55 protein-coding genes are annotated in these 57,671 nt (G+C 45.8%); 24 read left to right on the top strand and 31 right to left on the bottom strand.

From position 1 onward, the window contains the following. Nucleotides 1–8 precede the first annotated feature (8 nt). From HPY28_RS27515 to HPY28_RS27495, 5 genes are all read right to left on the bottom strand, one after another. Entirely contained in the window at nt 9–953 is a 945-nt protein-coding gene (locus tag HPY28_RS27515; protein WP_174231819.1) for a 1-phosphofructokinase family hexose kinase, read from the bottom strand. A gap of 1 nt (nt 954) precedes the next feature. Next, nucleotides 955–2,046, bottom strand: a complete 1,092-nt coding sequence (locus HPY28_RS27510) for a bifunctional phosphoglucose/phosphomannose isomerase (RefSeq protein WP_174231818.1) — start codon at nt 2,044–2,046, stop codon at nt 955–957. A gap of 29 nt (nt 2,047–2,075) precedes the next feature. Then, nucleotides 2,076–2,939 (bottom strand): class II fructose-bisphosphate aldolase, encoded by an 864-nt coding sequence (locus HPY28_RS27505; RefSeq protein ID WP_017246749.1) that lies wholly within the window; start codon nt 2,937–2,939, stop codon nt 2,076–2,078. Between the two features lie 34 nt (nt 2,940–2,973). Beyond that, the gene (locus HPY28_RS27500) at nt 2,974–3,753 is read right to left on the bottom strand and encodes a DeoR/GlpR family DNA-binding transcription regulator (protein WP_106835527.1); all 780 of its coding nucleotides are present in this window, start codon (nt 3,751–3,753) and stop codon (nt 2,974–2,976) included. A 183-nt stretch (nt 3,754–3,936) separates the two neighbouring features. Further along, on the bottom strand, nt 3,937–4,809 hold the full coding sequence (locus tag HPY28_RS27495) for a LysR family transcriptional regulator (protein WP_017246751.1): 873 nt from the start codon (nt 4,807–4,809) through the stop codon (nt 3,937–3,939). A 149-nt stretch (nt 4,810–4,958) separates the two neighbouring features. On the opposite strand from HPY28_RS27495, the gene HPY28_RS27490 reads away from it, so the two are divergent. Continuing rightward, nucleotides 4,959–5,549 carry a DJ-1/PfpI family protein gene (locus HPY28_RS27490; RefSeq protein WP_174231817.1) on the top strand — a complete coding sequence of 197 codons (591 nt, stop codon included), beginning with the start codon at nt 4,959–4,961 and terminating at the stop codon, nt 5,547–5,549. Nucleotides 5,550–5,604: 55 nt separating this feature from the next. Here the strand turns inward: HPY28_RS27490 and HPY28_RS27485 are convergent, their stop codons facing one another. Then, nucleotides 5,605–6,948 carry an erythromycin esterase family protein gene (locus HPY28_RS27485; protein WP_174231816.1) on the bottom strand — a complete coding sequence of 448 codons (1,344 nt, stop codon included), beginning with the start codon at nt 6,946–6,948 and terminating at the stop codon, nt 5,605–5,607. Between the two features lie 259 nt (nt 6,949–7,207). On the opposite strand from HPY28_RS27485, the gene HPY28_RS27480 reads away from it, so the two are divergent. Beyond that, complete coding sequence (locus HPY28_RS27480; protein ID WP_174231815.1) at nt 7,208–7,366, top strand: hypothetical protein; 159 nt, start codon at nt 7,208–7,210, stop codon at nt 7,364–7,366. A gap of 29 nt (nt 7,367–7,395) precedes the next feature. Here the strand turns inward: HPY28_RS27480 and HPY28_RS27475 are convergent, their stop codons facing one another. Then, complete coding sequence (locus HPY28_RS27475) at nt 7,396–9,186, bottom strand: helix-turn-helix transcriptional regulator (protein ID WP_017246755.1); 1,791 nt, start codon at nt 9,184–9,186, stop codon at nt 7,396–7,398. A gap of 261 nt (nt 9,187–9,447) precedes the next feature. Here HPY28_RS27475 and HPY28_RS27470 point away from each other — a divergent pair, with 261 nt between their 5' ends. From HPY28_RS27470 to HPY28_RS27455, 4 genes are all read left to right on the top strand, one after another. Beyond that, entirely contained in the window at nt 9,448–11,622 is a 2,175-nt protein-coding gene (locus HPY28_RS27470) for a serine hydrolase domain-containing protein (protein ID WP_174231814.1), read from the top strand. Nucleotides 11,623–11,808: 186 nt separating this feature from the next. After that, complete coding sequence (locus tag HPY28_RS27465) at nt 11,809–12,471, top strand: type 1 glutamine amidotransferase domain-containing protein (protein ID WP_174231813.1); 663 nt, start codon at nt 11,809–11,811, stop codon at nt 12,469–12,471. Between the two features lie 70 nt (nt 12,472–12,541). Further along, complete coding sequence (locus tag HPY28_RS27460; RefSeq protein ID WP_173623482.1) at nt 12,542–13,750, top strand: MFS transporter; 1,209 nt, start codon at nt 12,542–12,544, stop codon at nt 13,748–13,750. 15 nt (nt 13,751–13,765) lie between these two features. Then, nucleotides 13,766–14,650 (top strand): LysR family transcriptional regulator, encoded by an 885-nt coding sequence (locus HPY28_RS27455; RefSeq protein WP_174231812.1) that lies wholly within the window; start codon nt 13,766–13,768, stop codon nt 14,648–14,650. A 51-nt stretch (nt 14,651–14,701) separates the two neighbouring features. On the opposite strand, the gene HPY28_RS27450 is transcribed toward HPY28_RS27455, so the two are convergent. After that, nucleotides 14,702–15,190, bottom strand: coding sequence for a hypothetical protein (locus HPY28_RS27450; RefSeq protein ID WP_173623484.1), 489 nt, complete (start codon nt 15,188–15,190; stop codon nt 14,702–14,704). Nucleotides 15,191–15,431: 241 nt separating this feature from the next. On the opposite strand from HPY28_RS27450, the gene HPY28_RS27445 reads away from it, so the two are divergent. Genes HPY28_RS27445 through HPY28_RS27430 form a run of 4 tightly spaced genes read left to right on the top strand, consistent with a single transcriptional unit; the run spans nt 15,432 to nt 18,526 of the window. Further along, nucleotides 15,432–15,875 carry a MarR family winged helix-turn-helix transcriptional regulator gene (locus HPY28_RS27445; RefSeq protein WP_017246761.1) on the top strand — a complete coding sequence of 148 codons (444 nt, stop codon included), beginning with the start codon at nt 15,432–15,434 and terminating at the stop codon, nt 15,873–15,875. A 49-nt stretch (nt 15,876–15,924) separates the two neighbouring features. Further along, the gene (locus HPY28_RS27440) at nt 15,925–16,866 is read left to right on the top strand and encodes a ring-cleaving dioxygenase (protein WP_174231811.1); all 942 of its coding nucleotides are present in this window, start codon (nt 15,925–15,927) and stop codon (nt 16,864–16,866) included. 15 nt (nt 16,867–16,881) lie between these two features. Beyond that, a complete protein-coding gene (locus HPY28_RS27435; RefSeq protein ID WP_017246763.1) occupies nt 16,882–17,937 on the top strand; it encodes an LLM class flavin-dependent oxidoreductase in 1,056 nt (351 codons plus the stop codon). Nucleotides 17,938–17,959: 22 nt separating this feature from the next. Then, entirely contained in the window at nt 17,960–18,526 is a 567-nt protein-coding gene (locus HPY28_RS27430) for an NADPH-dependent FMN reductase (RefSeq protein ID WP_069850077.1), read from the top strand. A gap of 174 nt (nt 18,527–18,700) precedes the next feature. Here the strand turns inward: HPY28_RS27430 and HPY28_RS27425 are convergent, their stop codons facing one another. Then, entirely contained in the window at nt 18,701–19,297 is a 597-nt protein-coding gene (locus tag HPY28_RS27425; RefSeq protein ID WP_017246767.1) for a TetR/AcrR family transcriptional regulator, read from the bottom strand. Between the two features lie 159 nt (nt 19,298–19,456). Here HPY28_RS27425 and HPY28_RS27420 point away from each other — a divergent pair, with 159 nt between their 5' ends. The 7 genes from HPY28_RS27420 (at nt 19,457) to HPY28_RS27390 (ending at nt 25,181) form a co-directional block, all read left to right on the top strand. After that, on the top strand, nt 19,457–20,026 hold the full coding sequence (locus HPY28_RS27420) for a hypothetical protein (protein ID WP_174231810.1): 570 nt from the start codon (nt 19,457–19,459) through the stop codon (nt 20,024–20,026). Then, nucleotides 20,023–20,661 carry a GNAT family N-acetyltransferase gene (locus HPY28_RS27415; RefSeq protein ID WP_017246769.1) on the top strand — a complete coding sequence of 213 codons (639 nt, stop codon included), beginning with the start codon at nt 20,023–20,025 and terminating at the stop codon, nt 20,659–20,661. The genes HPY28_RS27420 and HPY28_RS27415 overlap by 4 nt, the downstream gene beginning before the upstream one ends. Nucleotides 20,662–20,746: 85 nt before the next feature. Then, nucleotides 20,747–21,634, top strand: coding sequence for a TIGR01777 family oxidoreductase (locus HPY28_RS27410; RefSeq protein WP_174231809.1), 888 nt, complete (start codon nt 20,747–20,749; stop codon nt 21,632–21,634). Continuing rightward, nucleotides 21,631–22,491, top strand: coding sequence for a helix-turn-helix domain-containing protein (locus tag HPY28_RS27405; RefSeq protein WP_017246771.1), 861 nt, complete (start codon nt 21,631–21,633; stop codon nt 22,489–22,491). The genes HPY28_RS27410 and HPY28_RS27405 overlap by 4 nt, the downstream gene beginning before the upstream one ends. A gap of 54 nt (nt 22,492–22,545) precedes the next feature. Next, nucleotides 22,546–22,932, top strand: coding sequence for a VOC family protein (locus HPY28_RS27400; protein ID WP_173623491.1), 387 nt, complete (start codon nt 22,546–22,548; stop codon nt 22,930–22,932). 106 nt (nt 22,933–23,038) lie between these two features. Next, nucleotides 23,039–23,578 (top strand): RNA polymerase sigma factor, encoded by a 540-nt coding sequence (locus tag HPY28_RS27395; protein WP_017246773.1) that lies wholly within the window; start codon nt 23,039–23,041, stop codon nt 23,576–23,578. Beyond that, entirely contained in the window at nt 23,568–25,181 is a 1,614-nt protein-coding gene (locus HPY28_RS27390) for a YcdB/YcdC domain-containing protein (protein WP_174231808.1), read from the top strand. The genes HPY28_RS27395 and HPY28_RS27390 overlap by 11 nt, the downstream gene beginning before the upstream one ends. Before the next feature lie 55 nt (nt 25,182–25,236). Here HPY28_RS27390 and HPY28_RS27385 read toward each other — a convergent pair whose 3' ends face one another. The 3 genes from HPY28_RS27385 to HPY28_RS27375 all read right to left on the bottom strand — a co-directional run bounded on the left by HPY28_RS27385 (nt 25,237) and on the right by HPY28_RS27375 (nt 29,437). Next, nucleotides 25,237–26,361 carry a YcdB/YcdC domain-containing protein gene (locus tag HPY28_RS27385; RefSeq protein WP_174231807.1) on the bottom strand — a complete coding sequence of 375 codons (1,125 nt, stop codon included), beginning with the start codon at nt 26,359–26,361 and terminating at the stop codon, nt 25,237–25,239. A gap of 126 nt (nt 26,362–26,487) precedes the next feature. Continuing rightward, nucleotides 26,488–27,963, bottom strand: coding sequence for an RtcB family protein (locus HPY28_RS27380; RefSeq protein WP_174231806.1), 1,476 nt, complete (start codon nt 27,961–27,963; stop codon nt 26,488–26,490). Between the two features lie 385 nt (nt 27,964–28,348). Next, nucleotides 28,349–29,437, bottom strand: coding sequence for an ankyrin repeat domain-containing protein (locus tag HPY28_RS27375; protein ID WP_174231805.1), 1,089 nt, complete (start codon nt 29,435–29,437; stop codon nt 28,349–28,351). 232 nt (nt 29,438–29,669) lie between these two features. Here HPY28_RS27375 and HPY28_RS27370 point away from each other — a divergent pair, with 232 nt between their 5' ends. Continuing rightward, the gene (locus tag HPY28_RS27370; RefSeq protein ID WP_174226367.1) at nt 29,670–32,783 is read left to right on the top strand and encodes a S8 family serine peptidase; all 3,114 of its coding nucleotides are present in this window, start codon (nt 29,670–29,672) and stop codon (nt 32,781–32,783) included. Between the two features lie 154 nt (nt 32,784–32,937). Here HPY28_RS27370 and HPY28_RS27365 read toward each other — a convergent pair whose 3' ends face one another. Further along, entirely contained in the window at nt 32,938–34,437 is a 1,500-nt protein-coding gene (locus tag HPY28_RS27365; protein WP_017246782.1) for a malate:quinone oxidoreductase, read from the bottom strand. A 363-nt stretch (nt 34,438–34,800) separates the two neighbouring features. Between HPY28_RS27365 and HPY28_RS27360 the strand changes: the two genes are divergently transcribed. Next, nucleotides 34,801–35,349, top strand: a complete 549-nt coding sequence (locus HPY28_RS27360; protein ID WP_174231804.1) for a hypothetical protein — start codon at nt 34,801–34,803, stop codon at nt 35,347–35,349. Between the two features lie 32 nt (nt 35,350–35,381). Here the strand turns inward: HPY28_RS27360 and HPY28_RS27355 are convergent, their stop codons facing one another. Continuing rightward, on the bottom strand, nt 35,382–35,828 hold the full coding sequence (locus tag HPY28_RS27355; RefSeq protein WP_174231803.1) for a DMP19 family protein: 447 nt from the start codon (nt 35,826–35,828) through the stop codon (nt 35,382–35,384). A 183-nt stretch (nt 35,829–36,011) separates the two neighbouring features. Between HPY28_RS27355 and HPY28_RS27350 the strand changes: the two genes are divergently transcribed. Beyond that, entirely contained in the window at nt 36,012–37,391 is a 1,380-nt protein-coding gene (locus tag HPY28_RS27350) for an SMI1/KNR4 family protein (protein WP_174231802.1), read from the top strand. A 53-nt stretch (nt 37,392–37,444) separates the two neighbouring features. On the opposite strand, the gene cysI is transcribed toward HPY28_RS27350, so the two are convergent. From cysI to HPY28_RS27330, 4 genes are all read right to left on the bottom strand, one after another. Then, nucleotides 37,445–39,166, bottom strand: coding sequence for an assimilatory sulfite reductase (NADPH) hemoprotein subunit (cysI, locus tag HPY28_RS27345; RefSeq protein WP_174231801.1), 1,722 nt, complete (start codon nt 39,164–39,166; stop codon nt 37,445–37,447). Nucleotides 39,167–39,199: 33 nt separating this feature from the next. After that, complete coding sequence (locus HPY28_RS27340) at nt 39,200–41,026, bottom strand: assimilatory sulfite reductase (NADPH) flavoprotein subunit (protein ID WP_174231800.1); 1,827 nt, start codon at nt 41,024–41,026, stop codon at nt 39,200–39,202. Between the two features lie 204 nt (nt 41,027–41,230). Beyond that, entirely contained in the window at nt 41,231–42,067 is an 837-nt protein-coding gene (locus HPY28_RS27335; RefSeq protein WP_483297555.1) for a class I SAM-dependent methyltransferase, read from the bottom strand. A 200-nt stretch (nt 42,068–42,267) separates the two neighbouring features. After that, nucleotides 42,268–43,638, bottom strand: a complete 1,371-nt coding sequence (locus tag HPY28_RS27330; RefSeq protein WP_174231799.1) for an FAD-binding oxidoreductase — start codon at nt 43,636–43,638, stop codon at nt 42,268–42,270. 269 nt (nt 43,639–43,907) lie between these two features. Here HPY28_RS27330 and HPY28_RS27325 point away from each other — a divergent pair, with 269 nt between their 5' ends. Continuing rightward, nucleotides 43,908–44,843: a YndJ family transporter gene (locus HPY28_RS27325; protein WP_174231798.1), complete on the top strand. Its 936-nt coding sequence runs from the start codon at nt 43,908–43,910 to the stop codon at nt 44,841–44,843. Nucleotides 44,844–44,902: 59 nt separating this feature from the next. On the opposite strand, the gene HPY28_RS27320 is transcribed toward HPY28_RS27325, so the two are convergent. The 3 genes from HPY28_RS27320 to HPY28_RS27310 form a co-directional block, all read right to left on the bottom strand. Continuing rightward, nucleotides 44,903–45,652, bottom strand: a complete 750-nt coding sequence (locus tag HPY28_RS27320) for a CsxC family protein (RefSeq protein ID WP_017246791.1) — start codon at nt 45,650–45,652, stop codon at nt 44,903–44,905. A gap of 139 nt (nt 45,653–45,791) precedes the next feature. Then, nucleotides 45,792–46,883 carry a BC_2427 family protein gene (locus HPY28_RS27315; RefSeq protein WP_174231797.1) on the bottom strand — a complete coding sequence of 364 codons (1,092 nt, stop codon included), beginning with the start codon at nt 46,881–46,883 and terminating at the stop codon, nt 45,792–45,794. Between the two features lie 360 nt (nt 46,884–47,243). Next, on the bottom strand, nt 47,244–47,912 hold the full coding sequence (locus tag HPY28_RS27310) for a YdeI/OmpD-associated family protein (protein WP_174231796.1): 669 nt from the start codon (nt 47,910–47,912) through the stop codon (nt 47,244–47,246). A 375-nt stretch (nt 47,913–48,287) separates the two neighbouring features. On the opposite strand from HPY28_RS27310, the gene HPY28_RS27305 reads away from it, so the two are divergent. After that, on the top strand, nt 48,288–48,479 hold the full coding sequence (locus HPY28_RS27305; RefSeq protein ID WP_174231795.1) for a hypothetical protein: 192 nt from the start codon (nt 48,288–48,290) through the stop codon (nt 48,477–48,479). 186 nt (nt 48,480–48,665) lie between these two features. Beyond that, nucleotides 48,666–49,040: a hypothetical protein gene (locus HPY28_RS27300; RefSeq protein ID WP_174231794.1), complete on the top strand. Its 375-nt coding sequence runs from the start codon at nt 48,666–48,668 to the stop codon at nt 49,038–49,040. A 128-nt stretch (nt 49,041–49,168) separates the two neighbouring features. Here HPY28_RS27300 and HPY28_RS27295 read toward each other — a convergent pair whose 3' ends face one another. The 5 genes from HPY28_RS27295 to HPY28_RS27275 all read right to left on the bottom strand — a co-directional run bounded on the left by HPY28_RS27295 (nt 49,169) and on the right by HPY28_RS27275 (nt 53,097). Then, nucleotides 49,169–49,903 (bottom strand): hypothetical protein, encoded by a 735-nt coding sequence (locus tag HPY28_RS27295; protein WP_174226356.1) that lies wholly within the window; start codon nt 49,901–49,903, stop codon nt 49,169–49,171. A gap of 101 nt (nt 49,904–50,004) precedes the next feature. Next, complete coding sequence (locus tag HPY28_RS27290; protein ID WP_017246797.1) at nt 50,005–50,343, bottom strand: cupin domain-containing protein; 339 nt, start codon at nt 50,341–50,343, stop codon at nt 50,005–50,007. A 33-nt stretch (nt 50,344–50,376) separates the two neighbouring features. Next, nucleotides 50,377–51,360, bottom strand: coding sequence for an ABC transporter substrate-binding protein (locus HPY28_RS27285; RefSeq protein WP_017246798.1), 984 nt, complete (start codon nt 51,358–51,360; stop codon nt 50,377–50,379). Between the two features lie 88 nt (nt 51,361–51,448). Then, entirely contained in the window at nt 51,449–52,276 is an 828-nt protein-coding gene (locus tag HPY28_RS27280; protein WP_174231793.1) for a helix-turn-helix transcriptional regulator, read from the bottom strand. Nucleotides 52,277–52,719: 443 nt separating this feature from the next. Further along, entirely contained in the window at nt 52,720–53,097 is a 378-nt protein-coding gene (locus HPY28_RS27275) for a winged helix-turn-helix transcriptional regulator (RefSeq protein WP_017246800.1), read from the bottom strand. Nucleotides 53,098–53,222: 125 nt separating this feature from the next. Here HPY28_RS27275 and HPY28_RS27270 point away from each other — a divergent pair, with 125 nt between their 5' ends. Continuing rightward, nucleotides 53,223–54,266: a zinc-binding alcohol dehydrogenase family protein gene (locus HPY28_RS27270; RefSeq protein WP_017246801.1), complete on the top strand. Its 1,044-nt coding sequence runs from the start codon at nt 53,223–53,225 to the stop codon at nt 54,264–54,266. A 167-nt stretch (nt 54,267–54,433) separates the two neighbouring features. On the opposite strand, the gene HPY28_RS27265 is transcribed toward HPY28_RS27270, so the two are convergent. From HPY28_RS27265 to HPY28_RS27245, 5 genes are all read right to left on the bottom strand, one after another. Beyond that, complete coding sequence (locus HPY28_RS27265) at nt 54,434–54,697, bottom strand: imm68 putative immunity domain-containing protein (RefSeq protein WP_371813553.1); 264 nt, start codon at nt 54,695–54,697, stop codon at nt 54,434–54,436. Beyond that, nucleotides 54,697–55,545: a DUF2785 domain-containing protein gene (locus HPY28_RS27260; RefSeq protein ID WP_174231792.1), complete on the bottom strand. Its 849-nt coding sequence runs from the start codon at nt 55,543–55,545 to the stop codon at nt 54,697–54,699. Before HPY28_RS27260 ends, HPY28_RS27265 begins: the two co-directional genes overlap by 1 nt. A gap of 79 nt (nt 55,546–55,624) precedes the next feature. After that, on the bottom strand, nt 55,625–56,521 hold the full coding sequence (locus HPY28_RS27255; protein WP_244521796.1) for a helix-turn-helix transcriptional regulator: 897 nt from the start codon (nt 56,519–56,521) through the stop codon (nt 55,625–55,627). A gap of 185 nt (nt 56,522–56,706) precedes the next feature. Then, nucleotides 56,707–57,186 carry a 23S rRNA (pseudouridine(1915)-N(3))-methyltransferase RlmH gene (rlmH, locus tag HPY28_RS27250; RefSeq protein ID WP_017246805.1) on the bottom strand — a complete coding sequence of 160 codons (480 nt, stop codon included), beginning with the start codon at nt 57,184–57,186 and terminating at the stop codon, nt 56,707–56,709. Nucleotides 57,187–57,190: 4 nt separating this feature from the next. Continuing rightward, complete coding sequence (locus HPY28_RS27245) at nt 57,191–57,433, bottom strand: CxxH/CxxC protein (protein ID WP_174231791.1); 243 nt, start codon at nt 57,431–57,433, stop codon at nt 57,191–57,193. Nucleotides 57,434–57,671 lie beyond the last annotated feature (238 nt).

Here is a 57,671-nt window from a genome sequence, read left to right as displayed (position 1 = left end):
CAGTCATTCTACTCGACTCGCTCCACATGCATCGGTTGACTCCTCAACCTCTGCACATCGTCGGGCGCGATCATGCCCGCTCCTAACGACCGTGTATTCGCGGCGCCGCATGCCATCCCCAGCCAAATCGCATCTGGCCAAGCCAAGCCTCGCAGCCTTCCGACAAGGACACCCGCAAGCATCGAATCACCGCAGCCCACTGTATTTTTCACTTCGGTATCCGCTAACCGGATCGCGGAAATACGCCACGTCTCCTTGCCATCGCCAAACCACGCACCCTCCTCTCCTAACGAGAGAAGGACTCGCTGGGCACCGTGCTCATGCAGTTCGCGTATGGCTCTGCATCTGGCATCGTCGCTATCCAGCGAAAATCCGAGAATCGCTTCCGCTTCCGGTCGATTGGGCTTGATGAGCGAGGGGGTTGCTTTGATTCCTTCCAGCAGGGCCTGGCCGCTCGTATCGAGTACGCATGCGGTTCCTTTCCCAGCGACACCTCGGATGAGCGCAGCGTATGTTTCGGTTGGAACGCCACCTGGCAAGCTTCCGGAAAAAACCATGTACTGTGCCTGGTCCGCCAGCTCGATCAAACGCGTTTGCAAGCGACTGATCTCTTCTTCACTGGGCGCAGGACCTTGCTCTAGCACTTCTGTCACCGTCTTTTCCTGTTCATCGAGAAAAGCGAGACACAGTCGGGATTCTCCGCTCGTTTCGATAAAGGAGGACGTAATCCCCTCACACTCGCAGCCTTCTGCGATGAATCTCCCGTTGTGACCAGCGACAAAACCGCTTGCGACTACACCCTGCCCCAATGCTTTCGCTACACGCGCTACATTTAGCCCTTTTCCGCCGGGTAAGCTCAGTACATCAGTCGAGCGATGCAGCTCTCCAGAACGAAAATGCGAGAGGCGATACGTCTTATCGATGGCCGCGTTCAGTGTTACCGTTACGAGCATGCTATCTCACCTGCACAGTAACGAGCGGCTGCCCCATTTTTTGTTTGAACAAATTGATCACTTCTACAGGGGTTGGATCGACGCCGCGAATCAGAGCAGCGTACAGCGACACGAAGTCAGCCAAGTACACGATGGAAAACAAACGAGCCATTCGGGACACGCCGTGGGAGTGAACCACCCTTACCCCACCAGCGCGCTCACGCAAAATGTCAGCGCTGATCTCTACACGTTGGGTCGTCTTCTCGCTATCCTCCTGATCGCGGATGAGTGTAAAATGAACGCCCTTCAGCAGTGCAGACGGCGAATCCCAGCCCACAGCTTCGTCGTGGTGAAGACTCGGAATGGCGTTCCAAAATGCCATCAGCTTGCTGTTTTCCCCGAGCTGGTTTTTCCAACGCCATGCAGGAGCATCGAAAAACGGTAGCGTTCCGTACACAACAGGTATCAGTCCATCCATCTCGATGGCGATTTGCTTGGCTTCATTATTTTCGATTGGAGAGTCCGTTCCGTAGATGTGCTTCCACTTTTCGAACAGGGCAATCGTCTCCTCGACCTCCGCACGTTTGTCGGAAATCAGCCCGAGTTTCGTCAAGATGGCGAGAATCGGCAGGAAAATGTAGCCGAGTACGATCCGAGGCATCATTCCGCCTGGTACAATCAAGCACGCATGATTGTGTTCACGAGCCAGCTCTAATACTTTTCCGCCCGCCGTAATGACGGCGATCTGTGCTCCTTTGGCGATGGCCGCTTCATAGCCGCTGACGACTTCTTCTGTATTGCCGGAGTGGCTAACGACGATGACGAGCGTCTTCGCATCTACAAAAGCCGGGAGGGTGTAGCCTTGATTTAATTGAAGCGGCACTTGCAGCTCGTCAAACAAATACGACTTGATCAAATTAACGCTCGCAGCCGAACCGCCACCAGTGCCAAGCACCACAATATTTTCAATTTTAACAGAAATATTTGATACATCTAAAGAATCAGATAATTGTAAGCCTGTTTTAAACTGCTCATCATAGCTTTCCGTATCTTGCAGTGCCCGAATCGTATCCAGTTCACGCAGTGCTTTTGTATCATCGAGATTCATACGCATGTAAAATCGTCCCTTTCCCATTTTTTTGATTAACGTCCACTAGCTTTCCCGATACAACCACACATCTCCATCTTGGCGAGAGCCACTTCTTTGACCGCCTGCTTGGCCTGCTTCATATAGGTGCGCGGGTCGTTTTCCTGCGGGTTGTTGTCAAATACGCCCTTGATCGCTTGTGAAAACGCGATACGCAGCTCTGTCGCTACGTTCATTTTTGCCATGCCGAGCTGAACCGCCCGCTTCACCTGCTCCTCGGGAATTCCCGAACCGCCATGCAATACAAGCGGCACAGAAACACGACGAGCAATCTCTTCGATACGAACAAAATCAATGCGTGGCTCCCCCTTGTAAATCCCGTGGGCCGTACCAATAGCCGGAGCCAACGTATCTACGCCAGTCAGCTCGATAAATCTCTCGCACTCGATCGGGTCAGCCAGTGCAGCATCTGCATCGTCCACGACGAGATCGTCCTCCACGCCCCCGACCTTGCCGAGCTCTGCCTCCACATTGACACCGCGCTCCCTAGCCAGCTCCACTACACGCCGGGTCATCGACGCATTTTCCGCAAAAGGATGCATCGACGCATCGATCATGACCGATGTATAACCCGCTTCAATACATCGCACGATCAGCTCCTCTTCATGACAATGATCCAAATGCAGCGCAATTGGTACCCGGGCCTCTTCTGAGGCTACCCGGGCGATTGCTGCTACATACTCAGGTCCGAGATGCCGGACCGTTCCGACTGTGGTCTGTAAAATGAGCGGTGCGTTTGCTTCGCAAGCCGCCTCCACTACTGCTTGGAGCATTTCCATCGTGTGTACGTTGAATGCCCCCACACAATATCCTTGCTCCCTTGCTGTGCGCAGCATCTGTGTCGATGATACCAACACCATATCGATCCCTCCGTTTCCTTTCTGATCTGGTAGTTTACCTAGTCACGCCCTGCAAGCTCGCCAGCTCCAGGTTGATGCCCAGCTCCGCGTACTTACTGACAAGATGCTGTGCCGCCGCATCCGTAATAATCCGATCGACATCGGACAACCCGGCGAACTTCGCCAAATGCGTCTCTCCGAACTTGCTGTGGTCGGCCAGCACGTAGACTTTTCTGGCGCGTTCCATCATGACTTGGTTGATTTGCGCTTCTGCCAGATTGAGCGTCGTCAGCCCATTTTCCGGATGAACCCCATCTGCCCCGATAAAGCATTTGAAGACAGAAAGTCCACGCAGATTGTCCGCTGCGACAGAACCAACGAGCGCAAAGGATTTGTGGCGCATCTCTCCACCGATCAAGATAACGTGATGCTTGCCTTGACTGTTCAGCTCCATGGCGATGTTGACCGCATTCGTCACGACAGTCAGATCATTCAAGCCGCGCAGCAGCTTGGCGAGCTCCATCATCGTTGTCCCTGCCCCGAGAATAACCGTATCCCCCGGCTGTATGTGCGACAGCGCTTGATGGGCAATCGCTTGCTTCTCTTCGCTTTTCTCTTCCAGCTTCTCTGTAAAACTGCGCTCCAATGGCAAGAAATTCGTAATCGTCGCTCCCCCGTGAATGCGCGTCAAGAGACCATCGTTTTCGAGCTTGATCAAATCTTTTCGGATCGTTACTTCCGACACATCCAGCGCCAGACTCAATTGGCTGACGGTTACGCTCTGTTCTGCTTTCAATTGTTCGAGGATCTTGCTGTGCCGTTCGGCTGCCAGCATAAGACTTCACTTCCTTACGATCATAAATAATTTTGTTTCGTTTTATTTCTATTTTCCTTTCGTTTACTTTCACTTCGATCTTAGCATTGTAGAAAAACCGATGTCAAACAAGTTATGAAATTTTCCGAAAATAAAACCAGCCTGCTCTGGTTCTAGACCAAAACAGACTGGTTGGTTGCCGCTTTACCCGATATCCCGACTTTCCAGCATGAAATCAATAAACTTCTTATGTGCCCGTGAAAGCCACTTGTTTTTATGGTAGGCAATTTGCGCATAGAACAACAGCTCTTCCTCGCACGCTATCATTTTCACTTTTTGCTCATTCAACAAGGCTTCGACGCTGATAGAGGGCATCAAGCTCACGCCTAGCCCGTTCGCCACACTCTGCTTGATCGCTTCCATACTGGAGAATTCCAGGTGATGCTTCGGCTTGATCTCCCTTTTTTCCAAGAATCGTTGAAAAAACCGCCGCAGAGCACAATGCTCTCCGCTGAAAATCATACATTCCTCGCCAGCATCCTCTATTTTTTCAAATGAATGATCACGCCCCCCGATAAAAACCAGCCGCTCGGTAGAGAACTGCTCCACGACCAGATTCGGATCATCGAGCTTTGGCTCCAGCGTGATCACGATATCCAATAGACCTTCATGCAGCTTTTCCCGCAAACGAATACAGTCGTCCATCACAAATGAAATATTTACGCCTGGGTAGCTCGCTCTGTACTTGGACAAAATGTCGCCCAGTCGATAGATCGTAAGCGTCTCCGAGGCTCCGATGCGCAGCTCGCCTTGCAGTGATTGCTCATTCGCCGATATATCCTTGATCTTCGCATACGAAACCAGCAGCTCCTCGACATACGTGTACAGCTCGCGGCCATAAGCGGTCAACTGAATTTTCTTTCCCAGTCGATCAAACAGAGGGACACCCATTCCTTCTTCCAGCTGCTGAATATGGGAGGTAATCGTCGCCTGTGAATATTGCAGTGCTTGTGCCGCTTTTGTAAAGCTGTTGAAATCGACGACTGCCTTAAAGGTTTGAAATTGGCGAATCTCCATGCCCGCTCCCCCTTGCCCGCCTATTTATTATCAGAAATCCTGAAGATCATCTTCAGAACTTTCATTTTTACTAATAACCAATGATAGCATATGATTCTTGGTAAGTACCGGTACGGCTTGAACGATTCGAACATAGGAGCTGATTTTCGATGAAAAAAGTGTGCTTGTTATTACCGAATGGTTTTGAAGCAGTAGAGGCTAGCGTATTTACAGATGTAATCGGCTGGAACAAGGAAGAGGGCGACGGAACAACGGAGCTGGTGACGGTGGGAACGCGCAAAGAGCTGAAATGCACGTGGAATTTTACCGTAATCCCCGAAATGGTGATCGACGATGCGGATGTAAATGACTTCGATGCACTGGCACTGCCTGGCGGTTTTGAGCAGGCGGGGTTTTATGAAGATGCCTATCGCGAGGACGTGCTCGCTTTCATACGTGAATTTGAAAAACAAGGCAAAGTGATTGCCTCCATCTGTGTCGGCGCACTTCCCCTCGGGAAAAGCGGGATTTTGCAAGGCCGAAAAGCAACGACCTACAACCTGAACAACCAGTTGCGGCAAAAGCAACTAGCTGCGATGGGTGCCACTGTCATCCCTGACCAATCCATCGTCATCGACAACAATATTATCACCTCGTACAACCCTTCAACCGCTTTTGATGTGGCATTCACCTTACTGGAGTCGCTGACATCCCGCGAAAACACCGACAATGTGAAACGCTTGATGGGGTTTCTTGTATAATAAAACCGGCATTCTGCCCAGTGCTCTTGGGTAAATGCCGGTTTCTTTCTGCTATTTAACGAACAAGCTTGCCAGCGCTCACTGTGTCTATATGAATGAGAATATCAAATGTTTGCCCAAGCGCAGTTGTTACAGTGTTTGGTTTGCTTGGATCAGCAGAACCGAATCCGTTCAAAAACGGTCGTTCTTCCTCTAACCATTTTTTGGTGAGACCTGTAGCATTCCGTAAATCAACAAAGTATTGATCCTTTGAGACTTGATCCAGGGTGTGATTGAATGTTTTTGGATCATTCGATTCAATGGTAACGGGAACAATTTTATTTTCTAGGTTATACGCGTTGTAATCGCCTTTCCCGAATGAAGTTCCAATCGTTACATATTTCTTACCATAATGCTCCAGTAAGTGCTGACCGGCGAGCTTCGGGTATACATCCGGCAATATATTGTTCTTTGCGATGTGCCCATTGTGACCCCATACGATTGTTTTTCCCAGCTGTTCATGAGCCCACTTCGCATTCTCAAACATCGCGATATCATGCCTCAAAAATACTTCTGATGGATTCTCCGAGAAGTTGAAATACATGCCAGTAAATTGCTCAATGACCTTGGCGTGTTGCTTGATCTTTGCAAACTCCTCGGATTGGCCGTTCAGACGCTTTTTGTTTTGTTCTAATATTTTCGTGATTTCTTTCGCTTGCTCATGATGTTTTTTCTGAATGGCATCTGGCAAAGATGTATAGGTTTCCAGATCCTTCGTAACTTCGGCAAGTTCCTTCATTTTTTTATCCACACGGGGCAGCAGGTCAGGCTTATATTCTTTTATATACTGTCTGATCTCATCGTATACATTTTCGCTGACGTTTTGTACATCCATCCCGACCACCCGCAGTTTCTCTTCGTTCTCGGGATCGGCATTGTACTCACGCATCCATTCCAGCATGTCTACGATTTCTTGTGTTTGAAATAGGGGCATTAGATATTCACTCGGATTCCCTTCTCCTGTGAGAACGTAATGATCGAGTTCCAATGCGTTGCCCCAGTTTTCTTCTAATACAAGGGTGGTAAAGCCCATTTCCATAACGAGAAATTCAACAATCCGGTGTTTCATCGTAAAAATTTCACGACTGCCATGATTTGCCTCACCTAAACCGACGATTGAAGCAGAACCGATCATGTCGCGCAGCGGTTCAATATCTTCAAGATCAGTCCCAGGCTCAGCGCTATTCAATTCAAAAGATTTCAGCTCTAACCATTCTTTTGGACTTAGATTTTTTGCCTTCTTCCCTTGTTGTTGTTCGCTGTCCGCCTCGGTTAATGGAGCTGCATACGTGGCATGGGCTCCTGTTAAGAGGAGACTACAAATCGATACCGCGGCGATGCTACTTTTGTAAAAGTTCATTTCTCTTTCCTCCTATTATCTTCGTTTGCCCAAAGTATGGCCCGAGCACTGCCTGTACAACAAGTAACGTTTTGTCATAAGTATCAAACGCCCAGCTGCCAACGGTTTCCCCCTACCCCATATGACAATCTGTCATCAAAAAAAGCACCGGATCTTGAAGATCGGTACTTTTGAAATAACATTTCCAATGTCATATGCTGCAATCGGGGATAAGAATAGGCCAACCATCACACCCTACCTTCTAAAGGAGTGGTGAATCATGGATAATAAAAAGCGTTCCTCTGAGCACGATCCAACGATTGCGCCAAGTATGTACGGTCATGATCCATTAGAAGAAAAAGCGACGGAAGAAGAAGTGGAAAAAGGGGATTACACAAAGGTAACGCGGCTGTTCCTGGATCAAACGCCGGAAGAGTAAAGACGGGATTTCTCCCGTCTTTTTGTCATCTATAAGATACTCTTGGTTCGAGCCAGTTCAACTGCTTCTTCCCGGTTGCTGGCACCGAGCTTCGAATAAAGAGTGGAACAGTAATTCCGTATCGTTCCCTCCGATAAATATAGTTTGGTGGCAATCGATTTGTAGCGAAGCCCATCCGATAAAAGCTGTAAAATCTCCCGCTCCCGTTTCGTCAATCCATACGGATCATTCGGGCTGAACCTCTCCAACTGCTCACGTTGGCGCTTCATCTCTTCGAATACGCGCGTGGCGATCGACTGATCAAGCCACGTTCCCCCGCTATAGATGAGCTTCATCGCTTCCATCATCTCTTTTGGACGAGTAGACTTGAGCATATATCCTTCCGCCCCATGCTCCAATGCTGTTGCTGCCTGTACCGAATCCTCAAACGTTGTCATGACCACAACCTTCATGTTCGGCCAGCTTTCTTTCATTTGAAGGAAGGTCTCCAGTCCGTTCATCCCTTGCATGTGCACGTCCATTAACACGATATCCGGCTGGTGTCGTTCACACTGTTCTAAAGCTTCTTGCCCATCACTGGCTGTACCCACAACGATAAAGTTGTCCTGCTGGCTTAAGATTTGCTGTAAGCTGTCGGCAATCATCACCTGATCATCAACAATAAGCAGGCGGATACTTCCCTGTCCAGCTTCTGCCTGTATGGGAACATTACAAATGACAACGGTCCCTTGCCCTGATTGTGAATGAACGGACAGCGTACCTTGCTGTTGCTCAAGCCGTTCTTTTATTCCCTTTAGTTCTAAGCCGAATTCGATGGACTCTAGTCCGTTGCCATTATCTTCGATTTGTAAACGGAGTTGCTGACTTTCGAAATACAGATCAACAGCTATCACACTTGCTTGGCCGTGACGAACCGCATTTGTGAGCGATTCTTGCAGGCAACGATATAAAGAAATGCTCATTTTTTGCATAACGAGCGTCTCACTGCCGATCACACGGAAGTTGACCGTTACACCTGTTGACTTCATAAATTCTTCCGTCAGTTCCAGGAGTGACTCACTTAACGACTGGTTGAAGCGAGCATGAGCATGAGAGAGCTGATGCAAATGCTTTCTGATATCATCCAGGCTGCCTTGTGCTATGGAGACAAGTTTATCAACTCGTTCGACCTGTGAATCAGGAACCGAAGATCGGAGCGACTCAACGCCAACAATCAGAGAGGTTAGCGAATGGCCAATCGTGTCATGTAACTCATGTGACAACCGATTACGTTCCTCGATCAGTGTCAGCTCCTCGATTTGCTTAATATGCTGCTCCAATAATTGCTTCTGTTCTTGAATGATGCGGCCTTGCTTATGAGACTCAATTAATATGCTAAATGCCATCCCAATCGCAAAACCAAAGCTGCAACTAAACATGAACTCGTACGGGAGACGATTGGTAATCAACCCGTTCAAAACCGGAAAAATAATCCCACTAGTGATTCCCGTCCACATATACGTTCTGCGACTACTGGCCACACCAATAATGATTACTAGTAAAACGAAAGGCCAAGTCAATCCAGGCGCTACAAAGGCCACAAATAGATAAAAAAAGCCTGTCATTACGACTTCGACTGCCAGATACCAATCTTTTTTTCTATATTGAACGATCAATGGAATGGCATAAACCAAAAGGGCACTAAGGATGATGACTCCGAACGGAACGGCTATCATTGCCGGATACATAATATCTGCGATGACGATGATACCTAGCCAAATCGTTCGCAAGGCAAAAATCACCCAATTGTACCAGAACCATTTTTTTATCATGAATAACATTTGTCATGTACTCCTGCTCATTTGAATGGTAAGGAATTTCCCGAATGTTTCTGACTCATCATGCATCATCATTTCCCGATTCGTCAAGCAGAATGAGCCGTGTCATATAGCTCCTATGACATTTTATCATGCCGCAAATATGAACGGTTAGCACGATGTCATATATAGATTGAACGGTATTGTCACTATGTGATTTTACAGCCCTGAGAATAAGGTGGATGTGTAAAGACAACACATTTCAACTTACAGGAGCGATGAGAAATGAAACCATTCCCTATGCAAAAAGGAGCGTCCCTTACGTTATCTGCATTATTGATAGGAACGCTGATACTTCCTACTTACGGTTGTGCGGAAGCAGGTTTGGACCAGGCAATCACGCAACAACAGAAAACGGATCATACCAAAATAAAAGAAGCGATTGATAAAGCTGCTGCCAGCGAAAACATTCCAGGTGTCCTCTTTGCAGTAAAGAAGGGAAATGATTTCTGGTCGTATGCTTCCGGCGAAGCGAATATAGAAAGTAAGAAACCGATGGAAGCTGACTTTTCATTTCGAATCGGGAGTTTAACGAAATCGTTCGTCGGTGTAGTGACCCTGCAACTAGCTGAGGAAAAGAAGCTAAGCCTCGATGACTCGTTGGAAAAATGGCTCCCAGGTGTCGTCCAAGGAAACGGATATGACGGTAACAAAATTACGATTCGTCAGTTATTAAATCATTCGAGTGGAGTGGCAGACTACTTAGATGATGAACTCAAGGAAAGTATAATCCAGAACTCCACTCAAACGTTTACAGCAGAACAACTCATTTCTCGCGCATTAAAGCATACACCGACCACGGGTGGCTATTCGAATACGAATACAGTGCTGATGAAACTCGTTATCCAAAAGGTCACAGGAGAAACGGTTGCCGAACAAATCAAGAAACGAGTGATTGAGCCGCTTCAACTAACAGAAACGTTTTTCCCGGATCACTCACAATCCATTCCGAAAAACAGTCCGAATGGATACTTTAACAATGCCGGTACATTAATGGATATAACTGACCTTAACCCTTCGTTTGCAGACGCAGCAGGGGCTATGATCTCGACTACGAAAGATTTAACAACGTTCTTTAGCGCTTTATTGGGCGGAAAATTGTTAACACCTGAGATGCAGAAAGAAATGTTAACCACTGTTTCTAATCCATACGGAAAATTCGGACTCGGTATTCAGGAAGTAACATTGCCGGATGGCACTACCATATGGGGCCATCAAGGCGGTATTCCTGGATTCACCAACTTCGCAGGTGGAACAAAAGACGGCGAGCACGTGATCGCGATGAGTATCAATGCATTAGGAGATACTGTTTCTCATATGGAGAACATCCAGATGACTGAATTCTCGGGACAAGCGATGCAACCATCCACCCCGGATCAAGCAGCTCAAAAACATGGGAAAGAAATGAAGGACTTCATTGATCAGAAAGCAAAAGTTGAGGGAGTCCCTGGAATAATTGCTGCTGGGTTAAGAGACGGAGAATACTGGTCTTATACAGCCGGTGTAGCCAACCTCGATAATAAAAAACCGATGGAGCCAGACTTTACTTTCCGTATTGGTAGTGTCACAAAGGCGTTTGTTGCTACCGTTGTCTTACAGTTGGCTCAGGAGAAAAAGCTAAATCTTGAAGACTCGGTAGAAAAATGGCTCCCAGGTGTGGTAAAGGGCAATGGGTATGACGGCAACAAAATCACGATTCGTATGTTATTGAACCAAACGAGCGGGATTGCAAGCTATACGAGTACAGACATGCGGTACGCTACCTCATTCCCTCAATATACCGTTGATGACCTTGTACGTATGGGACTGGCTAAGCCGCCAGTATTTCAACCAGGGGCAGGCTTTGACTATTCGAATACAAATACCGTCCTAGCTGGTCTTGTTATTCAAAAGGTGACAGGAGAAACGTACGATGTGCAGATGAAGAAACGGATCCTCGACCCGCTTCAGATGACAAATACATCCTTTAGTGGCAGTAATCCAAAAATCCCGGGCCAGCATGCCACAGGCTATAGCTTGAATCGGGAAGGGAAACTGTTTGATTTCACAGAGTATAATCCTTCATTCGCGAATGCTGCGGGGGAAATGATTTCGACAGGGAAAGATTTGACCACCTTTTTTAGTGCGCTTTTGGGTGGGAAATTATTAAATGACGAGATGATGAAGCAGATGACAACAGGTGTGGAATCGCCTTTTGGCAAATATGGATTGGGAATTTACGGGGTGACACTGCCGAGCGGAAAGACCTATTGGGTTCATGGAGGCGGCATTCATGGGTTTGAAACGTTAGCGGGTGGTACCTTAGGCGGGAAGGATATTATGGTGACGAACATCAATGCGGTCGGTCCAGAACCTGTCGTCACTAACCAAGCCATGTTCGAAAAGGAATTTAACCGTTGAGTTAAAAAGGAAAAATGATAGAAGGCTTTTGCCTTGGGAACTCCAAGAGCAATAAGCCTTTTTCCTTTTCAGTTTTATCCATAAATATATTTATGGATATACCAATAAAACACAATTTGTTTTATCGATAACTCGATCTTAGAATAGCAACTGTACCCCAATCAAAAAATACAGGAGGCAATATAGATGGCAAAACAAATCTTGATGGTAGTCACTAATCATACAGACATGCAGGAAGGCAAAAAGACAGGAATCTGGCTGTCCGAGTTTGCGGAGGCTTATCTGGCCTTCGAAAACAAGGGCTATGTAATCACCGTAGCAAGTCCATTGGGCGGAGTTGGTCCAATTGACCCTGGCAGCGTGGACAACCAAACACCGCAAGAAATCTTGGACGCCGCCAAGCATCTGGAAAACACCAAAAAGCTGGACGATGTAACAGCAGACGGCTTCGAGGCCATTTTCCTCCCAGGTGGTCATGGCACGATGTTTGACCTGCCAGATAACCAAAAGCTCCAGCAATTACTGCGAGATTTTTATGAAGCAGGAAAAATCGTAGCGGCTGTTTGCCACGGTCCTGCCGGGCTCGTGGGTGCGACCTTGTCAAATGGTCAGCCGCTAGTCGCAGGCAAGCGCGTGAATGCTTTCACAGACAGAGAAGAAGCAGCGACAGGCTTAGGCCCCTACCTGCCTTTCCTCCTGGAGAGCAAAATCCGTGATCTCGGTGCCATTTTTGTGGCGGCACCAAACTGGAACACACATGTAGAAATCGACGGCAACCTGATTACCGGACAAAATCCGCAATCTACACTCGCTGTCACAGAAGCAGTAGTAAACAAATTAGGCGAATAATACACGTGAGGCTGATAGACGAAATACCTATCAGCCTTTTCTTTCAACGAAAGGAGGGCTACTCACTACCATGGCAACAGAAAATATGGCCGGACACTATAAACCAGCACAGGCCACTCGCAAAGGATCGACTCTCGCCCTGTACGCTCTGACACTCGGAGCATTTGCGATCGGGATGACAGAGTTCATCATTATGGGACTACTCTCTGAGGTAGCCACCAGTCTGAACGTCTCCATTCCGATGGCTGGATTCCTTATTACCGGCTATGCATTGGGTGTCGCTATCGGCGCTCCCATCATTACGATGGCTACCCACAGAATGCCGCGCAAAGCACTTCTGCTGTTTCTTATGATTCTATTTATCGCGGGAAATGCGCTAGCAGCCCTCGCACCGAACTATATGGTTCTGATGCTGGCTCGCATCCTGGCTGCTCTTACCCACGGATCGTTCTTCGGTGTGGGTTCGGTCATTGCTGCTGAGCTGGTTCCCAAGGAAAAACGCGCGGGTGCCATCGCGATTATGTTTACCGGACTGACACTGGCCAATATTTTGGGTGTACCGATTGGAACGTTTCTGGGGCAAGCGTACGGGTGGCGCTCTACTTTCTGGGCAATCACGATGATTGGGATCATTGCATTGATCGGAATTGTCATGCTCGTTCCGAAGGTCGCCAACGCAACGTCCAGTCTGCGACAAGAGCTCGGCGTGCTCAAACGCCCAGCGGTTCATATCGCGCTTTTGATGACTGTATTCGGATTTGGTGGCGTATTTACCGCGTTTACGTACATTTCGCCAATCCTGGTGGACATCACGGGCTTCTCACCCAGCTCTGTTTCGTACATCCTCGTCTTATTCGGCGTAGGGATTACAATCGGGAATATTTACGGTGGAAAATTGGCAGACCGCAAGCTGTTTCCTTCCCTGCTCGGGATACTTGTCGCACTAGCGCTCATTCTCGCTGTGTTCAGCTTTACCGATCAAAATAAGCTTCTCACCTTAATTACCGTATTCATTTTGGGGATTGCCGCATTTGGTACCGTTCCTGGCTTGCAGCTCCACATGCTCAACACAGCCAAGGAAGCACCTACTCTCGCCTCGACCCTGAACATCGCGGCCTTCAATCTGGGTAATGCACTTGGTGCCTATATCGGGGGCGTTGTTATCGATTTTAACTTTGCAGGCGGTCTTACTGCCGTTCCTTGGGTCGCTTCGCTCGTGACGGTCATCGGAATTTTGTTTACGATATGGGGAGCACAGCACCAGAAACGTCTCAGTTAAGAAAGGATAGCCAACATGGTGGACTTTGAATGGTACCGAAGCTTTATCAGCATTTATAAGCATAGCTCCGTATCGGAAGCTGCCAGAACGAGAATGATGACCCAACCAGCCATGAGCCAGCATTTGGCCTCCCTGGAAGCAGAAGTGGGTGAGCCGTTATTTACACGAGCTCCCCGAAAAATGATTCCTACCGAGAGAGGCAAAGCGCTCTATACACAGGTGGTTCCGCTCATCGAAGCTTTGGAAGAAACCACGCAGACCCTCCAGACGAACGCGGCCACGTCTTTACCCGTGATTCGAATCGGGTCAGCGCATGAGTTTTTCCGTGAAAAATTAGCTCCGCATATCGGAAGCTACCAAATGCGCGTCATCGCCTATCTCGGTGTCGCTTCCAAGGTACTCGAATTATTACTGGAGGAAAAAGTAGATCTCATCGTCATGTCGCAAAAGCTTTCCGCGCCAGGCGTCGAATATATTCCGTACATGCAAGAGGAATTTGCTCTGGTGGCACCTCCCGATTACAGTGAACCAACGTTTGACGACAAGGAGTCTTTTGAATCGTGGCTATGCTCCCAGCCGTGGATCAGCTATGATTTGGATTTGCCGATCATCCGCCGCTTTTGGCGTGAGCATTTTCAGAAGCGACCACAAACGCATCCGACACACGTCGTACCGGATTTGCACAGTGTGCTGAAGGCTATCGAGCACGGCGCTGGCATCAGCCTGTTGCCCACGTTCATGTTGGATGACCATTTGTCCATGAACAAAGTAAAAATCATGTATCCGTCCTGTACTGTTTTTAATGATTTGTACTTGGCATATCATATGAAGAACCGAAATTTGCCCCTCTTGAAAGCATTAATTGAAACGATGAAGAAGACGGTTGAAAAAAAACAATAGATAAAAATAATGCCGCTCCTAATAATGGAGCGGCACATTCATACAAACAGTTTAAAGTTTTAACATCTCGTTTATCCAAGATCTAAAGTTTTCTTGCATATTTGGATATGTTCCATCAATATTTTTCCTCAATGTCACCCACTGTAAATGCTGAGGGAGATTGCATATTTTTAATCTGAGATCATTCAACTCTCCCGTATAATCTTCTAATAGAAGCAACCGTTCACCATCTAGCGTTTCCTTTCCATATGCTTCATATTTTACTTCATTGATTACTGCAGTCGTATGCCAGTGTTTGTATGTGCACCAACGGAAGTTCCCTGGTAGCCCTTTTAATTTCAAATTCAATTCTTCTATGTCTTCTTTTCTTACATAAGACCCAATTATTTCAGCATCTATTTCAATTCTTGGATCGAACTCTTTACAATCAATGGTAAGCTCATAATCTGCATTTTCTTCAGTATGATAGTGAAATAGGATATCTCTCAAGTTGTTTAAGACAATTTCTTTGCCAAAGTATACTCCTGATTTTTTCTCCATAAATGATCCCCTATTTCATAAATAGTGTGCATTACCTTTTAATCCGTACCCCACTTGGGCAAAGTTCCATTCCGAGTAATTGTGTATATCTCATAGTGTTCTTTTATAAAAATACCAAATAATCGACACAACATCATACTTGGATGAATAAATGGGTGTGGAAGGAAATTAATAAACGCTTGCTATTTTATCAGTTGAGTAGTAAAGTGATAATAAGCTCAGCGAAGGGAGGCAAACTAACATGCGTAATAACACCATAGGCTCATTAATCTGGTTACGCTTGATGCGGTTTACCACCCAAAGCAACCAGCTGTCAAATGAGTTCCTAAATAGATTTGATTTAACAACAGCTCAATTCGATGTCCTGATGCAAATTAGCGTCTATCAGCCTCTTACCCAATCGGAGTTAGCTGAGAGGGTAACCGTTACCCAAGGTGGTATTTCTCGAATGCTCGTACGTCTTGAAAAAGAAGGCTACATTGTACGCAAGCAGGATTGGAAAACAAAAACGATCAGCCTTACCGAAAAAGGGGAAGCAGTACTGGAACAAGCCTTTCCTGAACAACTGGCTTTCCAATCGTCTTTCTTTGACGAAGTACTCAGCGAAGAAGAGCAAAAAACGCTATACACCCTCATGACACGCGTTCATAAGAATAGCCAAAAAAAGGAATTACCGCCAGTGTAATTTTTTTACACCATCACTTGATTAGTCAAGTTATATAAGGAGGGCTACCATGTACACCATTCCAGGCCATCACCATGTATCTATGTTAACCAAACACGCTCCATCGAATAATCACTTTTATCAAAACGTATTGGGACTGCGCAGAGTGAAAAAAACCGTCAACCAAGACGATCCGTCGATGTATCACCTGTTTTACGGAGATTTGACAGGCAGTGCCGGAACCGAGTTGTCATTTTTTGAAATGCCGATGGTAGGAAAAACCGTACGCGGCACGAACGCGATCACTCGAATCGGACTGCTCGTTCCGTCACTGGAGAGCCTGACCTTTTGGAAAAAGCGCTTTGAACAACTGAATGTTCACCATGGCGAGATTACCAAGTACGCTGGCCGCGATGCCCTGCATTTCGAAGATCCAGAAGGACTGCGAATGATCCTGATCAATAACAACGGCGAAGGAGTTCCATCGAGTTGGGCTCCATGGGACGAATCCGTGGTCGAAGAAAAGCATCGCATTTTGGGAATCGGCACGGTTGAGATTACCGTCCGCTCCTTGGACAAAATAGCCAGTCTGTTAACAGACACATTCGGTTATACCGAAGTATCACGCTCAGAACAAGAAGCCATTTATCAATCCGTCCCTGGGAAATCCTTCGGAGAAATTGTCATCAAGCAGGAAGAGGGTACACCTGAAAAACCAGGACGAGGGAGTGTCCATCACTTGGCGATCCGCGTGAACAACGATGAAGAGCTACAATATTGGGATGACGCCGTTCGAAAACGCGGCTTCCGTTCAACAGGAGTGATCGATCGATTCTACTTCAAAAGCTTGTATTTCCGTGAATCAAATGGAATTTTATTCGAAATCGCAACAGACGGTCCTGGCTTCACAGCAGATTCAACCGTCGAGGAGCTCGGGAAAGCGTTGGATTTACCTCCATTCCTCGAAGGCCGTCGTGCAGAGATTGAAGAAAAATTGACACCTATAGACTAAAAGGAGTGAATGAACATGGAACAATATCGTATCGACACCAAAAAGGGACTGGAATTCGGCCTGTATTCAATTGGCGACCATACCCCGAACCCACACACAGGCTCAAAGATTTCTGCTGAACAACGTATCAAGGAATTAATCGAGGCAAGTAAGCTGGCAGATGAAGCAGGTATTGATGTATTCGCTGTTGGCGAAAGCCACCAGACGTATTTTACGACGCAAGCGCATACCGTCATTCTGGGCGCGATCGCACAAGCTACAAAAAACATTAAAATTGCCAGCTCTGCTACGGTATTGAGCACATCCGACCCAGTCCGCGTGTATGAAGACTTTGCTACGTTGGATTTGATCTCCAATGGTCGGGCTGAAATTGTTGCGGGACGCGGTTCCCGTGTAGGGGCTTATAGCCTCCTCGGCTACGATGTACGCGACTATGAAGAATTGTTTGAAGAGAAAATGGATCTGCTTTTGAAGCTGAATAACGAGGAACGCATTACGTGGGAAGGGCAATTCCGTGCACCGCTACAAAATGCTACGATCCTGCCGCAGCCATTAGACGGACGCCTGCCTATCTGGCGAGCAGTAGGGGGACCACCTGCGAGTGCGATCAAAGCCGGTCAAGCAGGAGTACCCATGATGCTGACAACACTCGGAGGTCCTGCCATCAACTTTAAAGGCTCCGTCGATGCCTATCGGGAGGCTGCGAAGCAAAATGGCTTTGACCCAGCTACCTTGCCAGTAGCGACAACAAGCTTGTTTTATACAGCTGACAAAACTTCTGATACGCTTCGCGAGTACTATCCGCATCTAAACGGTGGTTTTATCGCTTTGCGTGGTAGTGGATATCCGAAGCAACAGTTTGCGCAAGCTGTCGATTATCGAGATGCGTTAATGATTGGTAGCCCAGATGTCATCGTCGAAAAAATGCTCTACCAATACGAAATGTATGGGCAACAGCGCTTCATGGCGCAAATCGATTTTGGCGGCGTTCCGTTTGATAAGATTGCCAAAAATATTGAGCTGATCGCAACGAAAATCTTGCCAGAAATTAAAAAGCATACAGCAAAATAAGAACAAAAAAGGAGTGACACCTATGAAAATCGTCGGCATTGCAGGCTCTAACGTAGGCTCGAAAACAAGAACAGCGATGGATTGGACACTCAAAAAAGCACGGGAAAAATACCCGGATGCAGAAATTACGCTGCTTGACCTAGCCGAGTACAATCTCGTCTTCAGCGACGGACGGAATTATACGGATTACGAAGGCGACACCAAGTTCGTGACCGAAACCATCATGGGAGCCGATGCGCTTATCATTGGAACACCTACATTCCAAGCATCTATCCCAGCCACATTGAAGAACATTTTTGACCTGTTGCCCGTCAACGCATTCCGAGATAAAGTGGTCAGCGTATTGGTCACAGCAGGAACATCCAAGCACTATCTCATGGCGGAACAACAGTTGAAGCCGATCCTCTCTTATATGAAGGCACATATCGTACCCACTTATGTCTTTATCGAAGAGAAGGACTTCAACCGCAAAGAAATCATCAATGATGATATTCATTTCCGTCTGGAGCGTCTCGTCGAGGATACGGTACTACTCGTCGATGCCTATGCACGGATTCGGGAGCAAAAAGATGCGGAGTACGATTTTTAATCGAATCAAATTTATCTCAAATTAAAGAAACTCTACACAAAGACATTTAGGAGGAATTATCCAATTCCAAACACGGCAACCTATCGAAATCTAACTGGCATACAGACTTTTCAAATTTTAGCTAAAAAAGAAAAGCTCTCCCCATTTTGGGTGAAGAGCTTTTTTACTTTCGTGCTACTTCTGCTTCTGTCCAACCAAACCAAAGAAAAACATATCCACCCATTGCTCCATACTCAACGTTACTCGCTCACGATTCGATGCTTCCCAATGCCGTCCCAGCTCATTTTTGTACATCGTGAAGTACATCATCATCATTTCTTCTGTCAGATCACGCTGAATATAACCTTCCTGCTTCCCAAGCGCGACGAACTTCGTAAAAAAGCGCCTGATTTTTTGCTCGTATTCGCTTTCGATTCGTTGCAGTAAACGACTTAGTTCAGAAAAGGGGGCGTTCTGAAACTCGTCCGTGAGGGTATGCAAATTCTTGGCTTCCAACAGCATGATGTCCTTTGTCTTTTCAGAAAAAGAACTCCCCGAATCGAGAATCCTCTCATACTGCTCCAACTGCTTGTCCATCCAGTTCATTAGCATGTCCGCGTAGAGCTGTTCTTTTGTCCCAAAGTAGTTATAAATGGTCGCCGGAGAAACCTTCGCGTTCTGCGCAATTTCATTTACGCTGACTTTTTGAAAGCCATGCTTGGAGAACAATGGAAAGGCGGCGCTGTATATCTGATCGATTTTGTTCTGTTTTCGTCGTTCGAATCCGTTCATCTTCTCCACCTCTTTCTGTAGTGTAGCTCAGGTTTTAGAGTAATTCAATGAATACACTACAAAATTATTGAAATGGACGGACCTCGATAGTTATAATTGTTTTGTAGTAAATGAGTATATTTACTACATATTTTTTCGAGAGACGGGAGTGTATTTATCATGAAACAATTACGGATTCCTGCTTTTTTGCATGACGTCTTCGGTGAAAAGCAGAGCATTGGCTCGATCTCAGTTATCTTGCTGTTCGGTGGAGTGCTCACAACTGCTCTCTATTTGCGATTCCCTGAACTCACGGAGAGCTTGCCCATTTGGCGCAGTACATTGGCATTGTTGCTTGTATTCGATATATTTTCTGGCTGCCTAGCGAATTTTACGATCTCAACCAGCAATTTTTATGCCGCACGTAAAAAAAATCGCATCGTCTTCATCGCGATTCACGTCCATATCATCCTGGTTGCATTTCTCTTACAGCAAAGCCTCGCGTATTCCATAGGGGTATGGGCTTATACGATTGTAGGAGCTTTTGTTGTGAATGCTCTTTTTGGGCATCGTTCTCAGCTGTTTGTCGCAGGCATTCTCCTGTCTGTTGGCCTTGGCTGGATACCTTTGCTTCCAAGCATGCATCCGTTTCTGTTGATCACCTGCTTATTCTTTATGGTAAAAGTGTTGTTTAGCTTTGCTGTCAATCATTATGGGAAAGTAATCAACGACACAGGTACAGAAAAATGAAGACTTCCTACCGCATATCCAAACTCACAAAGTCGGATAAATCCGCATTCGTCTCACTCATGAGCAGGGCATTTTCGCGTGATCCACTCTTTCTGCACGTATTTGGGGATTCAGAGCTCGACCATGCAGCAAGAAAAAGCGTGACAGCTTTTCTGTCTTTTCTGTTTGATAAAAGCTTTCTATTTCATGAGGAAGTATGGGGTATTTTTGACGAAGACAGCTTACTCGGCACATACGTCGTCGAGAAGCCACAAACCAGCAAGCTTCCGCATATAAAAGGGGGCTTGCTGTTAATCGGTATGCTAATTCCTTTAGTATTTCAACTGTCTGGAAAAACGCTGATACTCCTTAATTCATATATGCGCATCACACGTTCTGCCGCTCCTCCATGGAAGCATCACTACCTCATTATGATTGGCGTAAAACCGGAGGCTCAAGGCAAGGGAGTCGGCAAAACCCTGATGCAACACCTGTTTCAAACCATAGAGGATGACCACGAATCGCAGGGAATCGCGCTGGATACGGAAAAGGAAGAGAATGTCGGTTTGTATCGCAAACTAGGATTTACGTTACGAGAACAAACCAAAATCGATGATGTACCTGTATTTTGTATGGTCTATCAAAAAAATCGCTAGAATGACGGATGCATGCTGCCGCCACTTCGCATTATGTTACAATTATTGTAAGAAATACGCATACAGAAGGAAGCGAGTTGATCTTATGAAAAAGAAAGTCATCCTGGCCGGCGGCACTGGCTTTATCGGCAAGTATCTGGCAGACAAATTCAATCAACTTGGCTACGAAGTCATGATCATCGCAAGAACTTTCCCTCATATAATGTGGGACAATCACGCAAAGATCGTGGAAGCTTTGGAAGATTCCGAGCTGCTCATCAATCTGGCGGGCAAATCCGTCAATTGCCGTTACCATGACAAGAACAAGGAAGAAATCCTGAAATCTCGAACAGAGACCACTCACATACTCGGCAATGCTGTTTTGGCTTGCAAAAACCCGCCACCGCTTTGGATCAACTCGAGCACAGCCACCATCTATAGGCATGCGGAGGATCGCCCCATGACAGAAGCGAGCGGGGAGATTGGAACAGGCTTTTCCGTTGATGTCGCCCAGGAGTGGGAGTCTGCCTTCTTTTCCTTTGATTTGCCGCATACGAGACAAGTTGCCTTACGTATGGCGATCGTGCTGGGGGAAAACGGCGGTGTGATCGAGCCTTACAAGAATCTGGTTCGCTTTGGTCTTGGCGGTGTCCAAGGATCGGGCAATCAGCGTTTTAGCTGGATCCATGTTGAAGATGTGTATCAAATTATTCTCTTTTTGAAAGAACGGGGAGATTTAAGCGGCGTATTTAATTGCTCTTCTCCACATCCCGTCACAAACCGTGAGTTCATGCAGCATTTTCGAAACGTCATGAATCGAAGCTTCGGACTACCTTCTCCCAAATGGATGCTGGAAATGGGAGCGGTCATGATCGGAACAGAAACAGAGCTGGTCTTGAAAAGTCGCTGGGTCATTCCAGAAAGGCTTGAGCGTGAAGGGTACCCGTTTCGCTTTGCCCATATCGATAAGACGTTGCAGGATATCGTGAAATGACCGGCAAAGCCTCAACCAACTATGTTCTGCATGCAAAAAGCAAGCAATTTTACTGGGAAGGGGAGGGGCAACTCTCTATCAAGACATTCCGGAAAGGAAGGGCACATTACAAGACGAGCAAAGGCTTTTTTGCTGTGGAAGAAAATCGGTATCTGTTGCTGAACGAAGGGAATTACACCATTTCGATTGATGATTCCGAGGAAGTTGAATCGTTTTGTATTTTCTTCAAGCATGGTTTTGCAGAGGAGATTTTCCAATCGCTCAAGGAATCGACGGATAGACTACTTAGCGATCCTTATAAAGACACAGCTTCTATTGGTTTCTTTGAAAAAACCTATGCTACGAGCCATACACTCGCTTCCCAGTTAACGACTCTGAAAGATGGTCTCACCTTCCTTGATCGGGAATCCATCGGTTATGAAGAACAATTTCACCAAATTATGCGGACCATATTGCTCGGACACCTCGATGTAAGAAAAGAAATTGACGCGTTGCACGCGCTTCGACAATCGACGCGCGAAGAACTCTATCGAAGAGTCAGTACCGCCCACGATTATATACGAGCTTTTTATGATCAACCAATTAGGCTCGATGAGATCGCAAAGATTGCTTGTCTGTCCCCCAACCATTTATTGCGAGCGTACGCCCAAGTGTATGGCAAAACGCCCCACCAGCATATTTCGGAATACCGGATACAACGAGCCAAGCTACTGTTAGCTAAACTGGACTTCAGTATGACAGACATCGCCTTTGCCCTTGGATTCCATAACCCCGTTTCCTTTAGCAAAATGTTTAAGCAGCATATCGGCATTTCTCCTCTGTCATTCAGAAAAAAAGTGATTTTGGATAAGAATTAATCAATGAATTCGTTTATGCTGATGAGGAGACGCGAACAAAAGGGGGATTTTATCATGAAAACGAACCTGATTCAAAAAGTAGGGCAAATCGGCATCCCTGTCAAAAACATGGAAAAAGCCATCCATTTTTACAAAGAGCAGCTCGGGCTCCCTCTTTTGTTTCAGACAGACAATATGGCGTTCTTTGAATGTAACGGACTTCGTCTCATGCTGAGCTTACCGGAAAAAGAGCAATTTGCACATGCCAGCTCCGTCCTTTACTTTCAAGTGGATGACATTCAAACTGCTTTTGAAGATTTGAAAAAAAGAGACGTTACGTTTATCGACGAGCCACATCTCGTAGCCAAAATGGGGCAAACGGAAACATGGATGACCTTTTTTAAAGACACAGAAGAAAATACACATGCCTTCGTGAGTGAAGTACAAGGGGAGACCGTTTAAGTTTGAACGGTCTCTTTTTTTATTTTCCCAAAAATCCCGCGACCTTTTTCCAGTTTCTTACGACTAATAGGTGAGCAATATATTTCGGGGTTTAGGGGGAGCCTTTTTGCATGATATAGAGCAACAGATATTGTCCATCCATAAGCAGTACCATTTGGATATTTATCAGTTCCTTCTCTACTTTACTGGAAATCACACCGAAGCCGAGGACCTGACTCAGGAAGTTTTTATTCGTCTGTTAAAGGCTCTTCCCACCTATGACGGACGCTCTGAAATGAAGACGTGGCTCTTTTCCATTGCCAAATATACAGCGATTGATGCGTACCGCCGAAGAAAAATGTACGAGCTGTTACCGAGCGAGTGGCTGAAAAGACTTCATTCCAAAGAGGGCATTCCAGAGAGCTCTTGGGAGAGCAAAGAAACGCAGCATGAATTGATGAATGCGATTCGAACGTTAAAACCCGCGTACCGTATGGCTGTTTATTTACGTGGAATCAAGGAATTCAGCATCAAAGAAACAGCAGAAATCCTCGGATGTACAGAATCCAAGGTGAAAACTGATTTTAGCCGCGGATTACAGATCTTGCAGCAAAAGCTTAAGCCTCATTACTATCCGGGAGGGTTGCAAACTGAAAATGTTAAATGATAGCGACAAAGAGCTTCTCGACCAACTAAAGGAGATGTCCCTTTCTGAACAGCCCCGGGGAGATTTCGTGACGTATCTGCAAAACGATTTGCAAAAGAGGGCACGAAAATTAAAGCAACAGCAAAAGTTGCTGGTGCTTTCTAAAGCAGGCGGAGTCGCAGCGGCCGCTTTTTTGGTCTTTGGTCTTGCGAATATGCATGACATGGGAGTGGAAAAGCCGCAAACCGTTTCTCTCCCACCAGCTGAAGTCGTGGAGCTGCCTAAAACCGAGCAGCCGATATTGCCCAAGCATCCAGAAAGTAAGGAACCGACCGTACAAAAGACGAATCCCCCTGCAAAGACTACTCCAAAGGAAACAAGTAAAGCTCGGACTGAGCAAGCCGACAAAAACAAAATCAATACGGAACAGTTCAGCCAAACTCCGATTGGAGAAAGCCAAATGAGACAACCAGTAAGTCCGCCAATAAGTCCACCATTCAGCCCACCTGATATTCCCGCTCCTGTTTGGACTCACTTTCAAAAAATTGCGGTCGGAAATGTCAACCAATACCAGGTTCACTCCTCTCTCTCCAATGAGAAAACAGGGCAGTATTATTTCACGAGGATGGTAAATGGTATTCCTTACTTGGATAGCGGCTATCTCGTGCAGGTTCAAGGAGAGAAAACGCAATCGTTGGCACTCAGCGGAAATAAACAATGGAATACACAGCTGTTTCCTGACCCAGCTAAAGCCATTCCTATGGAACAGGCTCAACAAGCTTTTGCGGATTCAGTGGAGCTCGCTTATGTAAGAAATCAATCAAAGCTCGTCTATTTTCCCGGTTTATTCGGAAACATCAATGCCATAGACGGAACGGTTAGAAAAGAAGAGCAAAAGCAACTCATTCCGATTACACCACATGGGAAGCAATTTGTACGTGATGAAAAAGAGGCTGCTACATTCCTCTCCAAGGAGCTCCAACTCCCCATGAATGAAATGACCTTTAGATATGATTCATCCAATAATAACGGCATGCGACCGCAGAAGATTACTGTTTATCAATGGTATTCTGCCAATCAGCAGAAAAGTGTTTCAATGGATGTGATCGCCGATACAGGCCAAGTCGTCAGCTATTATTTTCATGAAGCAGAAGAGAGCAGTAAAAAGATACCCGATCCGAAGCCGACAGAGGCTTATATTGAATCAGCTTCTCTCTTTTTACAGAAGTTTCTCGATAAAAGCATTCAGCAATTACGTGTCAAAGATATCATCCGTAATTCATCTAGGTCTGAGGTAACCATCCAATTCCAAGCTATGCACCATAACATCGCCATTATTGATCGTACCTTCGAGATTTCGATAGACCTTGAAACGGAACAAGTGGTTCGTATGGTTGGAGATTTGACTACAAGCACGGATACCTTACCAGAACCTGTTAACGTCATTCTGCAAGAAACAGCAATCGAGCGTCTTTTGGAAGATAGTCCGCTGGAATTGGTGTATGCGAACAATCCCGGGCTATCAGGTGCAAATCAACCTCCACAATTGATTTATACGATCATAAAAAAAGAGACAACACGAACCGGGATTGATGCGAGATCAGGTAAAAAGGTGATCTGGTGAATCTACCTGACAAGAAGAAAGCCTCCGAATCATGATCGGAGGCTTTCAGCTATGATTACTTCTTTTCTCTAGCCAAAGGTTGTTCTAGATCTTTATAGTGTTGTTCAAAATCAAAAGATTCTTCTTCTACATTAGCTCTTACCGATAGGATTTTTCCATTTTGAGCTACATACACTTTCAAATGTTTTACATACCGTTCATCCTCTGGCAAAGGTGTCGTAAATCCAACGGCCGTCCCCGAGTCATTTGCTTCCGAATACGGCGTTCCAAGCGCCACAAATTTGTACTTCTCACTGTCCTCGATAACCTGCTGTATAAATTGCGCCGCTTTTACCTTCGCTACCTCTTTACTAATGGGATTATTGGATTTTTCATCCATTCCATGAATGGTTAAATGGTTCAATTCCCCGGTGATGTTGTCAATAACAATGTCCGCATTATCGCTACTATAGAAGATCTGGTCTCGCATTATGCTAAGCTCTGGTCTTTTAAACCTCTCGTCATTTCGATCCCTTCTCATCATTTTATATGGCCCCTCTTTCAACTCAGGAATTGCCTCAAATACCCGATCGACACTTTTTCGTATTTTTTGATCCAACTTCTCTTCAGTTAAAAAAGGTAATACGCTATGAATGGTACCTTCTGTGTCCACCACCACTCCAAGATTCAACACGTTGTTATTCTCTGTAGTGAATAATACCCGTTTGACATCACGCTCAGCATCGATTTGGCTCCCATCTTCATTATCATTTCTAATGTGAATGGCATCTTCTTTGATACTATCAAATTGGTATTGCTCAAACTTATCATCGAGCAATTCTTTCAAGAACTCCGTTGCTTTTTCTTTTGCTAATTCATCAGAAGGAGGATTCGATGATTGCTCGAGATTGGAAATGTGCTCGAAATAAACGATATCGCCTGTTTTCTTATCAATTTCAATCGTTGCTGATGGATATTCCCGCTTCTTTTTTTCCAGGGTAATGGTATAAATTCCATTATAGAATTCTACCTCCCTATTTTCGTATTTCTGTATTTCTGGCACCAGCTCGAGCACTTCCTCATACGTTTCTTTCACACGATTCGGCAGTTCGACGCTATCCTTGTCTTTAGCCCAAATTGGTGTGCTTGACATCAATGTGGCTGCGATCAGCACAGCCAAAGTAGAACTCATTTTTTTCATGTTGTTCCCTCCATTTTTTTAAAGGAATTTTTTTCCTATAAATAAGTCGTAATCACGAGTCTAAAGGTCGCAAATTTTATAAAGAAACCTCCAAATCACTGTACTAGTGAATGTGGAGGTTCCTATCTAGCCTTTCACCGTAGCAATCGGTGCCACCTCAGTCACAATCTCAGCCATACCATGATCGACATGCGACTGAATCACGGGTGTAATATCTTTATAGGCATACGGCGCCTCTTTTTTCAGCTCTTCTTCCCATTTCTTCAAAATATCGCTCCGTCCACGCAAGTCCGCCCGTTTCGGGTCAATCGGATTGATCACACGGAAGTTGGCAAGAAACTCGCGAAATCGGTCGTCGTCTACTTTCACAGCATCCCCGCGAGAGAGTGCACGACCGGCGCCATGACTTGCGCTATACAAGCTATCCCGATTGCCGAGCCCCGCCAAAATAAAGCTGTGCGAGCCCATGGAACCGGGGATAAACACAGGTTCGCCCGTATACTGAAACGGCGTGCCCATCATTTGCTCGGCCGACTTCGCCGTACACGACCCTTTCCGATGCAAAAATCCACCCACCTGCTCCAGCTGCTCTTCCCACAAATAATTATGAGGCGCATCGTACAACAGCCTATGTTCAAAATCGCCCAACACATCGGAAATCGATTTGTACATCATCAGGCCCAGCATCAATCGATTGGCAAACGCAAAGTTCGCCGCATTGTGCAGGAGACTCCAAAACATTTTCCACTGCGGCAGGGAACGCTCCGAAAGAGGCAGTGGATACATCCCATTATCCGGATGCTTCAAGGAAGTCGGGTACATCTTTTTCAGCATCTCTTTGATCCATGCTCCACTGTTATACCCAATAGAAACGGAGCCCGTATGAATCATGAGGACGACTTGCCCTTCCTTCAGCCCCCACTGGCTGGCGATAGCACCCTGATGCACTTTTTTGACCACCTGAATCTCAAAAAAATGATTCCCTCCGCCAAGCGAGCCGATTTGTGCATCCCGGGAAAGCTCGGCAGGACCGAGAAAGTCATCGAGACCAATCGTCGATTCTGCGATAAAAGAACCCATTTTATTAACATGGCTCAAATCGAGCTCCTGCTGCTTCTCGTTGTAATAACGCCAAATTCCCTCGCCATTCGCTTCCTTGTGGCTGTCCAGTATGCCGATCAGGCCTTCCTTGAACATTTTTTCCCGCATATGCCGCGTCATGGGAATATTGCGGCCCCCTTCGAAAAAAACATGGCGCACATTCCGTTCAATGGCATCCAGATTTGTGCGAATCTGTTCCTCGCACAAGTCCGTGACATACAGACGCATCCCGCAGTTAATGTCGTTGCCAATCGCTTGCGGCAGTACAAACCCACGTGTAAACAGCGTCGTGCCTACAGGGATGCCGCTTCCTTTGTGAAAATCGGGCGTAATGGCTACTTCCAAAACCCCTGTATTGGGATCGTCAAAATAATCGGGCGAATGCTTTTGCAGCGTTGCAATGGTTTCATTCACCTCTAAAAGCCGATGAAGCTCCTCTACCGCATTGTTTTCCACTTTTACTTCCGGATTGATGAAATATTTAATCGGAGTGTTGCTCAATGTAAAACCACCTTTATTCGCTTTTTAAGAACATACGTTCTTTATTTGTCAATAGAAAAAGCCGCTTCCAAGCACATCTTTTCATTCTGGGATGAAAAAATGCAGCCTTGAATCGCAGCCTTTACGCTTAGAGCTATTGTGTTATCACAAGGGCGTTATCCGCAATCTATGGGAAACGGAATTGGCTCACCCTTAAACAACACGATTGCGTAAAAGGCATACCTATGGAGTTGGATTTTATCGCTGCATTGTTTTGTTTCATGCTTAGTTACGTATGCGAACATGTTTCAATCCTCCTCCTTTCGTTTCTTGCTCACGATCTTACCATTGGATATTTTTTACTGTCAAGCCCCCGAATTATCGAGGGCCCGTGTGATATTTCCCTTTACATCGAGTCTAATTCGCCTTCCATAAACTTGATCAGATACACTTCCGGCTGCGCGTGGAACTCCGCAAAACTGCACAAGTCCGCATACTCCTTATGCTCCTCATCATAGCAGCCTATGAGACCTTTTTTCTTCGGATTCCACACAAGATGCAGATGGGAGTAGTTGTCGATTTCGGCAGACAAACGCAGCAGCTTTTGCCGCCCGACCTTCATCTCAATCGTATCGGTCAATGTGAAAAAATCGATGTATCCGATAGCATACTCATTTTCCGCCAGCTCAAGACGCAGCTCTTCTCCGGTAAGGAAGCCAATCAGTTCTTCGGTCAGTTTATATTTTTGCAGCTCGTACTTTCTGTTCTCCACATCATGTAGCTCGGCAGGCTCCAGCGATTTCAAATACGCAGCCAACACCGTATCTTTATTGCTGACCGCGATGGTATAAGGCCGCTCGCCACCCTTTTCCGCTATCATAACGTCCGCACCGCGTTCAACCAAATACTTGACCATGGCGACATTCCCCATGCGCGTGGCTACTGTTAATGGGGTCGCTTGATACGGATACACCATATTCGGTTTGTTGTAATTGATGTCCACCCCATGATCGAGCAAGTAGGCCGTGGTCGTAAGGTCATGATCCGACACGGCTTCACGCAATACATCGCCGCCATGCAGTCTTATATCCAGTCCCAGCTCTTGAATGAGCGGGATGTTCTTTTTGTTGCCGTAGTAAGCCTCCGAATAAGCGCCTGAGCGCACCTGATTGAGCATGTCCAGCTTGGCGCCTTGCGCTACAACATAGCGAACGATCTCTTCCTTGCCATAACGTACGGCCTTCAAAAAAGCCGGTTTATTTTTGACATTCAGATTAACGCCATGCTCTACCAGCAGCTTAACAACTTCTAGTTTCTCCGATACAAGTGCCAGATCCAACGGACTTATCGTCGTATATTCGCTAAGCACGATGCCCTTTTCTATATCCCAGCCTGCCGCAATCGCATCTTGCAAAGCCGTGACATTTCCTTGATAAATATGCATCGCGATTTCTGGCAGCTCTTCAAATCTCCCGATACCTTTCAACGTGATCATTGATTACCCTCTCCTAACCTATGTCTTATGAAAAATATAAAAAATTAATTGGCAAAAAACAACAAATTTTTACATTATCCCTCTTGATTCGTTTGAAAATACATGCAATTTTGTCTATTTTTGACGAATTTGCTCGATAAAAAGTTTTTTCCCAATAAAAGGAGTAGTCTTACGGGAAGAGAAATACTTATGCAAATCGTCTTATACATAATTTTTTAAGGAGAGTGGACCGATGAAGAAGATGCGTACTCTCGCTTCTCTTACGCTTGCAGCATCACTCATGCTGAGTGGCCTTCCTTACAATGCACTGGCAGCGGCGGAGTTTAGCGAACAGGATTGGGAGAAAGTAAACGAATATACCAACGCGGAAGTAGAGCTTGGCTCCGAAATCTCGAAAATATCCCCCCTGCTGAACACCAGTTCCAGCAAAAACGTCAGTGTCATTATTGAGCTGAACAGCGAACCTTCGATCACAGCTAAACACGAAGAAGGTTCAGAATCTTCCGTTAGATCGTTGCGAGCAAAAGTAGAGGAGGAGCAAGAATCTTTCCTCGATGAGGCAAAAGACAACAAGGTCAAACTGAAGGTAAAGCGCAAGTTTGAGCATGTATTCAACGGTATGGAAGTAACAGTGTCAGCCGACGAATTAGAAGAGCTGGCTGGATTGCCACAGGTGAAACGCATTTATCAAAATACGTATTATGAGCTTCCCGAAATTGATGCCGTCAGCGAGAAAGCATCGTCCACCAAATGGGATCAGGCCCCGCTCCAACAAATCGGCGTTCTCGATATGTGGAAAGATGGTTTGACAGGGAAAGGATTGAAGGTCGGCGTCATCGATACGGGGGTCGATTACAAGCACCCTGATCTCAAGGATGCTTATAAAGGCGGATATGACTCCTTCGACAATGACAAAGACCCTTATGAACAAGCACCAATCCCTGTGGAAGAGGATCGCGATGGAAAAGGATATGAAGGCTCCAGCCATGGAACTCACGTCTCCGGCACCATCGTAGGACGCGCCAAAAACAAGACCTCAGATGTACAGGTAAAAGGGGTTGCCTACGGTGCAGACCTCTACGTCTACCGCGTATTGGGCCGAGGCGGCGGTAGCTCCGCTCAGGTCATCGACGGTATCGAAAAAGCGGTGAAAGACGGCATGGATGTCATTAACCTGTCGCTTGGCTCCGCTATGGAGAAGGACTCTGACTCCCCAGATGCCATTGCTGTGAATAACGCGGTGCTGTCTGGTGTGATCACGGTTGTATCGGGTGGGAATTCAGCCGACGATGAACGCGGCAGACATTACTACACGGCAGGATCACCTTCTGGAGCGAGGCTGCCGATCACGGTTGCAGCGGTAGACTCCCCTACCGTGCAATATGACGGCTCAGCAACCTCATCCTTTGGAGCCAATTACGAATTCCCTGTGATGGCATGGCAGGTCAGAAAAGATAACTTCTCCTCCATCATCGGAACCAAAGCGCTCCCAGTCGTCTATGCCAACCTTGGCTCTCGCAGCGATTTTGAAAAGGCAAATGTAAAAGGCAAAGTCGCTCTCGTTTCCCGTGGTTCTCTCGGCTTCACGGAAAAAATCGAAAACGCCCGAAAAGCTGGTGCTGTCGCTATCGTGGTCTTTAACGGTAACGACGTCGACGGGGATGGCCAAGCCGACCTAGATATCCGTGATCGCGAAGGCTATGTTAACACGATCCTGGGTGACCAGATCGAAGCGATCCCTACCTTTGACATGAAGGGTCTGGAAGGCCGAACACTGGCAAAAGAGCTGCTGGCTGATCCTGAAAAAGCAAAAACACTGACGTTTACGTTCTCAGGAAACTACCCTAGCACAAATGATCCGGGAGACCGCATCGCTGGATTTAGCTCTCGTGGTCCAATCATGGGCGACGATTACAGCATCAAGCCGAATCTAGCTGCGCCAGGTGTAGCCGTTCTGTCCAGCTATCCATCTTGGAGCAAGCTTATCCCTGACGCCAAGTACGACAAGGCATACGCCCGTCTAAACGGTACAAGCATGGCAGCTCCGCATGTTTCCGGTCTTGCCCTGCTGTTGAAACAGGCACATCCGGACTGGACACCTGCCGATATCAAGGCAGCGCTCGCGAACACTTCAAAACCGCTGTATAGCCCAGACGGCTTACTGTACGATGTGTACTCCCAAGGTGCTGGCCGTGTGAACGGCTACGCCGCAGCGAAAACACCTGCTGTCCTGACAACGGTCGAGCAGCTCACCATTTTGGGCGAAGATTTTGAGCCGAAGACCATTCCGTACTATGCGGATAACGTTTCCTTTGGCTTGCTGAAGGCTGGCAGCAATACCGTCACGAAAACGCTCCAGCTGAAAAACCTGTCCAAGAAAGAAGTTTCTTACGAAGCAGAAGTAATCATGCATCCATCCGTCACGACAGATCCGTACAAGCCTGGCTCCAAATCGCCAGATGTCGATGACATCGATGTGGAAATCTCCGATGATTCCATCTCCGCTAAAAAAGGCGATGCGACCACATTTGAGCTCAACCTGTCCGTTGACTCCGATGCAAAAGACGGCGTGTATGAAGGGGAAGTCCTGCTGAAAGCGAAAGGCAACCCTGACCTGCGCCTGCCGTTTGCTGTACACGTGGGAGACAAGCGTGAGGATACCAACTTCGGTTTCGACAACCTGAAGCTGTCCGATACGACGATCACGCCTGATGGCGATGGCAATGAGGATTCCTTCACACTCGAAGCTGAGCTGCAAGCAAAAGACGTGAACCAGATCTCTGTTGAAGCATGGAACATGGACGATAAATACATCGGTACCCTCGCATCCGTGTTCAACAATTACGCACTGATTGCACCAGGCCCTATCACCTTCTCTAATCTCGATGGTACCTACTACGATGGTGGCCAAGTAGCGAAGAAGCTCGATCCAGGAAAATACAAGCTGAAGCTCGTCGGTCGAAGCGTTGACCAAAACAAGCCGAAGGGTGAGCAGATTGTAAAAGAATACGAGGCTTGGAAATCCTTCATGATTAAGGCATCGAATAAAAACGCGGTCTTGTCTAAGGTGGTTGAAGAAGCCGTAGATCAATTCGAGATTGAGATTGCGAACACCACAGAGCTGGATCAGCCAGTGCTTGCCCTGCCGGAAGAAAGCGATGATGTGACTTATCAGGTGACAAAGAGCTCTGATGAGGCGTTTATCGATGGCGAGGGGATTTTGAAGGAGCTGCCTGCCGAAGGGGAAGAGACCGTTACGCTGTACGTGACGATTACTTCTAAGGAAGATGAGTCTGTTACGCAGACTGTGAAGGTGAAAGTGACGTTGGAGGCGGTAGTAGAGTAGTCTGCTATGACGCTTCATAGAAAGGAAGGCTCCGCCATGGTGTATGGCGGGGCCTTCTTCCTTCATCTCCCCCACTCCTACTCTGCGAAATCAAAAAAAGAACCTCCGATCCAAAAACGGATCGAAGGTTCACTGTAAGATTGCCATTAACTAATTAACTATAAGCCAGTTCCTTTTGGACAAGACCAAGCGCCTCGTCTGTCGAACGTTGAATCTCTTGGAGAAGCTCTTCGTTTTGCAAGAGTGACACGCCATAAGAAGGAATCATTTCTTTGATTTTCGGTTCCCACTCTGCCATACGTTGTGGGAAGCATTTTTCTAATACCTCTAGCATAACCTGAACAGCTGTAGAAGCACCCGGAGATGCGCCGAGCAATGCAGCTACGGAGCCATCAGCGGCACTAACCACTTCTGTACCAAATTGAAGGGTACCTTTTCCAGCTGGTGTATCCTTGATAACTTGCACGCGTTGGCCCGCTACCACGATACCCCAATCCTCGCTTTTCGCGTTCGGAATGAACTCCCGTAGTTCTTCCATCCGCTTTTCATGCGATAACATAACTTGCTCGATCAGGTATTTGGTCAATGCCATTTCTTTTACGCCTGCCGCCAACATCGTGATGACGTTGTTCGGTTTTACAGAAGTGATCAAATCCATATTGGAACCTGTTTTTAAGAACTTTGGCGAGAATCCCGCAAAAGGTCCAAACAGCAAGGATTTTTTGTTGTCGATGTATCTGGTATCCAGATGCGGTACCGACATTGGAGGAGCTCCGACCTTTGCTTTACCGTACACTTTTGCATGGTGCTGCTCTACCACTTCTTGATTTTTACAAACCATGAACAATCCGCTTACCGGGAAACCACCGATATGCTTGGACTCTGGGATACCGGTTTTTTGGAGCAGATGCAAGCTTCCGCCCCCACCGCCGATAAAGACGAATTTGGCAATATGGTCTTCGATGTTACCGGTAGCCATATTGTACACTTTCAATTTCCACATGCCGTCGCTCGTACGTTTGATATCCTCAACAGCATGGTTGTAGTTAATCGCGACGTCTTTCGTCTTCAGGTAATCGAACAACATACGTGTCAAAGCACCAAAATTGACATCGGTACCAGAGTCGATTTTGGTTGCAGCTATTGGTTCATTCGATGCGCGGCCTTCCATGATGAGTGGAATCCATTCCTTCAGTTTTTCAGGGTCATCGGAGTATTCCATCCCTTGAAATAGAGGATTGTTTGCCAGCGCTTCAAAACGTTTTTTCAAAAAGCTTACATTCTTTTCGCCTTGTACCATACTCATATGAGGTATTGGCATGATAAAGTCTTGCGGATTTTGGATGAGATTGTTTTTTACAAGGTAAGCCCAGAATTGTCTGGACAGCTGAAAATGTTCATTGATTTTAATTGCTTTGCCAATATCTATAGACCCGTCAGCTTTCTCGGATGTATAGTTCAGCTCACAGAGTGCCGCGTGGCCAGTACCCGCATTATTCCATTCGTTAGAGCTTTCTTCGCCTGCTTTTGCGAGTTTCTCAAAAACTTTGATTTCCAACTCCGGTGCCAATTCTTTCAGTAATGCTCCTAGAGTTGCGCTCATGACCCCTGCACCAATCAAAATAACGTCTGTTTTTTGCTGTATGGAGCTCATATTACCCTTCCTTATCTACTGTTTTTGTAAAAAAGAAGTAGTAGCTCCTTGCCCCGTTGCAAGACGCTACGAAAACATCTTACCTTTCACAACTATAACTATATCATAGAAATTATTTATTGATTCAATTATCTATTATAATTAGAGGATTAATAACTATTTAATGTTGGTAAAAAAGAGAGGATTGTCTAGAAAAGGTTATAGGAACATATAAAAACCAAGACCTTACCTTAGCTTCTTGCAGGGGTGAAGGATTTGGTTTGTTGTTACCAGCGAGGCGCTTACCATATAAATTTTTCGTTGCATACGGCAAAACTTAGTAAAATATATAGACCTTAATCTCATGTCTAAGGAGAGATGGAGATGAACTCTTTGACCCACCTGACAAACAACATTCCGTGGCAGCGTTTGACGACAGCCTATGGAAGAGGGACAGACATTCCGCGGCTTATAGAGACCAGGCAATATGAGGAATTGGCCAGTCTGATCGAGCACCAAAGCACCTTGTGGCAGACGACGCCGTGGGTGTTGCTGATTCTCCTGAAGGAGCTTGCCAAACAAAAACCAGAGCAGGTCTCTTCGCAGGAAATTCAGTTGTACTTGGCTGTAGCTTCGGCTATAAACGTGGACGAAATGGATTCACAAAATGCGATTGAGTCCATGAACGAGCTCTTGGACGAAAAGTACTTATGGCCAGAGGACGAGGAAGACGATGAATTATGGTGGGAAGAAGAGGAGCCGCGGGGTTATGAGCAGGAAGCATTTTTCAGCTATTTTTCTTTCAGTTATTCGCTGCTAAAGGATGCCATTCCCGTTTTCACCGCAATTATGGAAGGGAATGATAAGCTCGCTCCCGATATTCAAGAGCTGCTGCTTATGCTTCAGACAGAAGAGGCCAGTGCTGACGAATAGGTGTCGGATTCTCCTTGATAGTCCCCGTCACCTTATGATGGGGTGGGTATTCCCAACTGCTGTACATAATATCGATGTGCTACTTCTGCAATGCGATCTAGGTCTTCCCAGAAGCTCTGATCAAGCTTATCCAGCCGCTCTGCCTCTTCCTCGGTAAGGAACTGCGGAATATCCCAGAGTTGGGTGAGGCGGTTGTCTTCCGATAAATGCTCGATGCAGGCATATCCCGACTGGACGATTTCGAGTGCATGGACTGCCCCGATGGCTTGTAAGGCCCGTACCGCGTAGATATATGCCTCTTCTCCCCAGTTGCAAAAAAACTGCAAAAACCCGCCGTTATATACATCAGCTTCCAACAACCATATGGCGGCAATCTCTTGTTCCTGTGAGGTCAGTGTGTTCCAGCCCGAAGCATTCTTTTTCTGCACAAAGGCTGCGGCATAATCGAACCATACGTCATGGATATCCATCTTACTCAACTTGTACGCCCCCTTAATGTTTAACCCCTTCTAGATTAGCAGTGCACAAACGACACGAAATAAATTAATCTTATATGAATACATAATTGTTTGGTAGATGGGAGTAGCTTCGCGTGGCTGGCGTCGAAATAACCCTTAAGCACCGGAAATTTTCTAAGAAAAAGAATCGTTTAGGAGGCTACCATGGATCAGGCACTTATCGAACAGTTGGATCGCTGGCATGAAGAAGACGAACACCAGCAAATTGTGGACTCGCTGTTAAGCCTCCCCGAGGAGGAACGAGACTATGAGGCAATCAGCCGACTGGGCAGAGCTTATAACAACTTGGGGCATTATGAAGAAGCACTCAACCAATTGGAGAATATTGCTGAAGCAGGTCAGCAAGACCCAGTCTGGCACTTTCGGGTAGGTTTCGCCCTCTATCATTTGAAACGATATGAAGAGGCCGCACAATCATTCCGTACCTCAGACAAGTTAGAAACCGGTAACCAGAATACCGAATCATGGTTAAAATGGAGCTTGCAAAAAGCGGAAAAGCAGCAAAGACAAGAGCTTCGGATGGCTGCCAAAAGAGCTGCTGCTGTTGAGGGTTCAGGATCGGAGGAAGTTCCTTTTTCGAACATGTCGCTTGAAGACTTTTGGGACGACAGCGAGTACGCGAAAAAGTCCTATCTATCCGAGCCACCCACGGATGAACTGATCGCATCGATCGAGGAAGAGCTGGGATACAAGCTCCCTGCCTCCTATCTTGCACTAATGAATCAGCAGAATGGCGGAATTCCAAAGAACACCTGCTTTCCAACAGAGGACCCTACCTCCTGGGCTGAGGATCACATTGCCATTAGTGGTATTCTCGGCATTGGCCGTGAGAAAAGTTATTCGCTTTGCGGGGATCTTGGCAGTCCATTTATGATTGAGGATTGGGGATATCCCGACATTGGAGTCGTCATCTGCGATTGTCCTTCAGCAGGTCACGACGTAGTCATGCTGGATTACCGGGCATGCGGGAGAGATGGTGAACCCGAAGTCATTCACGTCGATCAGGAAAGCGATTATGAGATTACGTTCCTGGCTGAAAATTTCGAGGCGTTTATCAGAGGCTTGGTGAGCGAAGAAGAATACGATACCTCCGAGGAGGATAAGGAAGCCGCTCTCTATAAAGTGGCCCACGGGAAGTTTTCTTCCTTGCTAGAGGAGCTGTGCACGCCAGTATCGGAAGTGGAACAAATCGATCAAAAAATACGCAGCATTTGTACACGGATTGTAGAGGAAAAAGGCTATTTTTCTTTTCATGCGGATGAACTCTCGTATCTGATGTACGATGTGCAATTTTGGCTATACATAAAGTCATATCCCGATACCACTCGCGAACAGTACCTGGCTGTCTATGAGAAAATGATCGCCTTTGGTGGAGAATTCGGTCAAGGCGGCTATGCCCCGGGATGGATTAGCGAATGGCTGGACCGTCGCAAGAAGGAAGGGCAGATTGTACAGGAAAATGGGCATATCCGGTTTACAGATCAGTTCGCAGCGGAAGTGATTCAGCAGCTGCGAGAAGCCTAAAAGACAAAGGTAAAGACCATCCTTAACGGGATGGTCTTCTCTTCGCAGCCACACTACTCATGAAAATCGAGTCCCGATCTGACTTCTTTCACATACCCTGCCCGAATAACGAAATCTCCGAAGTGCTCGCCATCCTCACGTTCCTTCGCATACCGATTTAAAATTGGCCGTAGTTCATTCAATATTTCTGCTTCTCCGATGTTTTCACGATACAGCTTGTTCAATCGATTGCCGGAGAAACCACCGCCCAAATACATGTTGTATTTACCGACAGCCTTCCCAATAAAAGAAATTTCTGCGAGTGCAGGTCTTGCGCATCCATTTGGGCATCCTGTCATGCGAATGACGATCTCCTCATCGCGCAAACCCGCCTCATCCAAGATCAGCTCGACCTCATCCAGCAGTGTAGGCAAATAACGCTCCGCTTCAGCCATCGCGAGTCCGCAAGTCGGCAACGAAACACAAGCCATGGAGTTTCTCCGCAGTGCAGAATAGGAAGTTCCATCGGTGAGCCCGTATGCTTGAATGATCTGTTCGATTTCCGGCTTCTTTTCACTGGTGACATTTCCAATGAGGAGATTTTGATTCGGCGTCAGGCGGAAATCCCCTGTATGCACCTTGGAAATCTCCCGCAAGCCGGACTTCAGGAGATAGTTGTCCTCGTCTTTTACACGGCCATTCTGAATGAAAAGGGTAAAATGCCAGTTATCGTCACTCCCTTTCACCCAGCCATAGCGATCGCCATTATGCTCGAAGTGATAGGAGCGTGCCTTCTCCAGCTCCCAGCCTAGTCGTTGCTCCAGTTCATGGATAAACCATTCGATACCGCGGTCGTCGATTGTATATTTGAATCGAGCGTGCTTCCGCACCGCGCGATCTCCGTAGTCTCTCTGGATCATGACCGTTTTCTCGGCGACATCCAAGACTTGTTCCGGTGTGACGAAGCCGATCACCCGCGCCACCTGCGGATACGTTTTTGGATCGCCGTGGGTCATTCCCATTCCGCCTCCGACCGCAACGTTGAAGCCCAGCAGTCGACCGTCCTCATGAATAGCGATAAAGCCCAAGTCCTGAGAAAAAACGTCCACATCGTTGGCAGGCGGTACGGCGATGCCGATCTTAAACTTGCGTGGTAAATAAACAGGCCCATAGATCGGTTCTTGCTCTTCCCCATCCCGACTGTCGACAACCTTTTCTTCATCCAGCCAGATTTCATGATAGGCGCGGGTACGGGGATCGAGATGATTGCTTATTTTTTTTGCCCATTCGTAAACCTCTTGATGAACTTCCGACTGGTAAGGATTCGGGTTGCACATGACGTTGCGGTTGACGTCCCCACAAGCAGCCAGTGTACTAAGCAAGGCTTCGTTTACTTCTTGAATCACCTGCTTCATATTCCACTTGATCACGCCATGCAGTTGGAAAGACTGACGAGTCGTCAGGCGAATCGTTCCATTGGCAAACTGCTGGGCGATATCGTCCATCATGAGCCATTGCTCTGGTGTGACAACGCCACCAGCGGCACGCACGCGCACCATGAATTGATAGGCCGGCTCCAGCTTCTGTTTGCTCCGTTCGTTACGAAGATCCCTGTCATCCTGCATGTAGCTGCCATGGAATTTCATCAGGCGGTTATCATCCTCAGGGATGGACCCTGTAATTTTGTCTTCCAGTGTTTCCACCAGGCTCCCCCGCAAGTAATCGCTTTTGCGTTTAATGTCTTCTACATCGCTGTGAGGAGCACTGTTTGGCGAAAGCAAATGATTTTCTGACATGGTTTCATCTCCCCTCTCATTCTTTCTCAAAAATCAGTAGACATCTCGCTGATAGCGTTTTTCCTGCTGCATCCGCTTCAAATACGCAACAGCTTCCTCTGAATGGAGTCCACCCTCTTGTTGGAGAATGGTGACCATCGCTGCGTGAACATCGTGCGCCATCTTTTTCTCGTCTCCGCATACGTATACATGCGCCCCATCTTGTAGCCATTGATAGAGCTCCTTGCTCTTCTCAAGCATCCGGTGCTGAACATACACTTTTTCGCTTGTATCTCGAGAGAACGCGACATCCAAGTGCGTTAGTACGCCTTTTTTGAGCCAACGCTGCCATTCGAGCTGATAGAGAAAATCTGTGGAGAAATGCTGGTCACCAAAGAAAAGCCATGTCTTGCCCGTCGCCCCAAGCTCCTCCCGTTCTCCCAGGAAGGCACGGAATGGAGCGACACCCGTGCCGGGACCAATCATGATCAGCGGGGCGTCCGGGTTAACCGGGAGCTTAAAGTTGGGGTTATGCTGTACAAATACTGGCAGCGTATCACCCGTCTCCAAACGATCCGCGATATAGCTCGAACAAACGCCGTAACGATCTCGGCCACGAGCTTGATAGTGAACATTGCGAATTGTCAGATGAACTTCGTCTGGGTAGGACTTTAAGCTGCTTGAGATCGAATAGAGTCGCGGCGGCAGCTTTCTAAGTATGGAGACAAATTCTTTGGAAGGCACGCCTTTAAAATCGTAATCCTCCACCAGGTCCAGCAAATCCCGATTTCGAACATAATCGCGAAGCTCTTGCTCTCGCCCTTCCGCAAGCAGTTCCTGCAACCCGTTTCCTGATGATAGCTTTACTGCTTGTTCCAAGAGAGGCTTGGTGAGAACCGTAATTTCAAAATGGCTGGACAAGGCCTCTTCCAGCGTGCGCTCTTCCCCGTTTTTATGAATGGGAACGAGCTCTTCCGCCTTCCAACCCATCGTGTCAATCAGCTCACGGACAAGGTCAGGATGATTTTTGGGATAGATCCCCAAACAGTCACCCGGTTCATACTCGAGATTGGAACCCTCAAGGGAGATTTCCAAGTGGCGGGTTTCCTTATCTGATCCGCGTCCGTTCAGATTCAAGCTCTCCAAGACCACAGCCTGAAACGGATTCGACCGAGAATATTCGGTTTGTGACCCAGTCCCGATCACTGCACCGCCGACGATCGCGCTTGCAGCAGCAACCTGGGTTGCCGAAGTTTCACTGAGAGAAGCCAGGACCTGATTCATCCATTCAGAGGCTTGCTCGTCGTAATCCACATCGCAATCGACCCGGGGAGTAAGACGCTTGCCTCCTAGCTCTTCTAACCGCTTATCGAACTCTTTGCCAGTTTGGCAGAATAATTCATAAGAGGTGTCGCCTAATGCCAGCACGGAAAACCGCAGGCCCACCAATTGCGGCGCTCTTTTGCTGTGCAGGAATTCATGGAAGGAGATGGAATTGTCCGGTGGTTCACCATCCCCGTGTGTGCTTACCACAACAAGCAGATTTTCAACCTTTTTCAACGCATTCGTCTTGAAGTCGCTCATGGAGGAAAGAGTTGCATGGAAGCCGTGCTCCTGAAGCTTTCCGGTCAGCACCTTGGCCAACTTTTGGCTGTTTCCGGACTGAGATCCGAAAAGCACTGTCACCTCTTTGGAAATGACTGCCCCATTCGCAGCTGAAGCGGCTTGAAACCCAGCGGCCATCGGTGCCTCCACTTTGTGAAGAGCTGCAAGATACCCGCTCAGCCAAACCTTTTGCACCTCCGAAAGCGTGGGCAGCAACCGATTTAGGAGCTCTACTTGTTCCTGACTGAAAGGACTGTCTGTCACCTTAAGTACCAACGATATGCACCTCACAAGAGAAAAAATCAATTCCGAGTATTCTTATATGATTATTTACTTTAAGCTACCACAGTAAGTAGAACCCGAGCAATTGGAATTCATTATTATGATCATAAGCTTTACTAATCATTGGAAAACTGAGAACCCCGATCCTAAGATAAAGAACCGGGGTTTTCTTCACTCAAATTCTTATGAGTCTCAACTCTATGTAGTGGCTACCAGGAATTCCTCGCCGCTTGGCAGCGAAAGACCATCGGTGCGGCCGCCGAAGTAGCGCTGGTTAAGTTCTGCCGAGGATACATGCTGGACTTCTCGGAAACCAGCCTCGCGGGCCAGTGCCAACATCTCCGGCGGTGTGAAGAAGCTGATAAAAGGCGTGCCGCTTGCTCGCGCTCCCTTCTCCGCCTCTTCAACCTCAGGTCGCTTCTCGGTTTTTGTGACGTTAAAGGGGAGCAAGAACGTCATGGCCAGCGTGGAGCCTGGAGCAAGCGTCGCTACTTGACGCAACGTTGCCACAATCGCATCCGTGGTGAGGTACTGAGTGACGCCAGTGGATGCCACTACAGCTGGTTGGCTAGCGTCAAAGCCAGCGACCTTCAGCTGCTCCCACCAAGACCAGCCTGCTTCGAAGTCAACAGGCACAAGTCGATGCCACTCGGGGATGCCAAAGCCAAGCTCGAGAAGACGTTGCCTCTTCCAGCTCTGCGTGTCTGGCTGGTCAACCTCGAAAATTCGCATCTGGGAGGCGATCTCCGGTCGGCGCTGAGCAAAAGTGTCGAGGCCAGCTCCGAGGATGACGTACTGCGTGACGCCGTGATCGAGCTTTTCGGTGACCAAATCCTCTATAAAACGAGCACGGGCCACGATAGATGCTCGGAATCCGCTCGTACTCTCTGGGTCCATGTCAGGGCGTTGGCGCCATTCGTCTTCCGGGACCGCCAGTCGCAGACCGATCTCGTCTTCTAGCACATGCGGTGGTGAATCGCTCTGTACATGTAATGCCCGCCACAACGCGACCCGTACCGCCGTGTGGTCTGGCACCGTATTTTCCTTATCATGCATGGCTGCTGTCTCTCCTATTAAATACAAAATGTCCGATTTTAATATGCTCCAATTTAATAGAACAATCCTGCCAAATAGCAATTCAATACCTCTAGACCACCCTCCTCCAAAAACCTGCCGCCTATCGGCGAAAAAATTGAAAAAGGAGTACGCCGCGGCATGCTCCCTTGTTGATTTGCTTACCTGCTACCCACTGGAATACTCTGGGCAAAACGAAACACATTATGCGGATCGTACTTTCGTTTCACTCGCTTTAATCTGGCAAAGTTCACACCATAATACGCCTCAGGCCAGTTCTTGATCTGTAAATCAGGAAAGTTCACATAATCCCCAACAACGAAGGGACGTAGCGCTCTGCGGAACCTTTTCACCCACTGGATATTTCGTTGCTGCTCGCTGTCGTTCCTCCATCGCGCCGACAGCTCATAGATCGTCTCTGCCTTCCGATGAGGATAAGCCGTTGCGGTTGGGGAGACTCGGCTCACCGCGCTTCCTGCACCACCCAAACTTTGACACCATACGGTAGAATGCCTGTTGGGGGCTTTGGACAGGAAATTGCGGATGAACCGTACTCCTTCACGAGGCAAAGGCTGAAATCCGAAAGCCCCGGTTATTTTAAACTTCGGCTCCAGATTCAGGTCCGCTTCGGCAAAAAATCTGGTTGCTTCGATAAAAGGCACTGTCCGCACCATCACCTTCACCGGAGTTCCTGCTTGTAGCAAAGGTCTGATCAATCGCCGCAGCTCCTTTGCACCGCCTAGTAATTGCCCGGTAGACACGATGGTACCCACTTGCTTGGAAGCCACCTCGATGGTTGAAGTTAAGCGGTTCGTGACAGACGGTGCCCAGCGCTGCCAAGTCGGGAATACCTTCTTCAGATCGCGCCATTTCCAGGTAATGCTGTAGATGGAGACATCCTGGATAGGCCGTACCCGAAACGTAAAGTCTGTAGCAATGCCAAAGTTCCCTCCCCCACCACCTCGTGATGCCCAGAGCAGATCGGAATGCTTCTTCTTATTTGCCACGATCGTCTTCGCCCCAAGCCGTCCCGATGCTACGACCATCTTCACCTGTTTCAGGTTATCGCAGGTAAGGCCATACTTGCGGGACAAGAGTCCAATCCCGCCGCCAAGGGTAAGCCCCCCAACTCCCACGTCGGGTGCAGTCCCAGCCGGGAGTGCCACACGCTCATTCCACAGCTTCCTGTACACGCGGGCAAGCGGATTGCCTGTCTGTACATGAGCCACCATATTCTTGCGATCCACCTTCACCTTATTCATCTCGCTCACATCGATGATAATCCCGCCATTTTCAGCAGAAAAGCCTTCATAGCTGTGCCGCCCGCTACGCGCTCGCAGCCGTACACCCCGCTCACGAGCCCATTTGACTGCGTTGATCACATCCTGCGTTCGTCTGCAAAAAACGATGACCCTTGGAAACTTGGAAAAGCGCCTGTTGAACTCCATTCTGGCCGCATTGTAAGACGGGTTGCCCGGCAACACAATTCTACCGGTCAAACGTGTACCTGCTTTTTTCCGTTTTTGTGCCATCGAATGTCACCCACCTCGTTCATGGAGTAAGCTTTTCTCATCTGCTTATTCCTATGTGGGGACACTAGACCTGGTAACGGCACATGCCTTACACCCAAGTTATTCTGAAAGAAAAGAAGGCGCCGCAGCACCTTTCTCGCATTCCTCCAATAAATTGGGAGCAAATCTAGTATGCGATTCGTGAACAGAATAGCCCTCACAAAATGTGTTACACTACTATAAGCAACCAATTATATGAATATCCATGAATGGCTTCTTGGGGGCAAGTGATGAAACCATTGATAGTACGGACGATTCCCGGTGGAATCATAACCATCCTGATCTTTTATCTGGATTACTTCCAATTTAACCTTGTTGAAAAATTTCTCATGTTTGCGGCTTTCGTCATTGTTCCTCTTGTGATTGTAGTTTTGCGCTATGACGAAAAGAATAAACATCAACGGGGTATTTTTGCTGCTATCAAGCTACTTCAATTTCCCGCAGCGCTTCTCGCCTTAGCCTCTGTAATGGGCAGCAAGACGTGGGGGCTGGGAAGCACAGCAATACCGGGGACCCTCTCGCTCGGGTGGCTACTGTTCACATTCCTGCTCGGCATCTATGGCCTGACCATTATTATGAATCGCAAGGGAAGAACAGAGGAAATCGCGATTGGCGCGGGGCTCGTTTACTTTTTTATCGGGGGCATTTGGTTCACCCTCTATCAGTATCAGTTTGACCTCTTCCAGGCTAAGCCCGCAACGCACGCCCTGAGTTCACTCCACTTTCATTTCTCATCTGCCATTGTACCGATTTTTATCGGTCTACTGGGACGGGTTATGACGAAGAAAAGCTGGTATCCTTGGGTGGTTGCTGTCGATATCATTGGACCTATTCTTATCGCTATCGGTATTATTTTCTCGAAGCCGATTGAGTATATTGGCGTCACCTTGTTCGCCTGTAATATTGCGATTTACACGACTTATCTGCTTGGTTACTTGAAAAGAGGTTCTTTGCTCAATAAGTCCAACTTCTTTTTAGTCCTTTCTTGCATTTCCTTTTACACGATTGTTGTAGTTTCCATTTGCTATCCGTTATTGAAGAACATGTTTTCTTTAACCATACACGATTTCATTCCGATTTACGGATCGCTGCATGCGTTTGGTTTTGTTTTATGTGGGCTGATTGGATGGGTGTATATGATAGATTCTCTTAATTTACGAAAATGAAAAAAGGTCATTCCCCCCGACCGTTTGGCCGATGGGGAATAACCTTCTTAGATAAAAACCTATTCGTCACAACCAACTGTACCTGCAGGAGGAACTGTAATTTGTTGTGTAGCTGTAATTAATAACTGTTGTGTTTGTAACACTTTTACAGTTAGATCTAAGACAATTTTTTCAGTCAGGCTAGTAAACGTTCCTTCAGGTGTTGCTGTAACCGGTGAAAAATCAAGTTCATAGAAGTTGGCAGCTACCAACTCACCAAATGGTTGTTCGTTGTATTTAACGAGATTTTGGAAGAAATTTTTATCCAAACGTGGAATCTGGCCATCATTCTCATTGAGGAAAAATGCTTTACTCGCCTCAGAGACACCAATAATGGGCCTTGTTAAAAATGTTCTGATGTCAGCAAAACCTGTGAAAGAAACATCCGCAATTGTATCTTGAAGTGCTCCAGTACATGCAGCAGTAGCATATTCAATATTTTTACGAATGAATCCTGCTACAAATAACTTGGCTCTTGTAACATTGAAAAAGTCAGTAGTACCAATACGCTGAAATGCGACAGGAACAAGTTTAACCTGATTGAGAAATACATGTTTAACCACTCTCTTAATCTCGGTTGCTGGTGGGTTAAGTGGAATATTTGCTTCTACAACGATTTGAAGTGTTGGCTCTACAAGTACAACTGGAACTTTAATGGTTGGTAAAGCTGCTTGAGAAATGATCGTGGTTGGTTCGACGGTTAATGGATTTTGTTCTGTCGAAAACACTGGACATGCGGGGGTCACTTGATTTGGATTGACATTGCTCATAATTGGAAATCAACTCCAATTTTCAATTTGAGTTTTTTAAACTCGATATCACTATATTCCGCATTCCTTTTTAAGTAAGGGCAATTCTCTTAGACAACATACCCATTTTACTTGAGTCGGTGTTTGATTCCGTTATTTCCTACATTTTAGTGCCATCACAACTGATTCGAACCGGTTGAATTTGTAGTATGTGAACAATTAATTCTACTGCAATTTTTTGATGTAATTGATAAAAATTCAATACTGACTCTTTTTGAACTGTAGTACCATTTGTTTTGTCCGCGACAGAATACTCGATATTTTGATGGATATACCCCTCCAGGAATAAATCTCCTTCCCGGGCTTTCCTTGTTCCTTCCCCTAATGATGGATGAAATTGAGTAGGAACCAATCTGCACTCTTTAAGGATTACCTCATTTGAGATTCCTTTAATACCCAGTATCTCTTCTTCAAACATAATATCCTCATCTAGAGGTATTTCAACCTTATATTCTCCAACTATAACTGGTACCCTGATATTTATGAAATGATGAGTAGGACAGGATATATGATTTGTTTCTGCTGAAATTGTATCTGGCGAGTCATGAATGGGAGCTGCAAAAGTATGATAAAGATTATCTTGTTTATTCATATTACACGCATGAACAGTAGTAGTTAAAAATATACTTCCAGAAATTTTAGAATGAATTAAACGACCAAAAATCTCCTCCTGATAATGAGCTGTACTATTGACTAGCTTTGTATCTAATTGAGGCTGTTGTTTATTATTTAAGTCTATAAATTCAATTGTATTTTGATCTATACCGCCAAAAATGGGGGGATGAAGAAAATCTTTAATTTTTACAATAGTCGAGAATGGGCTTTTGTTTGTTAGCGAATAGATTCTTCCACGTTTAGGCGATTCGATTTGCGGATCATTAGTCGGTTCATCGACTTGCTCACTCTGAGAAACTTGCTCAATATCTTTGGAATCCTTCACTTCCATAACATTATCAGAAACAGAAAACTCATCATCTTGAGAGTTGTGGTTACAATCAAAATTCTCAGCTATATGACAATAATGATAGTTTCCAGCTCTGCGATTTTTCACATCCGTTAGCTGTTTGCCATCATTCTTTTTATTTTTTTTGAGACGGATTTCTTTTTTTGGCGGTACCTTAGTGTTTTTACTATTCTTTTGTTTTAAACTGATCTGCCCCATCTTCGCATAATTTATCCATGGAGTTTTCACAATATTTCACTCCCAAATAAAGAAAATCATCGTTATATTAATATATGCTGTAATAGTGTTTTTGCCCTTAGGCTAATATATATATTGAAGATGTATTCTTATATAAGAGCTCTCCGATCAACCGTTTTAAAGGCTGACTCCTAATTCCTCTTAAGTGGCACGAGATTCGCTTGGAAGACCCTGTATGCTGGAGACCGTATTTTCCTCGCCCTGTCCGCGGTTCGGGAAGGTAAGAACTGTGGCGGCTGCTTCCCCGGTAAGGTCGCCTCGGTTCATTCAAACAACAAAGAGCCCACGCTCGACGCGGGCTCTTCTTGTATTTCATTCTATGGAGGTCTCCTCACAACTTCAAACAGCGCCTCATTTACTCCGGCGATAGAGATCGATGCTTTTAAAGCCCGCAGCCAAGATCGCCATCATTTCAGCTCGGCGCTTTGCCCGTGTCCCCTCTTGTACGGCACTATATACATACCGAGCCCAATCCTTTCGGTACCCAGGCGTGAGAGATTGGTAAAAAGCGAGCTCTTTTGGCGCATGACGCAAATCCTCTTCTATTTTCGGCACAAAGTCTATATAATCATCGACGCATTGACTCGGCTTAGATGAAGCTTTTGCCGCCTTCTTTTTCTCATTTTTAAACCCGACAACCGTAAATACCTCATTCATGCCGACCATTCGATTAAATTTGATCGTGCTTGTCCCGATATAGCCATCTTCGTCTGCTCCTAATCCATCGAATAATTCATCCCGATGGATATAAGTCGGATAGACTTTATTCCCTTTCTTGGGATAAGCAACGTATAGAAGCCCTCCCTCCAATAAATAGCTATGGTCGATTACCTTCTTCATCAGCTCCTGCAAGGACTTCATATCCAGTACGAAAGCAAAAATCATCTCATATTGTACGTCTTTCAACTCATGGTCCGCTTCTTTAAGAACCGCTAAGCTCTCCTCACCCTCCGGTGTATGTAAGACAGCCGTTTTTTGATATTTTTGCAGGTTCAGCTTCTCAACGATTGTTTTCGACATGATGGATCTTCCCCTTTGATTTCTTGGTACGGCTCGGAGCCAAGCCTACCTTACTTTCCACATATGTAAAGCTTTCGCAGAGTTTCTCTTCATGTGTTCTGTGTTTCCGTTCTACTATTATACCGCTAAAGTTAAAAACTACATGAATGGAGGCAACAGGCTTTTCTCCAACTGGTCGTTTCTATAAAAAAGACACATAAAAAAAGCTCCGCCTCTTCGATAAGGCAGAGCTTCAACAACCATTTGTGAATTGATCTGGCCCCCATATAAGGTAACTTCTCCGCCGTTATCACGTGGAGACTTATCAGTTGACATTTTATGGAGGATACTGTATAAATTCAAAGCTAATACGAAAGACAGTAAAGGAGGATCTGTATGCACAAAGTGATCAAGATCAAATATACGCTCTTTTACGGTGAAGCGCCTGAAGCAGAATGTTACGGGTATATGGAGTTGAATCAGGATGGCAATATGATCGCGCTCTTCAATAGGTACGGTGAGGAAATTGACATGTATGGCGGACATGAATTTGTTAGGATACGGACACTTGGCTCATTTGATGACTAAGACCGAGATAATTTTTATTCCTTGTTAGAAAATGATGGTGTAGGGTAATCTGCACGATAGGCTGACGATTCCGGTGCTAAGGTACTGCGGAAAGTTAGCCTTTTTGATTTTATAGACACAAAGCCTACATCCCATTGTGCTACTAAGTGATTCCCATTAGTATATTATGGAAGGGGGCTGGTTCCGTTGAAAACAGCGAGTGAGATACTTTCGCTAATCAATAATGACAGTTTTTTAGAGAATGTCTTCCATAAAGATGTTGATTGGGACGCTGAATTAGACGCTAGGGATGCTGATGAATTTGATACGGCATGGAGTTCTAGTTACAAAAAAGTTGATGAAATTGCCCCCTCTGAAAATACCGTGATCAAAGAAATTAGGGAATTTGTGTTCAAGCAAACATTTCGGATAACCCAGAATTCAGATCTGGCAGGGTATGCGTCGGACGACTTTGGTCTCATTTCCAAAGCGTTTGAAAACAAGATTAATATTGAATTTATCAATAGCCTGTGGGATTCCTATCTGCAAGGAAAATTCCCGAATTCCAGTATATGTGAATGAAAATGAAAAAATAAGGAAGGGGCTGTGGCGGTCAGCTCCTTCCTTTACTATTCAATCATTATTTCTTTACCCCAAGCAATGATACATTCATATGCTTTCCATGAATCCTCTTTCACGCTCTCATTTTACTACTCTATCGTTTCATAACGATTATTCTCCATCGCTTGCTTGATCCATCCATCGATCCGATCCTTAGGCAGCAGGATGTTTCCTCCATAAGCATTATTCTTATGAAAGCCCCAATCTCCATATACGAGCATATGGTACTGACTATTTAATTGTTTTACGAGTCCCCATTCGCCGAGATCTCCCTGTGCACCAGCACTGATAAATAGCCAGTTCCTGTAGTTGAATATGTAAGGATCTCCGAACATCTCAAAACCTTCTAAATAACCTGTGCTCCCATCTCTTTCTGGAAATCTCTCGTTGTAATCCTTAATCATCCATACATCTAAAATCTTTATGCACAACCAAGCTGTAAACTCATTCCGCTCAATGACACGCTCAATGGAACACTGTACAAAAGAAGATTGTTCAATCTCTTCGGGATGCGAATCCCATCCATTAAAACTGGAGAGTACCGGAGTGTACATGATCCAAAAGGGTTCTCCAATCCTCATATGGAAAGGATGGGAAACCTTCACCGTTCTAACCTGACCTTGCTCAGGCGGGCGATCAGAACGCAGCCAATGTCGCTCATCCAACGGAGGAACTTCGTTTTCAGAATCTGACCATTCCATAATATCATTTTCGAAGCCAGCAATATCAAACAGCTCACTTTCCATCCTTATGCGCTCTGATACGCCTTTGCATACCCCGCATGTTAAGGCAACGAGCTCTTGTTCCATTTGCTTCAACTCCACTTGTCACCTTCTGTTTATTTCTCTTACGTGAACCATTTTCTCATACATTGAGTTCGTACTAGTAACAAACACTGGATCGATCCAAGTATTATTGACTGCTGTTATTCAGACTCAGTACCGCCAGTGTTTACTACGCTTCTAGGCTCCACCAACATGATATGGCATTCCTTTTCGGCGAAGGGCTTCTGCTCGGCTCCCCCCGGGACAATAAACATCTCACCCTTGGAAATTTTCACCCGACCATCACGAAAATCAATGAACATCTCTCCTTCGAGTACCATAAATACCTTATCCGTACCTTGATGCTCATGCCATATAAAATCCCCAGCAATCTTAACGAGCTTAAATTGATAGTCATTCATTTCAGCAATGACTTTCGGAGACCAGAGATCGGTGAATGTAGATAGCTCCTCATTCAGATTGATAGCTTGGTAATGCATATTAATCCCTCCTTATTTTTTAACCTGCATAATTTAGAGCTTACGCAAGGCATTTGTTATATTTTGCAAAGCGTATTCGATAGCTAATGGGCCACCAGTAATAGCGGAAGTATCCATTAAATAGACATTGCCTTTCTTCACGGCATTCAGATTATTCCATACCTTACTTTGCTTTAAGTCATTCATTAATATTTCCTTTTTTGTAATGTCACCTATAAGGAAAATGTGGTCTGCTTGAACAGTTGAAATCCCTTCAAACGTCGTAAATTTATTATTCGTACCTTTAAATGTATCATCTGGTGTAAGCCCCAGTCCCTTTTCTTTCTCAAACGCAAGTGTATAGACAGGATTTCCTTCACCTAGAACATTAAAAGTTTTTCCGTCCCAAGACAAAATAAGAGCTACTGACTCTCCTTGAATCGACTTTAATGCTTCACGCCCAGTTGTAATTTCTTTCATCATTTTATTAATGACTTGTTCCGCTTCGTCTTCTTTCCCAATAATCTCGGCTACTGTACGAAGCCCATATTGCCAATTTTCATAGATGTCCTTGGACTTTAACGTAATGACTGGCGCAACTTTTTCTAGTGAATCATACATTTTTTCATGTTGTTCTGTTGCTAAAATATAATCAGGCTCAATAGATAAAATTTTCTCGATACTAGGGGACAATTTGTCTCCTAATTCTTCAGCTGAATCCAGCTTTCCACTTAAATAAGATAAAGAAGATAGATACTCTTTATCAGTAGAAGCAGCAGGAGGCTCACCTAATGCAACTAATATTTCAGGATAAAAATACCATAATGCAGCCAATTTTTCTGGTTTGTGCTTGATAACAATTTCTTTACCTAACGCATCCTTAAATGTTCTTGGCCAATCAGGTGCATCTGCCTTAACTGCTGATGTAGATGTACTTTCTGTAGTTGATCCTTTATTTTCAGCAGGTGTTTCATTACAACCTGCTAGCATGCCTGCTAATAATAGCATGGGGATTAGCAAGCCTTTCATCTTGTGCATACGCAATTCCTCCGCTACATGATGTTTTCTTTGGCTTACCATCAGTATAGTTAAGTCACTTTTGGTTTAAAATGGATGCCTGTTGAAATTAGCATGGATTATTGATGAACTTCTCTCGATATTCAGTAGGAGAGATACCAAAATGTTTCTTGAACACTCTACTAAAATAAAAGGGGTCAGCAATTCCAACAGTTTGCGCAATTTGCTGTACGGGCACATCACTTGTAAATAGCATATTTTGCGCCATCTTTATACGATATTTTAATAAATATTCTGCTGGTCCCATCCCTGCATGTCTTCTAAATACGTAAGAAAGTCGATTTCGATTAACGTTATATTGTTCTGCAAGCGATGCTATTGTAAGGCTTTGATAATAGTATTCATGAATATAAGTAGATACCCGTTCGAATAAAGCATGTGATTCACAGCTATTTTGCCTATTAACAACACATAATAAGGCTTCATTCAGTACATCGCGAAACAGCATTTCGGTCTGAAACATCGAAAGGCCTCCACGCTGATTATACACATGCCAAAGACGCATGATTAATTCAATCAGACGAGGGGATTGTCCTGTTGATAATTCAAAATGCTGATGAGAAAAGCTTGACCCTTCTAGTTCTGAATTACATATCCGGTATAAAACAAGGATATACTCCCAGTTGGTGTTACCAAACATTTTTTGAGCTAGTTTCATTTTTGCACCGCCATGCACAACTTTTCCTGGCGAAAGGATATAAGGCGTGCCATTAAATTGAAATTGTACCTTCCCTGTAAGTGGAAACACAAATCCAGGAAAGGAATCTGTATAGTCAGCGTAAGGCACACCTGGATTTCTAGCATATCGATATATTCCTTCTACTTGGAAAGGAATGTGTGCAAAATGCTCTGCTAACTGATCAACGTCGATTTTCATATTGCATACCTCATTTCAATAGTAGTTTGCCGGTAATCCTGAGATGGATCGTTGTACATCCTATTTTCACATTATTGATAACGATTATCATTGTCAATCTATATGAATAATAAAAATGCCGCTACCCGGCTAGTGTTCAAACCGCCGGGTAGCGGCATCAGGTCAGGATGTTTTCAAAAATAGGGGAGTGAGGATCACAAGAAGTAACAAGATCTTCCTTGGTCTGTGTTGTGGTTTCGTCGCCGGACGACACCCGTCCCGATCGTAAGCCTATTTCTATAGCACCTTCCTCCATCACACCTCTACACCCTTCTTCTCACAAATTTTTCGCCATCACTTATGATAAGGCTCTCCGCGCTGTCCGTAACAGCAAGTTTTTAAGGCCATCCTTTGCGGAATGCAGCTATGGCCCTGTACCCGCCGCCTTGTTACCCAACTTTCCTTTAACTCTCCTCCCCTTGTATCGTTGGATTTTCATTAAGCCGCACTTTATAAGACTCGCCCCATGCTTTCATTGACATAATGACCGGTTCCAGAGTCCTTCCGAAATCAGTAAGGGAGTATTCCACTCTTGGAGGAACCTCTTTATATATTTCGCGATGAATGATGCCATCCCGTTCAAGCTCTCTTAACTGCAATGTGAGCATAAACTGCGTGATTCCCGGATTGAGCCGCCTGAATTCATTGAATCTTTTCGTTCCATTCAGGAGCTGATAGAGAATGATCCCCTTCCACTTTCCACCAATAACATCCAGCGTTGTTTCAACCGGACATGCTTGCATATCTGGACTTACTCCATATTTCTTTCTTCGGTCTCCCATCAGCTTATCCCCCAATGGTTTGATTTTTAATACTATACCATAAAAATATGCGTACTTACTTAAAGTAATTGAATCGATTTACAATGCAACTGTACAACATTTCCTATTTGAGAGGATGGATACCCATGAATACTCACCAAAAGATGAAAGCTGTCGGTGCTTACCGTTACCTCCCCATATCCAATCCGGAAAGCCTTATTGATCTGCACTTGGATAAACCGGAACCTACAGGCCGTGATTTGCTTGTACGTGTAAAAGCAATCTCCGTCAACCCTGCAGATGTAGGCGTCCGCGAAGTACATAACTACGAAGCCGATTCACCGAAAATTCTTGGTTGGGATGCCGCTGGAATCGTAGAACAAGTTGGTCCTGACTGCCAATTGTTTAAACCTGGGGACAAGATCTATTATGCGGGCAGTGTGTCTCGACCAGGTAGTAACAGTGAATTTCACTTAGTTGATGAACGAATTGTGGGGAATATGCCGCGAAGTTTGGATTTCGCTGCCGCCGCCGCATTACCGCTTACCTCGATAACTGCATGGGAGGGCCTATTTGATCGTTTAGGAATTAGCGTAAATACAGATGAAAACAAAAGCATACTGATTATCGGTGCAGCTGGAGGAGTAGGATCGATTGCTATTCAACTTGCAAAATTAGCAGGGTTGACCGTCATCGGTACTGCTTCACGTCCAGAGTCAATTCAATGGGTCAACAGTCTCGGTGCAGATTTTATCATAAACCACAACGAACCTTTTCACCCTCAACTCAAGGAAGTTGGTATTGACACCGTAGATTATATCCTTTGCTTGAATGATACTGTTCAACATCTTGAAAATATGGCGGAAGTCATTGTCCCCCAAGGTAAAATTTGCTCTATCGTTCCTACAAATAAAGCTACCTGGACAGGGAGCTTGAAAATGGACTTGCTGTTTTCTAAAAGTGTAACGTTTGTATGGGAGTTCATGTTTACACGGTCCTTGTTTCATACCAATGACATGATCAAACAACACGAATTGTTGAATGAACTGGCGGACTTAATCGATGATGGAAAAATAAAAACTACGCTGACTGAACGACTAGAGCCCATCAATGCAGCAAACCTACGTTTCGCGCATGAGAAGTTGGAGTCTGGACGGACCATTGGAAAAATTGTTTTAGAAAACTTCTGATACTATGAAGGCGAAGTAGGTATGGTTGGTTCCAAAATGTGCTGATGTGAATAAACAACTCAAAGGCCCCTTGCTAATACGGGGCCTTTTTGAGTACAACGGTATGTGCTGGCGAGACAAATTCTCCCCAGACTTCTGTAAAAACTTGCCTTTAGTTGTGATACGGCTTAGCTTAACGGTGCGAGCTCATCTGCGATCATTTTTGCCTTTTCCGCAAGCTCTCTCATTTCATCGGCCGGAACAAGCTCGGCTAATTCGTACGGCTGCCTATCCTCATCCAAATCATGCAAATCGACATAACCTGATTTATGAGACTCCAACACAATGGCTGAAAGATCGATTAGAGCTGAGCAGGCCATATTAAGTTCTACTCGAAACGTGCCGTTAGCATTTTTTTGCAAAAAAGCTGCTTTCGGAAAGGATGAATTCACTATCTTCCAGTCGCAAACTTGTTCAATTTCGTCTCTGCAGCAAGTATGACAGCGGCAAGAACATTTCCGCGGCTGCCCTGTCCTCTTCTGAAATATAGACTACGCAAAAGATTTTTACTGTTCACACGGGCGATTGTCTGAACGTAGCTTCTCGGCCAGTCGACGCATTTTGTCAAACCGCTTATCCAGTCAGCGATCTCCTGCTGTGGAAGCAGACCCTTTTCCATCATGGTATCCACGATACTGGCGATCCGCTCATCATCCTCATCGCTAAAAATTTGTTTCCCGTTATGGAGCATCCCCTCAATAGCAGCAAGTACTTCAAGCTGTACCGCTGTATCGCTCTCCGGGCACTTGACCAGCTCCAGCAAAGCATCCGCACCGTGTGACGCACTATGAGCCCAGCCTCCTTCAGGCAGATAGCCGCGCAGATCCTTTTCCTCCTTATAATAGCGGAGCAGTGAATGCTTAAGATTCTGGTATTCAGCATAATCCAGAAAAGGCTTCTTGCTGTGACGCCGTACTATTAAAGCTACTGGCAGAACAGAGAACGTTCTTGTAAATACAGACTGGTCACCTTCGCTACCAATATGATAGAACAAATGATGCTCATCGGTCAGAATTGCCAGAAGTGTGCTCAATTCCGTTTCCGTAAACCGATTCTCTTCATAAATCCATTTATACAGTGTCGGATAGATCAGTTCATCCCGTAATTCCGGTTGAGGATCCCCGATAAATTGCAGCATTAGAGTTAAAAAATCCTGTGTCCGCTCACCTTCACGAAGCTGGTAATGTTCCTTCTCAATTCTTTGCAGGTCTATCATGAGTTTCATCCTTGTATTGCTCACTATCTCATCCCCTTGCATATATGCTATTTCCGGACTACTTACACCCCTACTATAAAACACAATGACTGACACCTATATGTCAGTCATTGTATGGTAGCAATATTGTTTTTATATATTCTTGTAATTCATTTCTCAAATAACAGGGCTCCACTATCTCGCATTCCTTACCAAAGCTTAAAATAAATTTCAGTAATCCCTCCTCATATGGAAATTGATCCACAACGATATATTGATTGTTATGTGTTTTAGTTATTTTCTCTTTTTGAAAATACTCAGTTAATTGCTCTCCCATTTTATGAGCAAATTTTAAGGTAACGGTTATGCCTCGCGTAAGATAGCTATTCTCAATTATTTCTTGGATTTCTTCATTTGGGATATCCTTTTTTTCGAAGTTCTCACCCATTTTCAAATTCTTGATCCGTACTAGCTTGAACCTTCTGTAGTCATTTCTTTCTTTGCAAAAGCCCACCAAATACCATTGACCGGCGGAAAATGTAATTTGAAACGGTTCTACTGTTCTTTCGAAATATTCCATACTTCTGTTGATATATTCGAATACCACTAGCTTATTTTTCTCAATAGCATTGTTTAATAGAAGCAGGTATTCCTTTAATTCATTTTCCATACTGAAATGAGACAGATTAATGTCTAACTTGCTTGTATTCTTTTCTTGTTTAAGCGTATTCTCGATCTTTAAAACAATATCATGAAACGTTGTGTTTTTCCCAAATAGAAAACTTAGATTATTCATTATCGCCATGAAAGTAGAAGCTTCATCTTTGTTTAAAAAAAGATTGTCCACATTATAGTCTTCCATAATGTAATAGCCCCCACCTTTACCACCAATGGATGCGATTGGGATACCTGCTTCACCTAACTTTTCTATATCTCTGTAAATTGTTCGTATGGACACCTCAAAATGTTCCGCAAGCTCTTTACCTGTAACCGTACCTTTTTTTGAGATAATGAGTAACATGGATAGTAATCGATCTACGCGCATTTATCTATTACGTTGATTTGCAACGTATCCTCTCTTATTCTTTTTTACAAGACCGAACGGAGTCTTCCCTGCCCCCTCCGGTCATTTTGTTCTTTTCTCAAGTAAATAGTACTTTCTTATCTGATTCAACTGTACTTCTAGCTCGATCCGCTGCTTTACCACTATTTGTGATAAGGCTCCCCCCGACTAATCCGAAAAGCCCGATAAACCTGCTCCAACAGCACCAACCGCACCAACTGATGCGGAAACGTCATCTTCGAAAACGACAGCAACGCATCCGCCCGCTTCAATACCTGATCGGACAACCCCAACGACCCGCCAATCACGAACGCCACCTGACTGCGCCCATGCAAAGCCAGCTTGTCCATCTCCGCAGACAGCTTCTCCGATGACCACATTTGCCCATCAATCGCCAGCGCAATCACATACTGATCCTGCTTGATCTGCGCCAGGATACGCTCGCCTTCCTTGCGCTTCACCTGCTCCATCTCCGCCGCACTCATCTCTTCCGGCGCCTTTTCATCATTGACCTCGATCACTTGCAGCTTGCAGTAAGCAGACAGACGTTTGCTGTATTCATCAATGCCCTCACGCAAATATTTCTCCTTCAGCTTCCCTACCGTGATAATCGAAATTTGCATGATCCTACATTCCCTTCTCTTTCAAAAGCGCGATCTGCCCAGGCTCTCCACATTCCCGACAACGCTTGTCTACTCCATCGCCCTCAATCGCCTGTGCTGCATACGTATCCGGCGCCGCCTCAAAATCATTAACGTAATCATCCAACTCCTGCTCCAAATGCTCCATGCAAGCAAACCGCACCGGATATTCAGCCAACAGCTCAACTTCTTTGCCTTCTATTTGAATGTTTTTCATCTTCATGTCCATATCAAATACCTCTTTTCCGTTCAATAATGTCGCTTCCTATTCTACCCCAGAACCGCAACAAAACAAATGAATCAGGCAAAAAGGCCTCTATGAGTTTGCACACATAAGTTTCAGTATTTATAGCTTTTATTTTTAAAGCTTCGACCGACAGTTAAAAGCTGTAGAGAGAAAAAAGAAGAAAACGGCGAAAGTCTTTGGGATACCAACCGAAGCGCAATGGAAAAAAAGAAACCTGCCT

Source organism: Brevibacillus sp. HB1.2 (assembly GCF_013332495.1).
GTDB lineage: Bacteria > Bacillota > Bacilli > Brevibacillales > Brevibacillaceae > Brevibacillus > Brevibacillus porteri.
The sequence above is the reverse complement of the archived record's forward strand: the minus strand, read 5'-3'. Positions and strand labels throughout refer to the sequence as shown.

Coding starts and splice junctions, on each gene's coding strand:
- HPY28_RS27425 (WP_017246767.1), bottom strand. CDS start 19,297: ATGAACGGATTCGAACGACGAAAACAGAACAAAATCGATCAGATATAC.
- HPY28_RS27440 (WP_174231811.1), top strand. CDS start 15,925: ATGTACACCATTCCAGGCCATCACCATGTATCTATGTTAACCAAACAC.
- rlmH (WP_017246805.1), bottom strand. CDS start 57,186: ATGCAAATTTCGATTATCACGGTAGGGAAGCTGAAGGAGAAATATTTG.
- HPY28_RS27445 (WP_017246761.1), top strand. CDS start 15,432: ATGCGTAATAACACCATAGGCTCATTAATCTGGTTACGCTTGATGCGG.
- HPY28_RS27330 (WP_174231799.1), bottom strand. CDS start 43,638: ATGGCACAAAAACGGAAAAAAGCAGGTACACGTTTGACCGGTAGAATT.
- HPY28_RS27390 (WP_174231808.1), top strand. CDS start 23,568: ATGTTAAATGATAGCGACAAAGAGCTTCTCGACCAACTAAAGGAGATG.
- HPY28_RS27435 (WP_017246763.1), top strand. CDS start 16,882: ATGGAACAATATCGTATCGACACCAAAAAGGGACTGGAATTCGGCCTG.
- HPY28_RS27510 (WP_174231818.1), bottom strand. CDS start 2,046: ATGCGTATGAATCTCGATGATACAAAAGCACTGCGTGAACTGGATACG.
- HPY28_RS27500 (WP_106835527.1), bottom strand. CDS start 3,753: ATGCTGGCAGCCGAACGGCACAGCAAGATCCTCGAACAATTGAAAGCA.
- HPY28_RS27305 (WP_174231795.1), top strand. CDS start 48,288: ATGCACAAAGTGATCAAGATCAAATATACGCTCTTTTACGGTGAAGCG.
- HPY28_RS27455 (WP_174231812.1), top strand. CDS start 13,766: ATGGTGGACTTTGAATGGTACCGAAGCTTTATCAGCATTTATAAGCAT.
- HPY28_RS27290 (WP_017246797.1), bottom strand. CDS start 50,343: ATGCATTACCAAGCTATCAATCTGAATGAGGAGCTATCTACATTCACC.
- HPY28_RS27320 (WP_017246791.1), bottom strand. CDS start 45,652: ATGAGCAATGTCAATCCAAATCAAGTGACCCCCGCATGTCCAGTGTTT.
- HPY28_RS27415 (WP_017246769.1), top strand. CDS start 20,023: ATGAAGACTTCCTACCGCATATCCAAACTCACAAAGTCGGATAAATCC.
- HPY28_RS27400 (WP_173623491.1), top strand. CDS start 22,546: ATGAAAACGAACCTGATTCAAAAAGTAGGGCAAATCGGCATCCCTGTC.
- HPY28_RS27350 (WP_174231802.1), top strand. CDS start 36,012: ATGGATCAGGCACTTATCGAACAGTTGGATCGCTGGCATGAAGAAGAC.
- HPY28_RS27255 (WP_244521796.1), bottom strand. CDS start 56,521: ATGTTACTCATTATCTCAAAAAAAGGTACGGTTACAGGTAAAGAGCTT.
- HPY28_RS27405 (WP_017246771.1), top strand. CDS start 21,631: ATGACCGGCAAAGCCTCAACCAACTATGTTCTGCATGCAAAAAGCAAG.
- HPY28_RS27410 (WP_174231809.1), top strand. CDS start 20,747: ATGAAAAAGAAAGTCATCCTGGCCGGCGGCACTGGCTTTATCGGCAAG.
- HPY28_RS27385 (WP_174231807.1), bottom strand. CDS start 26,361: ATGAAAAAAATGAGTTCTACTTTGGCTGTGCTGATCGCAGCCACATTG.
- HPY28_RS27490 (WP_174231817.1), top strand. CDS start 4,959: ATGAAAAAAGTGTGCTTGTTATTACCGAATGGTTTTGAAGCAGTAGAG.
- HPY28_RS27480 (WP_174231815.1), top strand. CDS start 7,208: ATGGATAATAAAAAGCGTTCCTCTGAGCACGATCCAACGATTGCGCCA.
- HPY28_RS27505 (WP_017246749.1), bottom strand. CDS start 2,939: ATGGTGTTGGTATCATCGACACAGATGCTGCGCACAGCAAGGGAGCAA.
- HPY28_RS27245 (WP_174231791.1), bottom strand. CDS start 57,433: ATGGACATGAAGATGAAAAACATTCAAATAGAAGGCAAAGAAGTTGAG.
- HPY28_RS27485 (WP_174231816.1), bottom strand. CDS start 6,948: ATGAACTTTTACAAAAGTAGCATCGCCGCGGTATCGATTTGTAGTCTC.
- HPY28_RS27450 (WP_173623484.1), bottom strand. CDS start 15,190: ATGGAGAAAAAATCAGGAGTATACTTTGGCAAAGAAATTGTCTTAAAC.
- HPY28_RS27325 (WP_174231798.1), top strand. CDS start 43,908: ATGAAACCATTGATAGTACGGACGATTCCCGGTGGAATCATAACCATC.
- HPY28_RS27465 (WP_174231813.1), top strand. CDS start 11,809: ATGGCAAAACAAATCTTGATGGTAGTCACTAATCATACAGACATGCAG.
- cysI (WP_174231801.1), bottom strand. CDS start 39,166: ATGTCAGAAAATCATTTGCTTTCGCCAAACAGTGCTCCTCACAGCGAT.
- HPY28_RS27365 (WP_017246782.1), bottom strand. CDS start 34,437: ATGAGCTCCATACAGCAAAAAACAGACGTTATTTTGATTGGTGCAGGG.
- HPY28_RS27495 (WP_017246751.1), bottom strand. CDS start 4,809: ATGGAGATTCGCCAATTTCAAACCTTTAAGGCAGTCGTCGATTTCAAC.
- HPY28_RS27470 (WP_174231814.1), top strand. CDS start 9,448: ATGAAACCATTCCCTATGCAAAAAGGAGCGTCCCTTACGTTATCTGCA.
- HPY28_RS27515 (WP_174231819.1), bottom strand. CDS start 953: ATGCTCGTAACGGTAACACTGAACGCGGCCATCGATAAGACGTATCGC.
- HPY28_RS27270 (WP_017246801.1), top strand. CDS start 53,223: ATGAATACTCACCAAAAGATGAAAGCTGTCGGTGCTTACCGTTACCTC.
- HPY28_RS27420 (WP_174231810.1), top strand. CDS start 19,457: ATGAAACAATTACGGATTCCTGCTTTTTTGCATGACGTCTTCGGTGAA.
- HPY28_RS27285 (WP_017246798.1), bottom strand. CDS start 51,360: ATGCACAAGATGAAAGGCTTGCTAATCCCCATGCTATTATTAGCAGGC.
- HPY28_RS27475 (WP_017246755.1), bottom strand. CDS start 9,186: ATGTTATTCATGATAAAAAAATGGTTCTGGTACAATTGGGTGATTTTT.
- HPY28_RS27430 (WP_069850077.1), top strand. CDS start 17,960: ATGAAAATCGTCGGCATTGCAGGCTCTAACGTAGGCTCGAAAACAAGA.
- HPY28_RS27375 (WP_174231805.1), bottom strand. CDS start 29,437: ATGATCACGTTGAAAGGTATCGGGAGATTTGAAGAGCTGCCAGAAATC.
- HPY28_RS27360 (WP_174231804.1), top strand. CDS start 34,801: ATGAACTCTTTGACCCACCTGACAAACAACATTCCGTGGCAGCGTTTG.
- HPY28_RS27310 (WP_174231796.1), bottom strand. CDS start 47,912: ATGTCGAAAACAATCGTTGAGAAGCTGAACCTGCAAAAATATCAAAAA.
- HPY28_RS27460 (WP_173623482.1), top strand. CDS start 12,542: ATGGCAACAGAAAATATGGCCGGACACTATAAACCAGCACAGGCCACT.
- HPY28_RS27275 (WP_017246800.1), bottom strand. CDS start 53,097: ATGGGAGACCGAAGAAAGAAATATGGAGTAAGTCCAGATATGCAAGCA.
- HPY28_RS27370 (WP_174226367.1), top strand. CDS start 29,670: ATGAAGAAGATGCGTACTCTCGCTTCTCTTACGCTTGCAGCATCACTC.
- HPY28_RS27280 (WP_174231793.1), bottom strand. CDS start 52,276: ATGAAAATCGACGTTGATCAGTTAGCAGAGCATTTTGCACACATTCCT.